This is a genomic window from Thiorhodococcus fuscus, assembly GCF_042682685.1.
GTDB lineage: Bacteria > Pseudomonadota > Gammaproteobacteria > Chromatiales > Chromatiaceae > Imhoffiella > Imhoffiella fuscus.
Genome location: NZ_JBHUHX010000042.1, coordinates 1 through 57,144, shown reverse-complemented (window position 1 = coordinate 57,144; position 57,144 = coordinate 1). Strand labels below are relative to the sequence as shown.

Here is a 57,144-nt window from a genome sequence, read left to right as displayed (position 1 = left end):
GCCTTAGCCGGGGTGGCGAAATTGGTAGACGCATCAGACTCAAAATCTGACGGTGGTGACACCGTGCCGGTTCGAGTCCGGCCCTCGGTACCATGTTCGAAAGGGGTGAGATGAAAACATCTCACCCCTTTTTTCGTTTCACGATCCCGGCCACTTGACGCGATCGCCCCCTTTAACTTCTCGCACCGATGCTCGCCAAAGCAGATAGGCGGCAAGAGCGAAGCATCCCGTGCCTAGCACAGTCAGCGTCTGCTCGACCCAATGCATCGCCATCGTCTTCGAGGTCGCCATCGCAATCGGCTGGAGGGTGAAGATCATGCCCAGATTGACTCCGAAGAGTAGCGCGATCGATCTGCGACGCAGATAGAGGCCAGCCCAAATGAGTTGGGCGCTAAGGGCCAAGTTGCCCAGACTCGCGAGAACCAGCAACGGCAGGAACCAGCCGCGCGGAATATCCCACAGCCACTGTCTCAGCGCTGCGGCAATGAAGGCCACGAGAATCAGCGAGACAGCCAGCCGCCAACCACCAAGCAGCCTATGCCCGCGAAGCTGACGCGAAGCGGACCAAACGGAGACGGCCACCAGCGCAAAGCCTGGCGCCATCAAAGGGAAAAGGGCTGCAGCCAACCAGGCGACATCCACTCCCGCCAGGGCGGCGATGAGCTTCCAGAGGGCTTTCGACAACCCTCCGAGAAACACCAGCACACCGCCAAGCAGGGCCAGCGGATAGCGATCGACAACCCGGTCACGCACGAACAAGGACAGGAACCAAAGCGCCGCACCGGTTAGAACGACCGGTACGAAGTTGTACAGCGCAAGGTCGACCGGGAAGTCAAGCACGAGCGCCGAGCCCGAGAACGTCAGAGCTCGACAAGATCGGCGATCGATTTGTAGAAAAACTCCAACCAGCGATCGGCATCGGGAAAATCCATCGACATGGGGCGCTGCCCTTGGGTATCGCGGACGCAGCTAAAGACCGGCAAACCGTCGGATTTGAGCGCAACCTCGAAACGCAAATATCCATAGGGAACGATCAGCTTGAGGCCGTAGGGCGCCTCCTCCGGGCCCAGCATACCGACCAACAACACCGACACCCTGTCGTCGCGACGATGGTAGTCGGTCGGCCAGATCTGCTTCAGGACCGAAATGCGGACGAACTCGCTCTCGACGTCCCGAAAGGCACGAATGAGGGGTGCGGCGAGCTGAGCGCAAGACTCATGGGTTCTTCGCGCCTTGGATTGCGAGTCTTGTGCGCTCAAGGCGCTTTCCTGTGCGAGCTCGCGCAGCTTGTCAAGCGTTCGATTCATAATCACTTACCGAAAACCGAATGGACGACACCAAGCCGACCATCAACCAACCCCTCGCAAACGTCACACCAAGATCAAGGGATGCGGCCCGCATCCAACTCGAACATCGGCTGACTCTCCGGCCCCACATCATGCAGGGACGGATTCAGCAGATGCACGTCGAGCGTAGGCTTGACCTTCAAGGAGAGCAGCGATGGATCAAGATACTTCTTCAGCAGCCGCCGAGACCGACTGTTAAAACGCATTCCACGCAGGGACTGAACCTGACGCAGGGCATCCCGCGTTGGAGCGGTTCCGCCATGACGGCGGTAATTCAGGATCACGGCCTCGGTATAATTGAGCGTCTCCAGATAGGTCACCCGGCTGTTGGTGCGGTCGACCACGCCCTCGCCCGCGTTGTAGGCCATGATCACACGACCATAATCATTCTTATACTTGTTCAACAACCGTTTCAGATGCCGCGTACCCGTGCGCAGGTTGACTTCCGGATCGAACAGCGCATCCGACGAGGTCACACCATAGTCGGCGGCCGTCGCCGGCATCAGCTGCATCAGGCCGATCGCCCCCGCCGGAGAAACGGCATGGGCATTATAGTTGGATTCTGCGGCCACCACCGCCCGAACCAAGGCCGTTTCCACCTTATATCGACTAGCAACTTTCGGAATCAGACCATCGACCTGCGCCCGTGTGGGCCGAGGCCGACTCGGGGGCTTCGGCAAGAGGGAGACGGACTCAACGACGGGCGACACCTCCGGCACCGACGCACCAGCGGCAAGCCCTCCCCAGCCGAGCAGTGGAAACACCAGCCAGATGAAAAACCAGGTTGACGGATAGGATCTGAACATGCGGTAAGCGTCCATTGTGTACCCTTGGCTTGCCTCGGAACGACCGAAGTCGTCACGGACGAGCTTTGCATCTGACGATAGTCTCCAACACAATTCAAGCGATGAACGCCAAAACACGCCAGATCATCTTCGAACGATTCCGCGCCGCCAATCCATCCCCGAAAACCGAACTGATCTATCACAGCAATTTCGAGCTGCTGATCGCCGTGATCCTGTCGGCTCAGGCAACCGATCGCAGCGTCAATCAAGCTACCGCCAAGCTCTTCTCGGTCGCCAACACCCCGGCGGACATGCTCGAACTCGGCGAAGAGGGTCTCAAACGACACATACGCACCATCGGGCTGTACAACGCCAAGGCGAAGAACATCCTAGGCACCTGCAACCTCCTCGTTTCCAAATACGATGGCCAGGTACCGAGGGACCGAAAGGCGCTGGAGTCGCTACCAGGCGTCGGACGCAAAACGGCCAACGTGGTCCTGAACACCGCGTTCGGCGAACCGACCATGGCGGTCGACACCCATATCTTCCGCGTCGCCAACCGGACGCGCATCGCCGAAGGCAAGACCCCGCTCGCGGTCGAGCAGACGTTGCTGCGCCATGTACCCAAGGACTACCTGATGAATGCCCATCATTGGCTCATCCTTCACGGACGCTATATCTGCACCGCGCGCAAACCGCGCTGCCCCCGATGCCTCATCGCCGATCTATGCGAGTTCGACGACAAGACAACCGCCATCTAGACACCGGAACCCACACCATGCTCGCCGCCGACAGAGAGACACACAGACGCATCTTCATCCGGGCCTGGCGCAAGGCCAAACACTCCGAGCCGCTGGAACCGCTCGAACGCCAGATCGTCGAGATCCTCCAGCAGCACCCGGAGTACCAGGGTTTGCTCGAAACGCCCGACGCCGCCATCGACAAGGATTTTCCACCACAGCAGGGACAGGCGAACCCCTTCCTCCATCTCGGACTGCACCTAGCGATCCAGGAACAGGTCGGCATCGACCAGCCGGCCGGCATCCGGCAGCGCTATCTCGAACTGGCACAGCGACTTGGAGACGCACACCTGGCCGAGCACCGAATGATGGAGTGCCTGACCGAATCCTTGTGGAAGCTCCAACACGACCAACGCCCGTTCGACGAGCGGGCCTATCTCGCCTGCATCGACGCCCCTGGAAGCCGCTGAGCACCTCTCGCCCGCATGCGTGTGAACGGACTGTTACACTCAACCTCAACGGCAAGCGCCTCGCCCGAATACGAGCCCTGTCCGCGAGCCGCTCAGGACGGGGCGCCGCCGTCACGCCCTGCGACGCAGGGGCCGACCACAACCCAATGAGGAAAATGACCTATGCCGACTTGGATACTGGTTGCCGATAACAGCCGCGCCCGGGTCTTCGCCGCCGAAAAGGCGGCCGGCCCCCTCCAAGAAATCAGCACGCTGGCGTTTCCCGAAGGGAGATTGCACGAGGGAGATCTGATCAGCGACAAGGGAGGTCGTAGCCACACACCCTCGGGAGCACACTCAATCAACGAAGACGGCGTCCACAAGCAAGACAATGCCGAGCGTTTCGCCAGTCTCATCTGCGACGATCTTGAGACCGCGCGCAATCAGGGCCTCTTCAGCAAGCTCTACATCCTTGCCTCGCCCGGATTGCTCGGATTGCTTCGCAAGCGTCAATCACCCCCGTTGAGACAGATGGTCGCGGGAGAGATCGACAAGAATCTCACCACCCAACCCCCAGAGACGATTCGTCGACATCTGCCCGATTTCCTCTGAAACAGCACGGACCGCTCCGCCACTTGCCGAGCGCGCAGGGATGCGCCACCACACCCGCTACCAACCATCGCCCAGGTTCCGGCGAGAAAGACCTATGTTAATCTAGCAACCCATTGATAGATGCAAGGGTCGAGGCGCATGGTCACGAGAGAGTACGACACAATCGTCATTGGAACGGGACCGGGCGGCGAAGGCGCGGCGATGAAGCTTGCGAAGGCCGGGCAGCGCGTCGCGGTAGTCGAAGCTCATGATGCCGTTGGCGGCGGCTGCACCCATTGGGGCACGATCCCGAGCAAAGCCTTGCGGCATTCGATCCAGATGCTCGCGGACTATCGACGCAATCCACTCTTCCAGCACACCCAGCACCAGATCGAGGTCGAGTTCCCGGACCTGCTCAGAGCAGCCGACGGGGTCATCAGCACCCAGGTCCGTACCCGCTTTCGCCACTACCGCCGCAACCGCGTGGACGTCATCTTCGGTCGCGCCAGATTCCTGAGCCCGGAGTGCATCGAGATCAAGGGCACCGGCGGCCCGACCGAGCAACTGCGCGCGCGCTATTTCGTCATCGCGACCGGGTCGCGCCCCTATCATCCGCCCGGCCTGGACTTCACTCATCCGAGAATCCGCGACAGCGACTCCATCCTATCGCTGCAGAATACGCCCAAATCGGTGACCATCTATGGTGCCGGTGTGATCGGGTGCGAATACGCCTCCATCCTGAGTTCGCTCGACGTCAAGGTGAATCTGGTCAACAACCGCGACCGGCTGCTGTCCTACCTCGACGACGAGATCACCGACGCACTGAGCTACCACTTGCGCCAGCAAGGCGTCGTCATCCGCAACGACGAAGCCTACGATCACATCGAAGCCGATTCCGACGGGGTCGTGCTCCATTGCCGATCGGGCAAGAAGTTCAAGACCGAGGTCCTGTTGTGGGCCAATGGCCGCACCGGCAACACCCTGGACATGGGTCTGGAAGAGATCGGACTCACACCCAATCAGCGCGGCCAACTGGAAATCAACGCCAGCTACCAGACCGCCCATCCGCACATCTATGCGGTCGGCGACGTCGTCGGCGCCCCCTCGCTCGCCAGCGCCAGCTACGATCAGGGACGTTTCGTCGGCGCCCACATCGCCAACGGCAATTGCGATTGGTCGCTGATCGAGGAGTTCCCTACTGGCATCTATACGGTCCCCGAGATCAGCTCCATCGGCCGTACCGAGCGAGAACTCACCGCCGCCCAGATCCCCTACGAGGTCGCTCAGGCCGACTTCAAGAGCATCGCCCGCGCCCAGATCACGGGGCATACGGTCGGCATGCTCAAGCTGCTCTTCCATCGCGAGACGCTCGAAATCCTCGGCATCCACTGTTTCGGAGAGCAGGCCGCCGAGATCGTCCACATCGGGCAGGCGATCATGTCCCAGCCCGGCGAGGGTAACAACATCCGCTATTTCACCGAGACGACCTTCAACTATCCCACCATGGCCGAGGCCTACCGGGTCGCCGCGCTGAACGGATTGAACCGCCTCTTCTGAGCCGAAACTCGAAGCGAGCGCAGGTTGACGGTTGATGATTCAGAAAATTCTTATATACTGATGACCTTATCGGCACTGCCGGATTCGAGTGCAACACGAAGAGCCCGTTCACGCGCCCCCATCCGATCCGGTCTTCGGCGGGAAGGTCGTGAAAAGGGTCAGAAACAACTGCAACGACAGGGACGTCGACATGACTGGTTGCCGTTTTTCCCATCCCCTTCCCTCAGCATCAAGGTGTGTCACATGAAGAAGCTTCATCTCGCCTCCATCATCGCCCTCGCCGCTGCGTCCACGACTGCGGGCGCCTGGTACGCCCCCTACTATCCGGCTCCGGTCCTGACGCCGGAACAACAGCAGGAAATGGTCAAGCAGCAGCAAGCCTTTATGGAGCAGCAAACCAAGGCCATGCAGCAAGCTATGGAGGCCCAGCGCCAGTTCGCCGAGCAGATGGCCAACCAGGGCACGGCCGCGCACGGATTCCCCGGCTATCCCGGTGCCCCCTATGGCTATGGCGCAGCGCCGGCATTCCCCGAGATGCCGCCCATGCCCGAGCCAGGCCAGTACCCCGCCTTCCCGGAGATGCCCGAATTCGCCGGACAGTATCCTGAAATGCCAGAGATGCCCAATGCCCCTGAGTTCGGCCAGACCCCCGAAATGCCGGCATCGGTTCAGGAGCGCATCAAGGAAATGGACGCCTACCGCGCCCAGGCCAAGCAGCGCATGGAAGAGCGCCGCGCTGAATTCAAGCAGATGAGCGAGCAGCGTCAGGCCATGCATCAGGCTCGCTGCGACCACGGCTTCCAGGGCATGCCCGCCCCCATGTTCCCGAACATGCCGGCCGCGCCGTCTCAGGACGCCCCCCAACAGCAAACGCCTGCCGCGCCCCAGTAAGACACAGACCACGCGGTCACCGACCAACGCACAACGCCCCGCTTCAGCGGGGCGTTGTGCATCTCCCATTCGAGATCAGGCGCTAGGTCGCGCCCAAACAGGGGGGGCAGGCGCGTAATCCCCCTCCTCGGCGAGATACTCCCTCAAGAAATCGTCGAAACTCCGGTCGTCGGCAGCCTCGATTTCGCTCTGACGCTGTATCGATTCTCGGGCCAGTTGCTCGAACAGCACCCGACGCGCCTCGCTCGGAGGTTGCGCTCGAAAACGTGCGCGATGCTCCTCCGACAAACGGCGAGAGATGGCGAAGAATCCCTCCCGACGCTCGCGCATCATATCGAGCAATCTGGCCGAGGGGGTCAGATCGGGATAGGCGATCCTCTCGCGCTGACACGCCAGACTCCGGGCATGCGGCCCGCCGGAGCCACCATCCAGCAGCTCCGCGACCGCCGTCATCCGCCCCAGCACCTCGTCCGCCCAGACCCTCAGCGGAACCCCTTGACGATCACGAAACAGCATCAAGCCAGGCTCGCGCCCGCGATGGGCCGTTCGCACCAGATTCGCATCGATGTGTTCGCGCTCCGCCGTGACGATCCGGGGACTCTCGCACAGCAGGCAATAGAGCATCAGGGTTTCGAGGAAGAGCAGTTGGTCGCGCTCCACACCAAGCGGTTCAAAGGGATTCACATCCGATGAACGCAGCTCGACATAGAGAATCCCCCGCCGACGCAATGCCTGCGTCGGTTTTTCCATCCATTCGGTCAGCTGTTTCGGTCGAACCGTACTGTAGTACTCGTTCTCGATCTGCAACACATTGGCGTTGAGCTGTTCGTAGCGCTCGCCGACCTTGACCCCGATCTCCTCGTACTTAGGACAGGGCGTGCGAATGGCCCAGGTGAGACTGCGCACGTAGGAATCCAAACTGTCGTAACAGGCCTTCAGCCCGGTTCCTTCTTCCTGCTTGTTCTGATAGCCGATATCGCCCATGCGCAATGAGGTCGCATAGGGATAGTAGAGGGTGCTGGAATCGAAGGGTTCGAGATCGGTCGAATGCCCCTGAACGAAGCTGGCGCACACGGCGGGCGAAGCACCGAACAGATAGGGCACCAGCCATCCGAGCCGCTGCAGATTGCGGAGCATTCCCATCTGGGCATCGGAGCGAAATGCCATCGGATCGTCGCCACCACCCTCCTGCTCCCGATAGAGATCCCAGAAGGCATCGGCGAACGAGAAGTTGAAGTGCACCCCGGCGATCACCTGCATAACCCGGCCATAGCGGTTGCCGAGCCCGCGCCGATAGACGGTCTTCATGGTTCCTGCATTGGAGGTCCCATAGCGGGCCAGCGGAATGCTACGCGCGCCCTCCAGCACGCAGGGCATGCTGGTCGACCACAGGAGCTCCTCGCCAAGATGGCCATAGACGAAGCGATGGACATCCTCAAGAAAATCCAACACCGCGCCGGGATCGGTCAGCGCCGGCGTGATGAGTTCGAGCAGTGACTCCGAGAAATCGGTGGTGATGTAAGGATGGGTCAGCGCCGACCCCAGCGCCAATGGATGAGGGGTGCGCGCGATCTTGCCGGAGGCGCACACACGCAGCCCCTCCTTCTCCAGGCCGATGCGGTTCTCTCCTAGAATCGGCGCAGCTCCAGCCGCCCACAGGCCCTCGACGCGCCGTCCGAGCGGCGCATAGAGTGCAGTCAAGTTCAATTCCTCATCACGGCACGCGGGGCATTGGACCCGCGACCAAGTTGGATCTCATCGGCAAGGATGCGCGCGGCCTCGTCGACCTCGATACGCGAAATGGCATCGCGCTGCGCATCCAAGGCATCCTCGTCGATCTGATCTGCGTCCTCGTCGACCGGGGTGATCCCCTGAGAGCGCAGGAAACGGTCCTGATCGTCCTTGAAGCGACGCTCGCGCGCATCGTCCTCGGCGCGACGATCGCTCTCGCGCAGCGAGAGCGATTTCTGCTCCTCGACATCCCGCATCAGCTTGCTGCGCTCGGCCAGCATCTTGAAACCGAAGTTATTGGCGATCCGATCGGCCGAAAGCTGACCCAACCGATCGAACGGAACCGCGCCGACCTTCTTGAAGTTGGCAGGATCGATACGTGTCCAAGGCAAGGCGTTGTCGAGCGAGCGCTCTCCGTGTTTGGTCATGTACTCCGCCGTCGGGAAACGGATATCCGGCTCCACGCCACGCAGCTGGGTGCTGCCCCCGCTGATACGGAAGAACTCGGCCATGGTGAGACGTAGCCGTCCAAGGTCGTCGTGATCGCCAGGGACATAGCGATTGAGATCGATGAGGGTCTGAACCGTCCCTTTGCCGAAGGTCGGCTCGCCGATGATGAGACCTCGGCCATAGTCCTGGATCGCTGCGGCGAATATCTCGGACGCGGATGCGCTCTCGCGATCGACCAGCACCGCAAGCGGTCCAGCGTAGGCCACACCCGGATCCCGGTCCGCCTCGACCTCGACCTTGCCGAAGGCGTCCTTGACCTGCACCACGGGACCGAGGTCGATGAAGAGCCCGGTCAACGAAGTCGCCTCGGCCAGGGACCCTCCGCCATTGCCGCGCAGATCGATAACGATCCCGTTGACGCCTTCCGAGGTCAGCGTCTTGATCAGCGCACGCACGTCGCGCGTGGTGCTGCGGAAATTGCTCCGTCCAGCGCTCTCGGCCTCAAAGTCGCGATAGAAGGCCGGGATCTCGATCACGCCTATCTTGAGGCCGGCCCCGTTGGACAGCTTGTCGACCACATAGCTCTTCGCTGCCTGATCCTCTAGCTTGATCTCATTGCGGACCAGAGGGACCTCGCGGGTATGGGCGGTCGAGCCGCTCGACTTGGGCATGATCTGGAGCCGCACGACTGAGCCCTTGGGACCGCGAATCTTCTCGACCACATCCTCAAGACGCCAGCCGACCACGTCCTCCATCGAGCCATCGAGTCCCTGGGCCACGCCGACGATCTGATCGCCGGCATGCACCTGCCCGGAATCACGCGCCGGACCGCCAGGTACGGTGCTCTGCACCACGGTGTACTCGTTGTCGGCCCGCAGCACGGCCCCGATGCCTTCGAGCGAAAGCTTCATGCTGATGTCGAAATTCTCCGAGGTGCTCGGCGACATATAGCTCGTATGGGGCTCGATGGTTCCGGTATAGGCATTCATGAACGCCTGAAAGACATCGCCACCATTGAACTGATGGATGCGCCGCGCGAGCCCCTCGTAGCGCTTGCGCAGACGGTCGCGAATCTCGGAGTCCGACTTATCGGCAAGCTTCAGGGTCAGATAGTCGTTCTTGACGCGTCGCCGCCAGCGATCGTCGAGCTCGGCGCTGTCCTTGGCCCAAGGGGTCTCGGAGGAATCGAACGCATAGGTCTCGGAACGACTGAAATCGAACTGTTGATCCAAAAGCTTGAGCGCATAGGCGACCCGTTCGTCGACCCGCATGCGATAGACCCTGAAGATGTCGAAGGGCACGTCCAGCTCGCCTCGACGCAGATTTTCGTCGAAATGACGCGCGCCGTTCTCGAAGCGCTCCACATCGCGCGCCTGGAAGAAGGCTCGATTGGGATCGAGATCGTCCAGATACCGCGTCAGCACATCCTTGGCGAAGGCGTTGTCCAGCGTCACCTTGCGGTAGTGATAGCGCTCCAGCACCTTATTGATCACGATCGCCGCCTTGGTCTGACCGGGATCCGGGAACAGTTCCGAGAGCGGGACCGTATGGGGAGTCGCAAGGACGGCCGTCGGCATCAGGCAGAGTGCGACGACCAGCGAAAAGAGAGAAAGGCGCTGTCTCATGATCAGTACTCGTATTGGGTCTCTGGATCCAGTGGCTCAGGGGCCGTCGATCGATGCCACGGCCCCCTTGAACGGATCACGCAGCCCGTGGCGAACCGGCCGCCACGATTTGCCAGAAGATGGGCATCGCAAGGCGGACAGACTAGAGGCTGCCCCGGAAATGGACAAGAATTTCGCGTTCTCAGGTCTTGTAGACCTTGCGACGATAGAGGTCCGTGCGCCGGCTCACGACCCGATCGACGAACAGCAAACCGTCGAGATGATCCAGCTCGTGCTGCACCGCCCGAGCCTCGAACCCCTCCATCTCGAACTCGCTCTCCCGACCATCGGCGTCCTGCGCCTTGAGCCGAATGTGCGTCGCACGGATCACGTTGCCCGTGTAGTCGGGAACGGACAGACAGCCCTCGCGACCCATTGCATAACCTTCCCAATGCACGATCTCCGGATTGACCAACACCAGATGACCGTGATTCGGCGTCTTGGGGCGGGAGGAGAGATCGAGGATGACGATGCGCTGGAGATGCCCGACCTGAGGCGCGGCGATACCGACCGCCGCCGGGCCGGCCAGACGGGTTTCCTCCAAGTCGGCGATGAATGTCCGCAACGCATCGTCAAAGGAGACGACCGGTTCCGAGACTTCCTTGAGACGCGGATCGGGGAGTTTCAGTATGTCCAGAATAGCCATCGATCAACCGATCATCACATCCACGGGTGAGACGTCGACCGAGACGCCGCGCTCGCCGAGAGGGGCCAGCGCGCCCTCCAGCACCTCCAGAGTCTCACCGGAGTAGCCCTGGATGTTCATGATATAGATGGGGCGCTCCTCGTCACCGGCGACATCCGATTCGAGTTCCAGTACATTGAATCCGTGCCCGGCCAGAATCTCGGTCACATCGGCGACGATCCCGGCGCGATCGGCGCCCGCGACCCGAACTTGCAGATTCGGCACCAGATGCTGATGCAATCCACCGTGCACCGGATCCAGATGCAGACGCAATCCCATTTCCTGCACGGCCGGCGTCAAGGCAGCCCGAATCTCGTCCGCCGAACGGTCTCCGCCGACCATCAGCATGATGGTAAAGCTGCCGCCAAGCCGGATCATGGAGGCCTCGCCCAGATTGCAGCCGAGCTGATAGAGCTCCCGAGTGAGCCGCGCTACGATGCCGGGCCGATCGGCGCCGACCAGTGTCAACATGTTCCAATCGGACATGGATTCCATCTCTCCGTTTCTTGATCTCACGAATTCTTCATCTTACGAACGACCAATCCTGTCATGGGGCAAGCCAGATCAGGCTCGCCATGCGCCCCGTAACCCCATCGCGGCGGTAGGAAAAAAACCGCTCGGGCTGCGAGAAGGTGCAATCGCCGCCACCGAAGACGCGCCGCACCCCGCACCGCGCCAGACGGTACCTGGCCAGGGTGAAGAGATCGGCGAGCCAGTGCTCGCCCTCCGAGCCACCGGCACTCGTCCGAAAGGCGTCGACCGCTGCGGGACTTCCCGCGACGAACGCCTCGCGCACCTCGGGACCGACCTCGAAGACATCCGGACCGATCGCCGGCCCCAGCCAGACGAGCAATCGCTCGGGCGCCACCCCCATGGCATCGACTGCGGACTCGATGACGCCGCCGGCCAACCCACGCCAACCGGCATGAACCGCCGCGACACGCGTGCCACGATCGTCACAGATGAGCAGGGGCAGACAATCGGCAGTCATGACCGCGCACACCGCCCCCGGCTCCGTCGCCACCGAGGCGTCCGCATCGGAGGCGACCGCGTCCGCGCCGACCACTCGGCAGCCGTGCACCTGATTCAGCCAGCAGGGTTCGCCCGGCAGATCGAGAGACTGGACGAGCAGTCGACGATTGCGCTCGACCGCACCCGGATCGTCACCCACATGATCGGCCAGATTGAGGCTGGCATATGGGCCGCAACTCAATCCACCGACACGCGTCGTCGAAACCGCACGCACGTTAGCCGGGGCGGGCCAATCGGGGAGGATCGGATTCAAGCGCCCGGCTCCTGCCGGAACAGCTCCAGCAAGGCATCCAGATCCGTCGCCATCGGCACCTCCCACTCCATCGGCTCGCCCGTCGCCGGATGAACGAGCCCCAAACGCAACGCATGCAGCGCCTGTCGCGGAAAGGACTGCAGGGCCGAGGTCAAGGCGGGATCGCATCCCTGAGGCGGTCGCGGCCGCACACCATAGGTGCGATCGCCGACCAGCGGGTGATGGATATGCGTCATGTGCACGCGTATTTGATGGGTTCGCCCCGTCTCCAGTTCCACACCCAATAGACTGTGGCCTGGATAGCGTTCGAGCACCTGATAGTGCGTAACCGCCGGTCGACCATTGCCGACGACCGCCATCTTCGTCCGATGCACGGGATGACGACCGATCGGAGCCTCGACACGACCGCCGGCCACCAATTCGCCGAGCACCAGGGCGCGATACTCGCGATGCACGGTGCGCTGCTGCAGCTGATCGACCAGAGACTTGTGTGCCGTCAATGTCTTGGCGACGACCAGAAGGCCACTCGTGTCCTTGTCCAATCGATGCACGATACCCGCACGCGGAACGCCCGCCAGCGCGGGTGCATGATGGAGCAACGCATTGAGGAGGGTCCCGTCCGGATTGCCCGCTGCAGGATGGACGACAAGCCCGGCCGGCTTGTTGATCACCAGGATGTCATCATCCTCGTGGACCAGGTCGAGCGCGATGTCCTGGGCGAGGCATCCCTGATCGAGAACGCAGACGGCCTCGATACGCACCGACTCGCCACCCCAAACCTTGTCGCGACAACGGCACGGCGACTCGTCGACCAGCACCTGCCCGGCCTCGATCCACTGCTGCAAGCGGCTGCGGGAAAACTCGGGGGCCAGGCTCGCCAATGCCTGGTCGAGACGGCGCCCGGCAAACGCCGGATCGACCTGGAACGAACGACGGATGAGCGTGTCTCTTGCGGCAGTCATATCAGGATGGAAACCGGCGCTGTGGTAAGGTCGCCGCCGCTGGGTCGCGCGCCCTCAAGATTCCTTCGGGTATACTGCCAGCGAATTGAAATAGGTATTCAAACATGCCACGAACGTTAACACGACTGACCCTGCTGTTGCTCGTCGTCACGCTGGCCGGATGCGGTGTCTTCGGCAAGGAAATCGACGAAACCGAGGGTTGGAGTGCATCCAAACTCTATTCCGAAGCCGCCGCCGAATTGGACTCCGGAAACTACGAGCGGGCCATCAAGCTCTACGAGAAGATTGAGGCACGCTACCCCTTCGGCCGTTATGCCATGCAGGCACAGCTCGATGTCGCCTACGCCTACTATCGTGCCGACGAACCCGAAGACGCGATCTCCGCAGCGGACCGCTTCATCAAGCTCTACCCGCAGAATGCGTATGTCGACTATGCCTATTATCTAAAGGGCATCGTCAACTACAACCGCAGCATCGGCTTCCTCGACCGTTTCATCCCCACCGACCCCTCCCAACGCGACCCGGGTTCGGCGATGGACGCCTTCACCGACTTCTCCGCGCTGGTGGAACGCTTCCCCCAGAGCAAATACGCCCAGGACGCGCGCCAGCGCATGGTCTATCTACGCAACAACCTCGCCCATAACGAGGTGAACGTTGCGCGTTATTACATGAAGCGTGGGGCCTATGTGGCGGCCGCGAACCGGGCCAACTATGTGATCGAGCGTTTCCAGCGCACAAGCGCCGTGGATGATGCCCTGGAGGTTCTGATCGACGCCTACAAGGCGCTCGGCAAGCAGGATCTGGCCGCCGACGCCAAGCGCGTGCTGGAACTCAACCGCCAAGCGGGGCGCTTCATCCCAGACGAGCCCGAACCGGATAAGGCCGATATCGCGCGCAAGCTGTGGGATTACCTGAATCTCGACGAGAACTGACGGGCAACGCGGGCACTGCCCGAGACCAACACTCGCGGCAGCCAGCGCCGACAGGCAACCGACCGCGCGGAGAGTGCCGGGCCGCGCGAGCGGCGGACCGGACGACTTATCGCGCGGGACGTCAGATCGCCGCCTCGTCCTCTTCGCCGGTACGGATGCGCACCACGCGCTGGACATCGGCCACGAAGATCTTGCCGTCACCGATCTTGCCGGTGCGCGCTGCCGTGGTGATGGCATTGATACAGCTTTCCACCTGATCGTCGGCGAGGATCAGCTCGATCTTCACCTTGGGCAGAAAATCGACCACGTATTCCGCGCCACGATAGAGCTCGGTATGGCCCTTTTGACGACCGAAGCCCTTGACCTCGATCGCGGTCATGCCGGTGATACCAGCGGCGGACAACGCCTCACGCACATCGTCCAGCTTGAAGGGCTTGATGATCGCTTCGACCTTTTTCATGAATCTCTCCGTTCAGGGTCACGGCTACATTTGGGTGGGAAGTATATGTTCGCGGTCGGCCAATGAACAGCGCCGCGAGTTGCATGCTCAGAAGCCGCTGGTGATCGGATAGCGCCGATCGCGACCGAATGCTCGCTTGGAGATCCGCACTCCGGGCGGCGCCTGACGGCGCTTGTACTCGTTGCGGTCCACCAGGCGCGCGACCCGACGCACCAGGTCGTCCGGGTAGCCCTGGGCGACGATCGCATCGATCCCTTGGTCCTCCTCGATATAGAGACGCAGGATGGCATCGAGCAGTTCGTATTCGGGCAGACTGTCCTGATCGGTCTGATCCGCACGCAGCTCGGCCGATGGCGCGCGCGTCAAGACGCGCTCCGGAATCGCCCTGCCGAGACGATTGCGATATCGCGCCAACTGGTAGACCAGCATCTTGGGCACATCCTTGATGGGAGCGAAGCCGCCGGCCATATCGCCGTAGAGCGTCGCGTAACCGACCGACATCTCGCTCTTATTGCCGGTCGTGAGCAGAATCCGCCCGCTCTTGTTGCTGATGGCCATAAGGATGATGCCACGACAGCGCGCCTGGATGTTCTCCTCGGTCACATCGATCGGCTGACCGGCGAAGGCCGGCTCCAGTAGATTGAGGAAGGCCAGGAAGGCCGGCTCGATCGGAATGGTCCGGGTCGCTACGCCGAGCAGTCTCGCCTCCTCCAGTGCATCCTCGTTGCTCATGTCTGCGGTATAACGCGAGGGCATCAGCACGGCCTCGACCCGATCCGCCCCCAAGGCATCCACGGCGATCGCCAGCGTCAAAGCCGAATCCACGCCACCCGACAGCCCCAGAACCGCGCCATCGAAGCCGTTCTTGCGCACATAGTCGCGCACCCCAAGCACCAGAGCATCGTAGATCACCGCATCCGGATCCGGCTCGGGCCGATCGCTCTCGGCGGATTGGATCCGAACGACATCGCCGGAATCCCGATCGATCTCGACACGGAGCTCGGCCTCGACGAAGGCGGGAGCGCGCTGCACCACACGGCCCTCGCGATCGACGACGAACGAGGCCCCATCGAATACCAGCTCGTCCTGTCCCCCGACCAGATTGGCATAGAGGATCGGCAGACCATGGCCGCTGGCGCGCCGTCCGACGAGCGACTCGCGCTCTTGGAGTTTTCCGGCATGGAAGGGCGAGGCATTGATGTTCAAAAGGACTTGAGCCCCCGCTTCGACCGCTTGGGCGACAGGCCCTTCCTGCCACATATCCTCGCAGACAGTCAGACCGAAACGCAGCCCACAGTGCTCGAAGACCGTCGCCGTCGAGCCCGACTGGAAATAGCGCTTCTCGTCGAAGACGCTGTAGTTCGGCAGATGCTGCTTGGCGTACTCGGCGAGCAGTTCGCCGTCGCGCCAGACGCCGGCCACATTGAAGAGCCCTCCGACCGCCGCGCGCGGATAACCGAGCACCAGCGTGATTCCCTGCGCCTCGGCCGCGATGCGCTCCAGCGCGGACTCGACCCGCCGCATGAACTCGGGCCGCAGCAGCAGATCCTCCGGCGGATAGCCCGTGAGCGCAAGCTCGGGGAACACCACCAGATCCGCGCCCGCATCGCGCGCCGCGACGGAGGCCGAAATCAGGCGCTCCGCATTGCCGGCAATGTCGCCGACCAAAGGATTGATCTGCGCGATCTGGATACGACAAGCCACGCTCACTCACCCCCAAAGAAAAAGAATCAAGATTCGACGCTACTCGCCCGAGCGCCGAGCAGCTCGGCCATGCGCGCGCCCATCATGGCCGGAGAGCGCACGGTGACGACACCGGCCACCTCCAAGGCGGCGTACTTGCCCTCGGCCGTCCCGGCGCCGCCCGTAACGATGGCACCGGCATGCCCCATGCGCTTGCCCGGGGGCGCAGTGACGCCCGCGATATAGGCCACGACCGGCTTGGACATGCTGGAGCGGATGAACTCCGCCGCCGCCTCCTCGGCCGATCCGCCGATCTCGCCGACCAGGATGACGCCCTCGGTCTGGTCGTCGGCCTCGAAGCGTTCGAGACAATCGACGAAGTCGAGTCCCTGAATCGGATCGCCGCCGATCCCGATGCAGGTGCTCTGTCCCAAGCCGACGGCGGTGGTCTGAAACACCGCCTCGTAGGTCAGGGTCCCGGAGCGCGAGACGATACCGACCCGGCCCGGCAGATGGATGCTTCCGGGCATGATACCGATCTTGCAGGCCCCTGGCGTGATGATCCCCGGACAGTTGGGACCGATCAGCACCGATTCCGACTGGGCGAGCGCCGCCTTGACCCGCAGCATGTCGAGGACGGGAATGCCCTCGGTGATGCAGACGATGACGCGGATCCCCGCATCGGCGGCCTCCAGGACGGCATCCGCCGCAAAGGGTGCCGGGACATAGATCATGGTCGCGTCGGCGCCGGTTTCACGCACGGCATCGTGGACCGTATCGAAGACGGGGCGATCGAGATGCCGCTGACCGCCCTTGCCGGGCGTCACGCCGCCGACCAGATGCGTGCCATAGGCGATCGCCTGCTCGCTATGGAAGGTGCCCTGCTTGCCGGTGAAGCCCTGACAGATGAGCCGGGTATCGCGATCGACCAGAACACTCATACCGAACCCTCCACACTGCCCCGAGCCGCAGCCGCCACAGCCTTGTCGGCGGCCTCGCTCAAACTGCTTGCCGTCGCGACAGCAAGACCGCTCCCGGCCAGCATATCCAACCCCCGCGCAGCGTTCGTACCCTCCAGACGTACCACCAGAGGTATCTCGACATGCACCTCGCGCACCGCCTGGATGATGCCCTCGGCGATCAGGTCGCAGCGCACGATCCCGCCAAAGATGTTGACCAACACCGCCTCGACCTTGGGGTCGGAGAGAATCAACTTGAATGCCTCGGCCACCCGTGCGGCAGTCGCGCCGCCGCCGACGTCGAGGAAATTCGCCGGCGCGCCGCCATGCAGCTTGACCAGATCCATCGTGGCCATCGCCAGACCCGCCCCATTGACCATGCAGCCGATATTGCCGTCGAGACTGATGTAGTTGAGTTCATAGGCCCGCGCCTCGGACTCGCGTGGATCCTCCTGGGCAGGATCGCGCAGTCGCGCCAGCTCGACCTGACGATAGAGCGCGTTGTCGTCCAGGTTTACCTTGGCGTCGAGCGCGACCAGATCTCCGTCGGTCGTCACGACCAGCGGATTGATCTCGACCAGACTGGCGTCACAGTCGTTGAACAGCCGATAGAGCCCGTCCATGAGGGCGCCGAGCGCCTTGATCTGCGCACCCTCCAAACCCAAACCGAACCCCAGGCGCCGGACCTGATAGGGCTGAAGCCCAACGGCCGGATGCACTCGCGCGAAGAAAATGCGTTCCGGAGTCTCGGCCGCGACGGTCTCGATGTCCATCCCCCCCGAGGCCGAGGCCATGAAGAGCAGGCGCTCGGTCGAACGGTCGACCAGCAACCCCAGATAGAGCTCGCGGGCGATCGCGGTGGGTTCCTCCACCAAAAGGTGCCCGACCGGCAGTCCCGCCGCCCCGCTCTGATGCGTGACCAAAGAGCTTCCGAGCAGTCGATGCGCGGCGGACGCAACCTCCGAGACGTCATTGGCAACGATCACTCCGCCCACCTTGCCGCGACCGCCGGCATGCACCTGCGCCTTGACCACCCAGCGCGCCCCGCCCAGCCGATCGACCGCCGCGACGGCCTCCTCTGGGGTCTGAGCCAAAAGTCCGGCGGGAACCGGGATTCGGTAACTTCGAAATAGATCTTTCGCCTGATACTCGTGTAGATTCATTCGCTTACCTGAGATCGCATCGATCCGCGCCACGACAGATCCCGTGAAGGACCCGGGATGAAAATCCAACGTGAAACGGCCAAATAGCCTGAGTTGGCTAATTCTGGTCTAATTCAGGCCGGCTTGCCAAAAGAACATCGACGCAGGGACCCAAGCAGGGTGGAGACAGACGGATTCAAGGTCGATCGGGATCGCATCGAGATCCACCACACAGAGGGGCACTCGCCTCCCCTGGAGACAGACAAGAACCGCGCCGAGGCGCCTCAACCGGCACGCTACCCGAATTGGGCCGCGCTTCGCTGGCTGTTCCTCTTCCGCCTCATCGTCCTCATCGGTCTGATCCTCGACTTCTCACCCCGCAACCAGGGTGCATCGCCCCTTCAGCCGGACACCCAGTGGGCCTGGAACATCCTGGTGGCCTACGCGATCCTGGTACTCCTGAGCGGCTTGGGGCTCTCGGTGCGCCGCCCCCGGCCGGCAAGTCAAGTCGAGATCGTCGTCTTCACCGATATTCTCGTTTTCACGCTGCTGATGCACGCCGGCGGAGGCATCTCCAGTGGACTCGGCATCCTGCTGGCGGTCGCGGTCGCAGCCGGCTCGCTCTTGCTGGAGGGACGGCTCTCGCTGCTGTTCGCCGCGCTCGCCTCCATCTCGGTCATTACCCAACAGATTTACGCGCTGCTGGCGGATACTGGCCAAAGCATCTCCTTCACCCACGCAGGTCTGCTGGGACTTCTATTCTTCGCCGTCGCCCTGCTCGCGCACCTGCTCTACAGACGCGTCCGCTCCGCCGAGGAATTGGCCGCCCGCCGCCAAGTCGATCTCGACGACCTATCCAAACTCAACGAATTCATCATCCAGAGCATCAATACCGGCATCCTGGTGGCAGACGGCGATCGCCGCCTGCGGCTCATGAACCAGGCTGCGCAAGAGCTGCTCAGCGTGCAGCGCTTCAAAAGCGGCGTCACCTTGAGAAAGCTCTCGCCCGAGCTCTGCGACTGGCTGGCCAGTCAGATCCGATCGAACACGCTGCGCGAGGGCGCGTTACGCATTGGAAGTCGAGAGCTCGCCGCCTCAGTGAGGCTCCTCGGCGACTCGCGCGCCAATGGACTCATCCTCTATCTGCGCGACAGCGCAGAGGCCGCGCGCGAGGCGCAGCAGAGCAAGCTCGCCTCGCTCGGCACGCTCACCGCCAGCATCGCCCACAACATCCGCAACCCTCTGAGCGCCATCACCCATGCCAGTCAGCTCCTGGCCGAGGATCCAGATCTGTCGAGCGACAACCTGCATCTCACCGAGATCATCCGACGCAACGGTGCGCGCATCGAGGAAACGGTGCACAGCGTCCTGCAGCTCTCGCGTCGCAAAGAGATTCAACCCAGCCCCATCGTATTGAACGCCTGGCTGCGCGACTTCGTCTCCGAATTCCGCGAACGCCACGATCTCGACGAGGAAGCGCTCGGGTTCGACTCTACCGCCGAGCGGCTTGAAATCGAGGCCGACCCACGCCATCTTCAGCAGATTATCGCCAACCTCGGCGAAAATGCCCTCGTTCACGGGCATCTCGAAGGACAACCCGCTCGCCTCCAGATCCGACTCCTGCCCGCCGACCGGCAGGGGAACGCCAGCATCGAAATTCGCGATGCCGGCCCCGGCATCGACGCGGTGACGGCACCCGAGATCTTCAACCCCTTCTTCACCACCCGAACGCAGGGTACGGGCCTCGGACTCTACATCGCCCGCGAGCTGGCGGAGTCGAACGGCATCCGCCTCGACCATCACCCATTGGACCCTCACGGCAGCTGCTTCAGACTGACCTTTCGCCCGACCTGACGACACCACCGAATGACGATCCCCCCGAGCCCCGCGCTATGCTGTTCAGTGGATCCCCCACCCAGGAACCAGGTGCCGAGCGCGCCCCATCACTCGACGCGCCCTTGAGGGAACGATACACCGACACACCATTGCGAACGGACGACCATGAATAAGGCCCAAGCTCTCGTCGTGGACGACGAACCCGACATCCTCGACCTGCTCAGAATCACGCTCGGACGGATGGACATTCAGGCCAGCACGGCGCCGACACTCGCCGACGCCATCCGCGCGCTCGAACAGGGCCGCTTCGATCTCTGCCTTACCGACATGAACCTGCCCGACGGTTCCGGCTTCGACCTGTTGAGACATATCGCCGAACATTGCCCAGACCTCCCCGTCGCCATGATCACCGCCCACGGCAGCATGGAGTCGGCCGTCGCGGCCATGAAGGCCGGCGCCTTCGACTTCGTCTCCAAGCCGGTCGATCTCAAGCTACTGAGAACCTTGGTCGGCTCGGCTCTCAAGCTGCACGGCCCACTGGCGACGAGCCCCAAGCGCGACGAAATGCGCACGCGCCTGCTCGGCGACTCGGCGGCGATGGAGCAGATCCGCCGACTCATCGCCAAACTGGCCCGCAATCAGGCACCGGTCTTCATCACGGGCGAAAGCGGAACCGGCAAGGAACTGGCCGCGCGTCTGATCCATTCGCAGGGACCGCGCAGCGAGGGCCCATTCGTCGCCGTCAACTGCGGCGCCATCCCGCAGGAACTGGTCGAGAGCGAACTCTTCGGCCACAAGAAGGGCAGCTTCACCGGCGCCATCGGCGACAAGGAAGGGCTGTTCCAGGCCGCCGAGGGCGGAACCCTCTTTCTCGACGAGGTCGCCGACCTGCCGCTGCAGGCTCAGGTCAAGCTGCTGCGCGCCATCCAGGAGAAATGCGTGCGGCCCGTCGGTGCACCGCGCGAGATCCCGGTCGATGCGCGCATCATCAGCGCCAGCCACCGCGACCTCAATCAGGAGGTCGAAAAGGGACACTTCCGCCAGGATCTCTTCTACCGGATCAACGTGATCGAGCTGCGCATGCCGGCGCTCAGAGAGCGTCCACAGGACATCCCACAGCTCGCCCAACACCTGCTGACTCAGCTCGCCGGCTCGCAAACGGCAACCGCACCGACGCCGATGCGGCTCTCGTCCGCCGCCGTCGAAGCGCTCAAGCGCCACCCCTTTCCAGGCAACGTGCGCGAGCTGGAGAACATCCTGGAGCGCGCCACGGCACTCTGCGAGTCGAGCCAAATCGAGGTAGAGGATCTCTATCTCAGCAAGAACGAATCGCCGTCCGCGCCGGAGGAAGGCGTGGACGAAGCCGTTCCGCTGGAGGATTATCTTGGCGAGATCGAGCGCCGCGCCATTCTGAGCGCATTGGAAGAGACCCATTGGAACCGCACCGCAGCGGCCAAGAAGCTCGGCATGACCCTGAGATCGTTGCGCTACAGGCTCTCCAAGCTGGGAATCGAATAGCGGCTCCATCATCGCCCGACATAGGCCCGATCATTACCCTCATCGCCACCCATCCTGTCGCAACCCGAAGACAGCTACCGAGGAAGAACAGAGTGCCCGAGAAGTCCCCGGCCCCGAGCGCAGCCGCTCAGGGGCGCGACCCGTTCGTCGACTGGGTCCGCCAAGCCACCCCCTACATCCACGCCCATCGCGGGCGAACCTTCGTCATCGCCTTCGGGGGCGAGGCCGTCGCCGACGCCACCTTTCCCGACCTCGTCCATGACATCGCCATGCTGCACGGGCTGGGCATCCGACTGGTCCTGGTCCACGGCGCCCGCCCTCAGATCGAAGAGCGACTGAAGGGCGACGGAGCCGAGCTGCGCTATGTCAACGGACTGCGCGTCACGGACCAGAAGGCGCTCGGCTGCGTCAAGGAGGCCGCCGGAACGGTGCGCGTCGAGATCGAGGCGTTGCTCTCGCTCGGGCTGGCCAATTCGCCGATGGCCGGTGTACGTATCCCGGTGGTCTCGGGCAATTTCGTCACGGCGCGTCCGCTCGGCATCATCGATGGCGTCGACTATCTGCACACGGGCTCGGTACGGCGCATCGACCAGCGGACCCTCAAGGCCCTGCTCGACATGGGCTACGTCGCCCTGATGCCACCGCTCGGCTACTCCCCCACCGGGGAGGTCTTCAATCTGAGCGCAGCCGATGTCGCCTGCCGAACGGCGGTGGAGCTTGGCGCGGAAAAGCTCATCTTTCTCACCGAGCATGGAGGCGAAGAGACAGCGCCTCACCTGGCGCCGAACCTGCTGACCCGAGAGGTCGATCAGCTGCTCGCCAACGCACAGGGACTGCCGGAAGAAATCGTCAACTGTCTGCGCGCCGGGGCCGAGGCCTGCCGCCACGGGGTTCGGCGCGTCCATCTGGTCGGACGCAACGCCAACGGCGCCCTGCTGCGCGAACTCCTGACCCACGACGGAAGCGGCACGCTCATCTCGGCCGAGCCCTACGAGGAACTGCGGCCGGCGCGGATCGACGACGTCACCGGCATCCTGGAGCTGCTGCGCCCGCTCGAAGAGCGCGGGGTGCTGGTGCGGCGCTCGCGCGAACGCCTCGAGACCGAGATCGACCGCTTCACCCTGATCGAGCGCGACGGCCTCGTCACCGCCTGCGCCGCGCTCTACCCCTACCCGAACGACGCCATGGCCGAGCTCGCCTGCCTGGCGGTCAATTTGGACTATCGCGGAGGTCGGCGCGGCGACCGCCTGCTGGAACACATGGAGACCCAGGCACGAGAACAGGGCATCGGCAGACTCTTCGTGCTGACGACCCAAACCGCGCACTGGTTCCTGGAGCGAGGCTTCCAGGCCGCCAATCTGGACGCGTTGCCGATGGAGAAACGGGCACTCTACAATTTCCAGCGTAACTCGAAGGCCTTCATCAAGCGTCTATGAGGTCGCGTTCCCCGCCAACCCCACCCGCACCACGGCGATTTGCACAGCAGGGTGCGGTGAAAAACGAACCGCACCAACACGACCGCCTGACCCGACCGGAGCCACCCGCTCAGCCATGCTCGAATCCATGACCATGCCGCACCCGCGAAACGCCAGAGGTTGGCGTTCGTTTGCCTGGATCCTACTCGTCTCGATCGCGCTCACCCCGGTGAGCACTCAGGGACAGACCCCATCGGGGGACACTAGCGTCGCCATTTCGGTCACGCCTCTGCCCTCCGCCGAGCAGTTCTCCGCCAAGCTCGCCGAACTCGACGCGGCGACCGGGATGGACGAGTCGCTCAAGGGCAGCCTGACCGAAAACTACCGGCGCGCCCAGTCGAACCTAGAGGATGCGGCCAGCTTCGATGCCAAGGCGGCCGAGTTTGCCCGTTCGCTCAAGACCGCTCCCAAGGCGACGGACAACGCCCTGGCCGAACTGGAACGGCTCAAGCCCAACCAGCCCCCAAAGAAGAGTCGCCTGCCCGAGGGACTTTCAGCCGACGAGATCAGCCAGAGACAGAACAAGATCTTGGCGGACGTGGCACTGCAGGAGACCCGCGCCAGCGAATTCGACAAGCTGATCGAGTCCAACGCCGATCGCCCGACAGCCGCCAGACAACGGCTGATCGAGGTCAAGCAGGCGCTCGACGACGTCGAGGACGAACTCAAGCAGCCGATCGCGAACGATGAAGCGCCGGACCTCGCCCAGGCGAGACGCTGGGCCATCGAATCCCAGCGCAAATCGCTCTGGTCCGAGGGCAAGATGCTTGAGCAGGAATTGCTGAGCCAACCCGTTCGCGAGGCGCTCTACAAGGCCCAGCGCGACCTGGCGGTCCAGAAACTCTCAGGGCTCAAGAACACCCAGAGCCAGCTCGACGAGTTGCAGAGCAAACAGCGTCAGGCGGCAGCTGAGGCCGCCCAGCTCGCCTCCGAGCGCGCCCAGCGCGAAGCCGAGGACAAGCACCCCCTGGTCCGCAAGATCACGCAGGGAAACACCGACATCTCCGAGTCCCTGACCAAGCTGACCAACGCGCTCGACGGCTTCAACGCCAAGCTCGCGTCCGTCGAAGCCGAGCACAAGCGCATCGAGGAGGATTTTCAGGGGGCCAAGCAACGACTCAACGCTGCGGGACTCAGCAAGGCATTGGGTCAGGTCCTGCTCGATCGGCGCAATCAGCTACCCGATCTGCGGCAGTACAAAGAAGATATCGAGACGCGCGCGGATGAGATCGCCGAGGCCACACTGCGCCAGATCCGCTACCGGGAAGAAGAACGCCAGCTCCGAGATCTCAACCACTACATCCACGAACTGACCGCGCGCGATACTGCAGCGCGTCAACCGCCGGTGCGCGCCCAGCTGACCGAGGCACTGACCCAACGCAAACGCCTGATCGGTCAGACGCTCGCGATCGAGGAGGACTACATCCGCCAGCTCGGCGAGATCAACTACGCCTCGGAGCAGGTGATCCTGGTCGCCGGCAACTATGACGACTTCCTCGCCGAACGGCTGCTATGGGTCCGTAGCGCGCCCGCCGTGGGACTGGACACGCTCGCCAACCTACCGAGCGCCATCGCCTGGCTCGCCTCGACCGAGGGTTGGACCGAAATCGCCCGAGCGCTCACCGAGCGCAACCGAAACGCCGTCCTTTTCTGGCTGGGAGTCGCCGTCGCCGTGCTCCTCTTCTCGCGGATCTCTCGACTGAAACGGGGCATCCGCGCACTGGCCGAGCCGCTGCGCCGGATTCGCGCCGACCGCATCCGCTTCACCCTGCAGGCGATCGGTCTGAGCCTGCTCGCCGCGCTGCCACTACCCCTCTTGTGCTGGCTATTGGGTGAGCAGTTGGTCTCGTCCATCGCCTCAACACCTTTCAGCCGCGCGTTCGGAATGGCATTCACCGAAGTCGCACTCGGACTCTACTGTCTGCTCGCGTTCCGCATGCTCTGCATCACCGGAGGCGTCGCCGACCGGCACTTCCGCTGGAGCAGCGAGAACCTCAAGCGCATCCGACGCCATTTCGACTGGTTCACCATCCTCATCATCCCGGTGTCGCTGATCGCGGTCGCGGTCAGCAACCATGACGACCCGCTCGCCACCAACAGCCTCGGCCGCATCGCGCTGATCACCGATATGATCGCCTTCACGGTCTTCTACGGGCTGTTGCTCAGCCCTGATCGGGGCATCCTGAACTCGCTCCTTGCGGAACATCCTCAGGGTTGGCTCAATCGTCTGCGCCACCTCTGGCGACCGATCATCGTCGCCTCGCCACTGGCGCTCGCGGGACTGGCACTGATGGGCTACGTCTATACGGCCGCCATTCTGTTCCGGTCGCTGGTCTACCAGACTTGGCTCGCACTCGCGCTCATCGTGCTGCACCAGTCGATCGTGCGCTGGCTGATCCTCACCCGGCGGCGACTGGCGCTCCAGGCGGCACTCGAACGGCAGGCGGCCCGACGCGCCCAGACCGAAGCCGAACGCACTGAGAACACCCTGGTCTCCGAGGTTCAAACCTTCGAGGAACCCGAGCCAGACCTGGCGGCACTCGACGAACAGACCCGCCGTCTCATCAACGCCGCCATCTTCTTCGGCGCCGTCATCGGGCTTTGGCTCACCTGGTCGGACGTCCTGCCGGCCTTCACGGTGTTCGAAAAGATCGAGCTCTGGCACTACACAGGAGTGGTCGATGGCACGGAACGCCTGATCCCGGTCACTGCGGCCAATGTGGGGCTGGTCATTATGATCGCGTTCGTCGCGACCATCGCCGCCAAGAACCTCCCCGCACTGCTTGAGATCGTACTGCTGCAGAATTCTGCGGTCTCGGCGGGTGCGCGCTATGCGATCACGACGTTGTCGAGCTACGTCATCACCGTAGGCGCCTTTCTGCTCGGATTCAGCACTCTTGGGCTTAGCTGGTCGCAGGTCCAGTGGCTGGTGGCCGCCTTGAGTGTGGGCATCGGTTTCGGTCTGCAGGAGATCGTCGCCAACTTCATCAGCGGCCTCATCATCCTCTTCGAGCGCCCGGTCCGTGTCGGAGACATCGTCACCATCGACGGCACCACGGGCGTCGTGACCAATATCCGTATCCGGGCCACGACCATCCGCAATTGGGACAAGCAGGAGCTGCTGGTTCCCAACAAGGAGTTCATCACCGGTCGTCTGCTCAACTGGAGTCTGACCGACCAGCAGAACCGCATCACCATCCCGGTCGGAGTGGAATACGGCTGCGACACCAAGAAGGCCCTGTCGATCCTGAGCGAAATCGCCCAACAGCACGAACGGGTGCTGGACGACCCAGCCCCACTGATCAGCTTCGAGGAATTCGGCGACAATGCCCTGACACTGTTCATGCGCTGTTACCTGGATTCGCTCGAAGGCCGCATCGGCGTCATCACCGACCTGCATCAAGCGATCTACGACCGCTTCAACGCCGAAGGGATCGGAATCGCCTTCCCGCAACGCGACATCCACCTATCCGCGCGCCATCCGCTCGAGATCCGGCTCCAGCGTCCAACGCACCGCGAAATCCCCGAGGCAGCACCATAGGCCACCCCACGCGCGTCTCGCAGCCCAGGAAAAAGACACAAAAACGACAAAGGCGCCATTCGGCGCCTTAAAAACACAGGAGAGGGATATGGCGGCGCGCACGTGCCACCGAAGACGTATTAGCTCAATTCGTCGAAATCGGGATCGTCGAGCAGCTCGCGCAGCCGCTTGAGCTCGCGCATATGCTCGATACGGCGCCGCACTTCCAAACTCGCCACCTGACTGCGAGGCTCCTGGGCCAGCAATGGCGGCACGCGCTCGGCGACTTCATCGCCATAACCACTTTCGGGGTCCAACATCTCCTCTACCTCGGAATGACAGCAATGACAAACCAGTCAATAGCCGGCCATATACCCGAAATCGAGCCGTTTGGGAAGCCGCTTTTTTTAGATTCTTAAGATGGGTTTTTCATTCCGTGACGCATTGCCAGCCAAACGGCTAACACGCCCCAGAAACCAAGTGAGGCAAAAGAGGCAGGAGAGCCGAGCGGCGACCAGGTTACAACCCTCGTCATCGTGGACCGATAGCCACCACCATGACGCCTGAGGACAGAAGAACCTCGATCGACAGGATCGCGACCGAACACCTCAGCGCACCTCAAGCGACCTCACCCGCGCGTCTGCGGGGACCTCATGCGCATAGCCGATCCCTCCCGCCGTCGAGGCGACCCGCTCGATCATCTCCGCCTCGCTGGAAACGAGAACAGGCGCCTGGCCGGTTCCGGAATACACCTGACGATCCCAGACCCGCCTGAGCTGATAGGGATAGAGCCCCAAGACAGACTTGACGAAATTGCGATGCAGCGCGTCCGAGTCCGGGAGCACGAAAACCTTGACGGGCACCCCATTGGGCCAGCGTTGAAGACGCCCGGTAAAATAGAGCAAGGCCTCGTTGCGGGTTAGGGAGGACTCGGGCAAGGAGGCGTTCACGATCAGCTCCTGCGCCGAGACCGATGTAGAGCCGATAAACAGCAGAAAGATCAGCACATCAAACAAACGCGCACGGACATCACGACACCAATCGGCGCAACGGTAGTCCTCGTCCCCAGGGCTTTTCGCACCGTGTTCGACGGTCATCTGAAGTCTCTAGTCGGCAAAGCGGATAGGCACCACTGAGACGGATACTACACGGCATTCCGCCAAACGGGCACGAGGAAGGGCATGCGTCCTCGCCAAATTGAAGCAGACCCTCAATATAGCCTCGTCAAGGCAAAGGACAATAGCGGAAACGAGGTCACCTCGGATTCTGGTACCATTCACGTCCGCTCCAGCCTCCAAGTACCAACTCCATCCATGCCTGAAGAATCCATCCAGGCCGCCGACGACAAACTGCCCGAAATCGTGGCGGCCGTCGACCTCGGTTCAAATAGCTTTCACATGATCGTCGCCCGCATCGATCAGGGCCACATGCAGGTCACCGACCGTCTCAAGGAAATGGTTCGACTCGGCGAGGGATTGACCGAAGACAAGTCGCTCTCGCCCGATGTCGCAGAGCGCGCGCTCGCCTGCCTGGAGCGCTTCGGTCAGCGACTGCGCGACTTCCCGCCCGGCAGCGTGCGCGCCGTGGGAACCAACACACTGCGCCAGATTCGGCCGGACACGGAATTCATCGAACGCGCCGAGGCCGCGCTCGGACACCCGATCGATATCATCGCCGGACGCGAGGAGGCCCGGCTCATCTATCTCGGCGTCGCCAATGGGCTGGCCGCCGGAGCGGAACGGCGGCTGGTCGTCGACATCGGCGGCGGCAGCACCGAAATCATCGTCGGACTCGGCTTCTCGCCCCGAATGCGCGAGAGTCTGCACATGGGCTGCGTCAGCATGTCGCAACGCCATTTCGCGGACGAACGTATCACCGCCAAGGCCATGCAGAAGGCGGAGCTGACCGGCGCATTGGAGGTCAGACCGGTACGCGAACTCTTCCGTCGCACCCGCTGGCAGAAGGCGGTCGGTAGCTCCGGCACCATTCGCACCATCGCCTCCGTGGTGAACGCGGAAGGCTGGTGCGAAGACGGAATCTCGGCGGAATCACTGACCCGGCTGCGCGATGCACTGATCGACACGGGCAAGGTCTCCGCCCTGAACCTCAAAGGACTCGCGGACGAGCGCAAACCGGTCTTCGCCGGCGGGGTCGCGGTGCTGAGATCGGTCTTCGAATCGCTCGGCATCGAGCACATGCAGGTCTCCGATTACGCGCTGCGCGAGGGAGTCATCTACGAGATGATGGGGCGGCATCAGCACGAGGACGTCCGCGAACGCACGGTCACCTCGATCTGCCGTCAGTTCCATGTCGACCTGGAGCATGGCCAGCGTATCCAGGCGACGGCCCAGGTCCTGCTCCGCCAGCTCACCGGTCCCTGGCAGCTGTTCGAGCCGAACCACCGGCTGATGCTGTCCTGGGCCGCTCGTCTGCATGAGATCGGGGTCATGGTGGCCCACAGCCAGTACCAGAAGCACGGCGCCTATCTGTTACGCAACGCAGACCTCCCGGGTTTCACCCGCCATGAGCAGAGCCTGCTCGCCGCACTGGTCCTGGGTCACAGGCGCAAATTCCCGGCACAGGAATTCGCCAACCTCCAGCAGAGCGACCGCGAGCCCGCCCGCCGGCTCTGCGTCATTCTGCGCCTCGCCGTGCTGATGCACCGAGGCCGCTCGGCGGACAACAAACCGAATCCGACACTGGTGGCGGACGCGGATCATCTGCAACTCAGCTTCCCTGGCGATTGGCTGGCCCAACATCCCTTGACTCAGCTCGAATTGGAACAGGAGGCCGAACGCCTGGCCGCAGCCGGAATCCAGCTCAGTTTCGGCTGAGGCGTTTGCCCCTCCCCCGCAGCGCCATAGGACGCAGGTGTTCCGACGCGGATATCGATCGGAGCGAGCCCCGAATATCCTTTTCCATTGATCCTGATAGAATCCGGGAGCGCGCGGAGGAGGAGCTCCGCGATGCAAGCGAGATTCCATGCGGCTGGCGCCCGATGGGCGCCGGCCTCTCACTGATATAGATTGGAGGATCCAACAATGGCTGCACTCTTTTCCGACGCCTGGATGAAACAGCTCAAGGACGCGTGGAACGCAGAACCCGAGGTCAAGGACAAGCTCGCCGAAATCGATTTCAACTCGGTGATCTGCTGCGGCTTCAAGAATGAAGAGAATCCGCGCGGCGTCTTCGTCGTCGAGCAAGGCGAATGCGTCCGCGCCGGCGACTGGTCGGAAAGCGATCCGCCGGCGAACTGGGACATGCGCGCCGACCTGAAGGATTGGCTCAAGTGGGTCGAAAACGGCATCGGCATGACCGGCATGGGCGCTGCGTTCATGACCGGCAAGCTCAAGTTCAAGGTCGGCGACTACAAGGCCATCATCAAGGACCCGCGCATGGCCAACCCCTTCGTCAAGAGCTTCGGTCTCATGCAACAGCTCGACACCGACGAGATCAAATAACGATCCTCGCCGTTTGACTCAAGGCCCGCCAATGGCGGGCCTTGTCGTTTCAGCGGCCAGCTTTCAGCTTCAGCCCAAGGCGTATCCCGCATCCACGCTCAACGTGGCCCCGGTCACCAGACGCGCCTGCGGCGAGGCCAGGAACAGCACGGCATCGGCGACATCCCTCGGCATCACCGCCTGCCTCCCCAACAGATGACGTCGCTCGGCGGTCTCGCGCATCAGTTCGGGCACGGCCTCCCACATCTCCGAGTCCACCACGCCTGGCGCGACCCCATTGACCCGGATCCCACGCGGCCCCAAGGCCATGGCCAGCCGCTGAGTGAGCATGTCGAGCCCGGCCTTGCTCACCGAATAGCTGGTCGAGGTACAGCTCGCAAAGGGATGCCGGGCGCATGCCGAGGAGAGATTGACGACGACCGGGGCCGAGCTGGATTCCAGCAAGCGGGCGCAGGACTGGGTCATGGCGAAGGGCGCGATCAGATTGACCTCAAGGGTCGCACGCCAATGATCGAGACTCTCCTCCAGGGTGCCCGAGTCGAGGATGACGCCTGCGTTGTTGACCAGCACGTCCAACCGACCCGAACGCTCGGCGATGTCCGCGACCCACCGGGCGCGAAACGCGTCATCGGCGATATCCCCTCGGACCAGGTTCAGGCGCCTCTCGGCAACGGCCTCGGGCCAGGCCGCCAGCAGTCGCTCGACCTTGACCGGATTGCGCCCGCAGCTGTGGACGCAATCCCCGGCGTCCAGAAAGGCCGCCACCAATCCGGCGCCGATGCCCGATGTGCCGCCGGTGATGCAGACGATGCGCTCGCCATGGGTGACGGTCTCCATCAGCGCTCCCGCTGGCCCAGGTTGGCATGGATGACCGCGCCATTGAGCACCGGGGCCTGGGCGGCGAAAGCGACCGTCTCGGCGATCTCCTCCGGCTCGATCAGACGCCCGAAGGCCGACATCGACTCGATCCCGGCCAGGGTCTCGGGATTGTCGCCGATCAAGCCGCGCAGTTGCTCCGTGTCGGTGAAACCGGGGCAGATCATGCAAGTATGGAGCCCGCGACCGGCCAGGTCCTGACAGGTCGCCCGCATCATACCGACCAGCGCATGCTTGGCGATCACGTAGCTGGCGACACCCGGCACCGCCTTTTCGGCTAGGGTCGAACCGATGTAGATCAGGCTCGATCCGGGCGGCATCTCAGGCAGCAGGATCTGATTCAGCGCATTGGCCCCAACGATATTGAGTTCGAGCACCGAGCGCAGGGCCTCGCTCGGCAGTGCATCGATACGGTCCGAGCGCATGGCCGAGGCATTGTGAACGACACAGAGACGTCCGACGCCCGCGATACGCCCCAATAGATCGTCCCGCAGCGACTCGACCGCCCCCGGCTCGGAGAGATCGCAAAGGAGACTCTCGACACCCGGATCTGGACTCGGACGCCGTGACAGATTGACCACGCCCCAGCCGTCGACCAGGAAGCGCGTGGCGATGGCGCGTCCGATCCCCGAGGTGGCACCAGTGATGACAAGAGCATTCATAGACGATCCGATCGATGTGAAGAAAAGGCGGCAGAGCGCCGCATCCAGCCGAAAAGCGGAGGCGACACGCGACCGCCAGGGTCATCAAGACGCCTCACGCGGACTCCCAGCAGGCATGGGCCCACTGACCGGCCCCGGATGAAACGCCGAGTTCGATACAGCGAATCCCGCGATCCGCCACCTCGGGACGATCGCGCAGACGCGCGAGCAACAGGGGGGCGAGTTCCTCGATGGTGACGTTGCGCACCGGCAGCAGCAGAACATCGCGCTCCATAAAGACGAGACGCTCTTCGGCGAAGAGCGCCGTCACCTGACCATCCTGACGCTCGATGCGCAGATGCGGCGACAACTCGGGCAGCAGCAACCGCTCGTCCAACCCATCGCAGAGCTCGCGCAGGATACGCTTGAGCACCACGTAGTCGAATGCCATGCCGTCATCCCCAACGGAGGCCGATACGTTGCAGCGGACCTGGAAATTGTGTCCATGCAGATTCTCGCGCTCGCTGGCCGAGAAGATGGTGAAGTGTCCAGCGCTGAAATTGAGGTATTCCTTGCTGATCTCGATGCGGGTCAGGGTATGGTCAACCACGTTCGGTCTCCGGATTCTGTAACGCAGCGCGTCCTACGCGTCTGCCGTCTCGTCCATGTGGAAGATGTGGGGCCGAGCGCCCGGATCACACCCGAAAGGGCCGGATCGCAACCCCGAGAGTCTCCCGCAACCTGAACGGATAGAGACGTCAATCGGGCGAGCGCCGGCAAAAAACGGGGTAGAGGCTGACCGCGATCGCGGCCAAGGTCAATGGGGCAACGATCGCCAGCATGCCGATCTCGAATGCCTGCCGAAACGGGGAGTTTGCGGCCCGTAAGACCACATACACAAGGTAGCCGGCGAAATAGGCCAGGAAGACCGCGCCGGCCTTGCGTCCAACCCGCCCGACCAGAAAAACGGGCACGCAAGCGACGGCGGCGAGGATCATGATCGGCAGATCCAGCTTCAGCACCGCGCGCGGCACCGCAATGCCATGGGGCGAGGTAGCGGCACCGATCCCCAGCACCGCAAGCAGGTTGAACAGATTGCTACCGATCAGGTTGCCGACTGCGATATCGCGATGCCCACGCAGCCCGGCAATGACAGAGGTCGCCACCTCGGGCAGCGAGGTTCCCACAGCCACCAGGGTCAGACCGATGACCAGCTCGCCGACACCCAGCACCCGGGCGATATCGACCGCCCCCATGACCAGAAGACGCGCCCCCATCGACAGCAGGACCAGGCCAACCAGCAAACGCACCGTCTCGCGCGCCATCGCCCAGGGCCCGAGAGGCTCGACCAACGACGGGGCGGACGCACCGGAACAGGCACCCTCGCGCCGCCCCTCGCACATCGACCACCAGAGATAACCGAGCAGCGCCGCACACAACAGCACCCCGTCCAGATGGCCGATCCGACGGTCCAGCGACAACAGCCAGACCCCGACCGAGACGGCGATCACCAGGGGTAGATCGATCCGCCGCACCCGTTCATGCACCACCAAGGGGGACACCATGGCCGCGACACCGATGACCAGCAGGATATTGGCGATATTGCTGCCCACGACATTGCCGACGGCGAGATTCGCCGCGCCAGACCACACCGACTGGATGGTCACGGCCAATTCGGGCGCGCTGGTGCCAAAGGCCACCACCGTGAGACCGATGACCAAGGGACTGATCCGCATCGCCGCCGCCAAGGCCACGGCGGCGCGGACCAGAAGCTCGCCGCCTGCAATCAGGCCGACGAAACCGACGAGTATCAGTGACAGCGACACAAGCGATTCGAGCATCGGCATCCATGGCTCCAGAACAATGGGGCGCGCTCACACGAAACCGCCCCGGCCCTAAACAGAACTCGAAAGATCCCTTGAAGATCTCGATCGAGAGGCATCGATCGACGAGCCGCGAATCAGAAGGGGACGAAACCAACCACCGGATGGCCCTGGGTCAGCTCCGCGCCGCCACGACCCTCGCTGGTTCGGTAGCGAACCAGCACCCGCTCCAGCGCGGGGAACCCGATGAAGAACCCCAGAGCCACCGAGTCCAGACGCTCCGGACTCAGACACGCGAACCGATAATCCACGCCGATTTCGTCCGCGACCCCGACCCCACGGGCGGCATCGCCCTTCAGAACCACCTCGACCAGACTGCAGGCCGCCTGGGTGTCGAAACGCATCATTCCGGTGCCGTTGCGGAGATTCTCGCGCGCCAGCCCCAGGGTCTCACGCTCCTGGGCATTGCGCGCGGCACCGGCAAATCCAACCAGGGTCGCGCGCGGGGCACGGAAATGGGCGAGGATCGTAGCCCCTTCGACCTCGATGGTCAGCATCGCCATTCCCTGCGGCATGGCCCGCACCTGGGGCGCGGCATCGGCGATGCCCAGCGCGCCGACGCAACAGAGGACGAGCCAGAGCGAGTAGACGCCGAGCATCCGCAGAGCGCCCATCATCCCGCCCCGCCCTTCCCCACGCAGCAGGCACAGATCCCCAAGACCTCGACGACCCGACGCTCCGGTCGGAAGCCCGTCTCGTTGGCGGCCAAACGCAGACTCTCGCAGATCGCCTCGTCCTCCAGCTCGGTCACCAGACCGCAGGTACGGCAGATGAAGAACTGACCCGAGTGCGGATGATCCGGGTGACGACAGCCGACGAAGGCGTGCAGACTCTCCAGCTTGTGCACCAGGCCCTGCTCCAGCAGAAAATCGAGCGCCCGATAGACGGTCGGCGGGGCCAGGGGCCGCGAACCATCGCGCATCGCCTCCAGGATCTCGTAAGCACCCAAGGGCCGGGAGGCGGAACAGAGGATCCCCAATACGCGCCGACGCTGAGGCGTGAGCCGCACGCCGCGCCGCACGCAGAGCGCATCGGCGCGCTCCAACTGGCCGATCGCAGCAGGCGTCCCCATCAGACCGTCCTCGCCCGACGCGCGGCCAGGCGGCGCCTCAGGAAGTGGCTCGACAGCGCCGAGAGCACGTAGACGGCACCGGCGATCAGGATGATGGTCGGACCGGTCGGCAGATCCGGCCCATAGGACAGCGCCAACCCCAACGAGGTGAAGCCACCTCCCAACAGGGTCGCGAGCAGCATCATGCCGCCCAGCGAATGGAGATAGTGGCCTGCGATCGCCGCCGGCAGCGTCAGCAGGGCGATCACCAGGATCAGCCCCACGACCTGAATCAGCAGGACCACCGTGACGGCCACCAGACACAACAGAAGCAGATAGAAAAAGGCGACCGGGACGCCGCGCAGCCGCGCGAACTCCTCGTCGAAGGTAATGGCCAGAAACTGGCGATAGAAGAGCGCGACGGTCGACACCAGGACCAGATCCAGTCCCGCCATCAGCCACAGCTCGCCGGCCGGCACGAGCAGGATGTTGCCGAACAGAAAGCTCATGAGATCGGCCGCATAGCCAGGCGTCTTAGCGATGAAGAGGATGCCGATCGCCATGCCGATCGCCCAGAGCGCACCGATCAGGGTGTCCTCCTGGGTCTTCCAGGACAGCCGCACCGTCCCGATCAGCAGGGCCGAGAGGATGGCCGCGATCAATGCGCCCAGAAAGGGATCGAAGCCGAAATAGAGCGCCGCTCCCATGCCGCCAAGCACCGAGTGCGCGATGCCGCCGGCCATGAAGGCGATGCGTTTGACCACCACGAAGGTGCCGATCACGCCGCAACCGACGCTGGCCAGCAGACCGGCGATCAGGGCAGTTTGAAGAAAGGCGTAATCGCCGAGTGCGGAGAGGAATGCGCTCATGGTCAGTGACTGTGGTCGACCAGCCGAACGCGATCGCCATAGAGCTGGTGAATGGCATCGCCATCGACCGCGCTGGTACCGTGACAGGTCAGGGTACGGTTCAGACAGGCGACTCGACTGACATAATCCGAGATGAAGGCGATGTCGTGCGAGACCACAAGGATGGTGAGGCGCGCGTTCAGGGTCGCCAGCAGATCGAAGACGTCCGTCTCGCCGCGCTGATCGATGTTGGCCGTCGGCTCGTCCAGGATGAGGATCTCGGGCTCGCCGGCCAGGGCGCGGGCCAGAAGCACGCGCTGTAGCTGGCCGCCGGACAGGGTGCCGATACGACGCCTGGCCAGATCGGATGCCTCCACCTCATCGAGCGCGCGGCGCGCCGCCGCACGGTCGGCGGCCCGATACCAGCCCAGCGCGGGACCGATACCGAGCCGCCCCATGGTCACCACCTGCTCGACCGAAATGGGGAAGTCGCGCGGGAAGCTCGGAAACTGAGGAACATAGCCGATCCGACCCGACACCTGGCTCGGCACCTCGCCCAAGACCCGGATGCGCCCTGCCTGGGGCTCCTGCAAACCGAGTACGAGTTTCAGCAGCGTGCTCTTGCCGCCTGCGTTAGGTCCGATCAGCCCGACGAATTCGCCGCGCTCGACGCACAGATCCACATGCTCCAGGACGAGTGCATCGCCGTAGGAAAAACTCACATCCTCTATCTGAACGACCGGACCCGAACCGGTAACCTGCGATGGCGCCTTCGGCAAGCCAAAACCCTCTCATGCGGATGAATCATCGACACGGCGCGACCGCCGAATCGGACGATAGCCGGATCGACGCGCCGGCTTCGCGCTAACGCTACAGTATAACAGCAGCCGAGGTAGCTTCGACGGTCGTCGAGATGCGTTGGTACTGGGCCGAACAGGGCGCAGAGGTTAGCATTGAGCGTTTCGTTTCGAAGCCGATTCCCCGTCTTATGTTCACCTCATACGACTTTCTCTGGTCATCGCAATTTCTTTGGGCCATCGGCCTAGGCACCTATGTCCTGGCCGTGCTCTTTCTGACCCGCTTCCCTTACGAGGCCATGGTGGCACGCGGAATGGAGCCGATCCGTGCCTGCTACTACGACCGCAAGATCGTGCACATGCTGGCTGGCGGCGTGGGCTCCATCATGGTGCCCCTCGTCTTCACCGACCCCTGGTATCCGCTGATCGCCGGATTGCTGCTGACGCTCTTCACCAACCTGGCCCATGCGACCGGGCTGCGGCTCTACTGGTTCCAGACCGAGGAAAACCGCAACGACGTCAAATTCACGCTCATGTGGGCGACCTCGATCTCGGTGCTCTGGTGGCTGCTGGACAACCCCTGGCTCGCCATCCTGCCCTCGCTCTACATGGCCTTCGGCGACGGCGTGACCGGGATCGTGCGCAACGCCGTCATCCGCAAGCGCTCCAAGAGCCCGATCGGCAATCTCTTCATGCTGCTGCTGTGCGCGCCCCTGGGCTGGGCCATCGGCGGCATGGCGGATCCGGCGATCCCGCTCTGGGGGCTGCTCTCGGCGGTGGTGGCGACGGTGATCGAGCGCTACGAATTCGGCCCCATCGACGACAACATCCTCATCACGGTCGCGGCGTCCCTGGTGCTCCTGCTGGGCACGGCGGTCGGGCCGCTGATTTGACCCCTCTCCCCGACCCGCTCCAGCGGGGAGAGGGCGCCCCAGAGCGACGGGTCAGAAGACCTTGACCAGCGCGCTGGCGGCGAGCAGCAGAAAGATCACCCCGCTCAGCTGATGCAACCGACGCAACGGCACCGAGCGCAGCAGCCGGCAACCGATGGTGACGCCGAGAGCCGAGGTAGTGGCGAGCGCCAGAGTCGCGCCGATCCAGACCGGGATGGGCTGCAGATTGCTGGCGAGTCCGGCGACGGCAATCTGGGTCTTGTCGCCCATCTCGGCGAGCAGAATCATGAGAAAGGTGGTGATCAGAATGCCGCGACCGGGCCGCGCCGGGATATCCTCGTCCTCGCAGTCGGCACCGGAACGCAGGGCCAGGATACCGAAGACGGCGAAGAGGACGGCGACGATGCCGGCCAGAACGCGCTGCGGCAGCCATTCGGCGAGTCCGACGCCAAAGACCACGGCGAGCGTATTGAGAATGACGAAGGCCGCAACCGCGCCGACCAGGACCGGGATCTGACGGTGCCGCGCGGCCAGCGTGATACAGACGAGCTGGGATTTGTCGCCGAGTTCGGCCAGAAAGATGAGACCGAAGGTGGTGAACGCCGGGGCGAGCCAGACGGGAATGGAAATGGAGTCGAACGTTGGCATGAATGGTTTGGCCGGGGGCTGGGCAGAATGAGCAACGGACAAGACGCGATCTGCCCAGCCCCAGCCGGACACCGCATCAAGTCCGAGGTCTCGTCAAGCCTGCGCCGCGCGCCACGGTGATCTCCACCGAGCCTGTTGACCCGCGCCCCTTTCCACATGAAAAGGCGACTACTCCCCTCAAGACGCGCGCAAATTATCCGACTGGAAAACCACTGTCAACGGGCGCAGAGAAAACGCTTTCGTGAATTCAATCACGTTCAGTGCACTTGCGGACATTGAAAATAGGGTGTAATCAAGCCTCTGCCGACCCTATCGACGATCCAGACATGATGACCAATCGACGCTCCCAATACCGACTGGGCACGACGACGAAGATCAGCGTGACCCTTCCGGACCGCACGGTGCCGATCGAGGTAGAGAACCGCAACATTTCTTGGGGCGGAGCACTCTTCATGAGCGCGGATCCGGCGATCTGCGACCACGAAAAAATACGCCTAACCTTCCCCTGGACGGGAGACCAATCCTTCTCGGCCGAGGCGAAGGTGATGCGATACGAACGACTCGCCGATGGACAGTTCGCGGTGGCCGTGCGTTTCTCTTGCCTGTCACCCCTAGACCAGAGCCGGCTCGTCAAGCTACTCAAACTGCTGGCGGCGCAAGAGAAGGTAGCCCGCTCGGAACCGATCGACCCGATCGCCGAAACGCTCGACCTCACAGTCACCGACGACCAGGAGATGCGGGAGCGTCTGAGACAGATCTCCGAAGGTCGTCTCTCCTTGACCACGTTCGGCGCCTACCGAACCGACCAGAGCCTGCGGCTCAATCTCAGCGGCAGCCAGCGCTACCCGAACCTTTATCTGCGTGCCCGAGTCGTCTCGCAGGAGATCCTGACCTTCCCCTTCAGCAACCAGCAGGACCTGGTCAAGCTGGAGCTGGACTTCGAGCACCCGGAGGAGGATCTACGAGAGATCGCGACGCTCTTAGACACATAAGGCGCCATCCAGAGAAGAACCTCCCCATCGGCAGATTCAGCGCCCCCAAACCCCGCGCAGCAGTTCGCGGCGACTGATCCCGGCGGCCGGGGCTGGCGACGGCTCAGAGAAGAGACCATCCAGCACCGCCTCGGCGGTCGCGACGGCGGTCGCCTGATCGGGGAATCCCTCCATTGGGGAGAAGATCGAACAGGCGGCGAAGGCTCCGACGTGCTCCTCCTCGGAAGCGATGAATTCGCAGCGACCGCCGGGCAAGGCGACCTCCTGCTTGCTACCCCGTCCGCCCGGACGAACGGACGAATCCGCGCCAGGAACCCACACCAGATTCATACACCAGGGGGTGATGAGCACGCCGAACCAGTCGCCGGCATACAGACGCGCACCCACCACCTGCACCGACAAGGCCGGATTCAGAATAGGCAACCCACGCATCCGGGTGTCATGGATGCGCCGAAAAGCGACCTCCAGTCGTACGGCGAGATCCTCGAACGACATCGGCATGACCGGCACCGCTCAGCGAACGGCCTCGATGATCTCGACCAGACGTGCGGCGCTGTCCTCGATGTCTTCCTGAGCGGCCAGCGCGGCGGCCGGAATATCCACCACCTCAAGGGTATTGAGGATCAGCGAGTCGTCCGAGTTGAAATGCTGCACCCACCAGCAGTGACGCAACGCGGTGGCGGTGATGCGGCAGTTGCCATAGCCACGCGAGAGGATGGTGATCGCCCCCGTGCCCAACTGGGCATCCAGATAGGCGAGATCGGCCTCGGAGTGCGGCAACAGGGTCAGATTGACGACATGCGGCAGATCGCCGAACCGCCAGACTCCAACCTGCTCGTTCAGTTCGGACAGGACCGAGCGGGCGGTGAGCACATCGTCCGGCGGGGTCTCGGGATCGAGTCCCTGAGCGGCCCCCCTGAAGGCGATCTCGCGCACGGCGAACGGGATCTCGGCGACCTCGATCTCATCGCGCGTCACCTGCCCCGAGGCGTCGCTCGACTGGACGCGCCAGACTCCTGCGAGACGGGTCTCCTGCACCCGCATTCCCTCATCCGAGCCAAAGAGAATGCTGACCTCGCCCTCCCCCAGCGCCTGGGTCACCAGCAAACGGTCCAGTTCGGGCAACGCCATCAGATCGACCACTCGCGAGGGCTCCAGAACACGATAGCTCTGAATCTGAATGAGCAAGCTCTCCAGCAGACGGACGCCGTGCGGACAGGCCTGGGCCTGCTCGGCCTCCGGCAAAGAGGGCGAAACATAGGTCTCCATCGCCTTGGGGAGCGGGAGATAGTCCAACTCGGCGCCATCCGGCTCCACCGGTTGCGAGCCGGGTCCCAGGGTCAGGCCGGGAATCTCGAAGGAATGCATGGACGATGGCTCCTGTTGGAAAGGCGAGGTGGTAGTGAAGGTGGACCGAGGCTCGATGCCGAGCCGCTCTAAGCCAGGGAGTCAGCCTCAGTCCGCAGGCTTGACCCGATCGCGTAGGTGCTCGGGCAGGGTCGGCTCGCGATCGACGAGATCGGCGAACAGATGATCCACCGACTCTCCCCGCATGGCGACCTGCATGGCGACCAGGGCATCGCGCACCCGCAAGGCATGCGTTTCGCCCATGACCTCGCGGGCCGCGCCGAGGAACACCAGAACCCAGGCCCCGATCGGCTGCTGACCGACCAGCTGCATATCGATCTTGTGGCGCTCGCCACCGTCGTCGCACCAGGCCCACGAAGGGCCGGATTCGATGACCTGCATGGGCACGCCGATGCACATCAGCCGACGCCCCGCAGCGCCAGAACGCGCGAGTCGCCGATGCGGCAGGCGACATCGGATCCCGGACGCCCGGCCTCGTAGTCGGCGAGACGTAGCGACGGATGCGGCATCTCATGGGTGGCCGCGCCGGCCTCTGGATCGACCGGCAGCCATTCCACGCCGAACGGCTCCAGATAACGCCGGGCCTCGACGATCGCCGGCTCGATCTGGTCGCGAACTTGGGGCCTGAGACTGCCGCCGAAATCCTCCAGCTCGACCGGCTGCACGCCGATCAGCAGCAGATGGCTCGGGAAGTCGCACATCAGGTCGGCCAGAGCCAGCACCTCCTGGAAACCGGTCTGGTGCAGGCTCATCTTCTTGGCGCCCATGAATTTGGGCACCGCATCGCCCTCGACCCGCTTGAAACTGCCCGGAGGCAGCCCGTAGTCGACTGCGTCGAACACCACCAGAACGTCGGCCCAGCGAACCTGGTCGACGAGATAGATCCCCTGGGTACCGCCATCCAGCAGTCGCACGTTGGAGGCGAAGCGATAGCGATTGGCGATCTCCTCGACCACCCGCACGCCAAAGCCCTCGTCGGCCCAGAGGATATTTCCGATCCCCAGGATGAGCACATTGGGCGTCTGCGTACTCACGGCCGATCGTCCTTGAACATGCGCCAGCCGCTGATCATGGTACTGATCAGACTCTGACGGGACATGATGTCCTCGCGGATGGCGGTGTAGACATGGAGCATGACGAAGACCACCAGCACCCACATGCCCCAGTGGTGCCACATGCGCACGTCCTGGCTCTGCCCCACCATGGGAATCACCCAGCCGAAGAGCCTGTCCTGCCAGCTCCCCAGACCGGTCTGCTCGGAATAGAGCGCCATGCCGGTGACGATCATGACCAGGCCGCCGACCGTGATGATGACCACCATGAAAAGGTGAGCCAGCGGATTGTGGCCGACGTATTTGCGCGGCTCCTTCTCCAGGAAGGCGTACCAGCGCAGCTCGTGGACCAGTTCGCTCCAGAAACGCTTGCGCCAAACCGGCAGGGTGAAGAGCTGGTGCGAATAGGAATTGCCGGCGACGGCCCAGTAGATGCGAAACAGAAAGCCGACCATGAAGATGTAGGCGGCGGCAAAATGGAAGAAACGGATGTCGCCCATCAGGTAATGATCGCTCGCCTCGCCCGACAAAGTCGGCAGCGGGTTGGCGATCAGATAGCCGCTGATGGTCAGGATGGTGATCGCGAGTGCATTCACCCAGTGCCAGATACGCACCGGGGTCTGATAGACGTAGACCGCCGTGCGCTTGACCGTTGGGACGCCGCTGTACATGGACTTAATCTCCGCGCTGATGGATCGATCGGGCCATGCCTGCCGGCACGGCCCCGGTCGCTGTCGGTTGCGCCGCTCCAGCCACGCCCTTGACGCGGCTGGAGCGGACGGACGCCTCGTCGGCCATCGCGGCGACCGAAACGGTCGCCACGGCGATCACGAGGACCAGTCTGCTGATCGTCATGTCCGCTACCGCACCTTCACCCGCGTCAGCTCCTCGCCATCCGGACTCATGACATGGGTCGAGCAGGCCAGACAGGGATCGAAGCTGTGCAGGGTACGCAGGATCTCCAGCGGCTCATCGGCCTTGGCCACCGGAGTGTTCATCAGGGCCGCCTCGAAGGCACCGATGTTGCCGGCCGGATCGCGCGGCGAGCCGTTCCAGGTGGTGGGAACCACGGCCTGATAGTTGTCGATCTTGCCGTCCTTGATGACGACCCAGTGACCGAGCGCGCCGCGCGGCGCCTCGGTGGTGCCGACACCCTTGGCCTCCTTGGGCCAGGTCTTGGGATCCCACTTGTCCACGTTGGCGGTATTGCTGTCGCCGGCCTTGAGATTGGCCATCAGCTTGTCCTGGAAATAGCGCATCTTGTGCGCGGCCCAAGAGCCTTCCAGACCGCGGGCCGCAGTGCGTCCCAGGGTCGAGAAAAGCGCCGAGACCGGAAGCTGCAGGTCGGTCAACACCTTCTCGACCGGCTCCTTGAACTCCGGGTTGCCCTGGGCGTAACCGATGACCCAACGCGCCAGCGGACCGACCTCCATGGCATGACCGCGCCAGCGCGGGGCCTTGATCCAGCTGTACTTGGCGTTCTCGTCGATCTCCTCGATCCGAGTCCTGGTCCCCTTGGTGTTGGGGCCGAGCGCGAAGTTCGGTTCGGTCACGCCATCCCAGGGATGCAGCCCTCTGGACTCGTCGGCGTAGGTGAACCAGGAGTGGGCCACGAACTCCTGGATCTGCTCGGGATCGCGCAGATCGACGTCGTGGATCTCGTTGAGATTGCCGTTGATGATGGCGCCGCGCGGCAGGAGCTGGTTCGCGGCCGAGGTATCGTTGGCCCGATCCGGGATATCGCCGTAGGACATCAGCGCCTGGCTGCTGAGTCCGCCACCATAGGTCCAATCCTTATAGAAGGAGGCGATGGCCATGAGGTCTGGCAGATAGACCTTGTCCATGAACTCGATGGTGCGATCGATGATGGAGGAGACCAGGTTCAGCCGCTCCATGTTGACCGCGCCGACCGCGCCCGTGTCATGGACGTTGATGGCGCAGGGCACGCCTCCGACCAGCCAGTTGGGGTGCGGGTTCTTGCCGCCGTAGATGGTATGGATCTTGACGATCTCCTTCTGGAAGTCGAGCGCCTCCAGATAGTGGGTGACCGCCATCAGGTTGGCCTCGGGCGGCAACTTGTAGGCCGGATTGCCCCAGTAGCCGTTGGTGAAAGGCCCCAGTTGACCGGACTCGACGAAACGCTTGATCCGGTTCTGCACGTCGCGGAAATAGCCGGGCGAGGACAGCGGCCAGTCCGAGATCGACTGCGCCAGCGCCGAAGTCGCCTTGGGGTCGGCCTTGAGCGCCGAAACCACGTCGACCCAGTCGAGCGCATGCAGATGATAGAAGTGCACCAGGTGATCGTGCGCCTGGAGCGTCAGCTGCATGATGTTGCGGATGGAGTTGGCGTTCTCGGGGATCTGGATTCCGAGTGCGTCCTCGACCGCGCGCACCGAAGTCAGGGCGTGGGTGCCGGTGCAGACGCCGCATATCCTCTCGGTGAAGGCCCAGGCGTCGCGCGGATCGCGGCCGCGTAGGATCACCTCCAGACCGCGCCACATGGTGCCGGTGGAGACCGCGTTGCGGATGACGTTGTTCTCGTCGAGGTTGACCTCGCAGCGCATGTGGCCCTCGATCCGGGTCACCGGGTCGACGACGACGCGCTTACCCGAGGTGTCCAGCTCGAAGCCGTTCGGTGTCTGCACGCTCATGCCTTGTCATTCTCCTCGTGATGCTCGCCCGAGCGTTGCTTGATGCGTTGGATGGCGCTCGCCGCCGCATGCGCCGTGATCGCCGCGCCGACCGTACCGGCGGCTGCCATGCCGACCTTGTCCGCATTGGCCTCGATACCGAATCCGTGGGTGTTGGTGACGTGATGGTAGAAGCTGCCCTTGTCCCAGAAACCGTCCTCGGAACAGCCGATGCAGCCGTGTCCCGACTGGATCGGGAACGAGACCCCGTTGTTCCAGCGCACGGTCGAGCAGGCGTTGTAGGTGGTCGGCCCCTTGCAGCCCATCTTGTAGAGACAGTAGCCCTTGCGCGCCCCCTCATCGTCCCAGTCCTCGACGTACTGACCGGCGTCGAAGTGCGGGCGGCGATAGCATTTGTCGTGGATGCGCTGGCCGTAGAACATCTTGGGCCGCCCTTGGCGATCCAGCTCGGGGATGCGATCGAAGGTGAGCATGTAGGTGATGACGCCGGTCATGACCTCGGCGATCGGCGGACAGCCGGGCACCTTGATGATGGGCTTGTCGGTGATGACCTTGTGCACCGGAGTGGCCTGGGTCGGATTGGGATGCGCCGCCTGCACGCAGCCCCAGGAGGCGCAGGAACCCCAGGAGATGACCGCCTTGCAGTCGGCGGCGACCTCCTTCAACTGCTCGACGAAGGGCCGCCCGCCGATGATGCAGCTCATGCCGTCCTGATTGAGCGGTGGATTGCCCTCGACCGCCAGGATGTAGTTGCCCTTGTACTTGGTGCGGACGTCTTCCAGGATCGCCTCGGCCTGATGTCCGGCCGAAACCATGAGGGTGTCGTCGTAGTCGAGCGAGATCATCGACAAGACCACGTCCGAGACCAGCGGATGGGCGGAACGAATGAAGGACTCCGAGCAGCAGGTGCACTCCAAACCGTGCAGCCAGAGCACCGGCGTGCGCGGCTTGGTCTCCATCGCGTGGGCGATCTTGGAGGCGAAAACCGGCTCCAGCCCCAGGGCCGTCGCCGTCAGGCTACAGTATTTGAGGAAGCTGCGACGGGTGATCCCCTGTCGGCGCATCACCTCGTAGAAGGTTTCAGTCGTTGCCATGGTTGATCCCAGTTGTGAACCCCAGCGGATTGACCGGCAAGCGCACCGGCCAGATCGGAACTCCGATAGGCGACTAAGCAACCTTCGAGCCAACTAGCGGCCACGACACGAAGAGGGCACGCCTGACAATGGGGTATGGCACATCGCGCAAAACGATAGCCGCCGAGAATCCGCAAAGTTCGTTTGCGATTTTGAGGGCGGGCGCAAATAAAGTTTGCAGACCGAAAAGAACCAAGCGTAGGAGAAGGACGCCACCGAAAGCACCGCCCCACAAGCAGGTTGCGTAATTTTACGGATAGCTGCGACACCTTCGATTGCGGATGCTAAGCGGCATTTATCGACGGCCACCGCGTTTGACGCAATCCTGAGGCACCCACATGCCTCCGGTTCGTTCTAATGCCCTACCATCGAAACCACGTGCACTCGGGCCGAAAGCGCCAAACACCACAGGATGAACGGCCAACCAGACGAACCTCTGGAAGACCCGCACACCGAGTGCGCGACCTTGCGGGAAAAGCTGCGTGAGGCCAAAACCAGACTCTCGGCCTCGCCCCTTCCCATCAACCCATCACGTCCATCCGCGCTCGAATCGACACTGCCCGATCAGGACGCTCCCCCTCCCCTCGACCAGGCGATCGGCGACGCCACCAGCGCAGCCATGTCTCTGATGGAAGCCGCGCTCGCCGAGCGCGTCCGGGCCATCTCGATGGAGAAAAAGCTGCAGCGCGAGATCGATCATCGGCTGCGCGTCGAAAAGGCACTGATAGAATCGGAACAGCGCTGCCGTCGCATCCTGGACAGCATCGGCGAGGTGCGCTGGATCTCGACGGCGGACTGGAAAACCATTCTTGACATCGATCCCAAGGATCAACCCCCGCCCCCATGACAGACCCCATCGATCTACGACAGCCCTACGACGCCTTCGCGACCACCTACGACACCGACACCCCTCGCGGACAATGCCTTGGCGAGCTGACAATCGGAATCGCCAGCGAATGACCACCAGATCCCGCGCCTCCAGACGAGAAATCCTCGGCTGGGCGATGTTCGACTTCGCCAACTCGGCCTATACGCTGCTCATCATCACGGTCGTGTTCGGCGATCTCTTCACCCGCGTCATCGTCGGCGACGCGCCCGACTATCGGCTGGGCAATCTGCTCTGGAGTCTGGCTCTCGCCATCAGCTACCTGATGGTCGTGATCGCATCGCCCGTGGCCGGGGCCATCATGGATTACACCGCGAGCAAGAAACGCTTCCTGTTCGCCAGCTATGCGCTCACGGTCGTCACCACCGCCCTGCTCTATTGGGCCGCACCCGGATACGTCTGGATCGGCATGCTGTTGCTGATCCTCTCCAATTTCGCCTTCGCCATCGGCGAATCCTTCATCGCCAGCTTCCTGCCCGACCTGGGACCACCCGAGGACCTGGGTAAGATCTCCGGTTTCGGCTGGGCGCTCGGCTATATCGGCGGCATGATCGCCGCGCTGTTCGTACTCTTCGTGCTGGGCGAGGTCAGCGCCGAAAACTTCGAGCGTATCCGCTGGGTCGGCCCATGGACCGCCGTTTTTTTCCTCGTCGCCGCCATTCCGACCTTCCTCTGGGTCCGCGAGCGCGGTCGCCCGCGCCCCCTGCCGCCAGGCGCCAACCTCGTCGGCGTCGGGATCTCCCGAGTACGCCAGACCCTGGTCCATCTGCACCAGCACCGCGACCTGGCCGTGCTGCTGGTCGCCGTATTCTTCTCCATGAGCGGCATCTCCATCGTCATCACCTACGCCTTCATCTACGGCGCACAGGTGATCGGCTGGGACGCATCGGTGCGCACGCTCATGTTCGTCCTGGTGCAGCTCACGGCCGCTGCGGGCGCCTTCGGATTCGGCTACATCCAGGACCGGATCGGCGCACTGCGCACCTATCTGCTGACGTTGATCATGTGGATCCTGGCGATCCTGCTCATTTATCTAACCCCATCGATCGCCAGTCTGGCGCACAGTTGGCTCGGGCTGGACTGGCAGGCGCAATACGTCTTCCTGGTCGTGGGATGCGTGGCAGGCGCAAGCCTAGGCGCCTGTCAGTCGACCACGCGCACCCTGGTCGGGCTCTTCTCGCCGCTGTCGCGCTCGGCCGAACTGTTCGGTTTCTGGGGGCTGTCGATGAAACTGGCGGGGGTCTTCGGTCTGCTCGCCATCGGCTTGTTGCAAGCCGCGTTCGGACTGCGTCAGGCACTGCTCTTCTGCGTGCTGCTGTTCGCCGTGGCGCTGCTCATTGCGCGCCATGTCGACGAGACGCGCGGACGCGCCGTCGCCCAGGGGCACGACGCGGGACTGAAGGAGTGGTAGGAATCGAGCGGATTGTTGAACCGCAAAGGCGCAAAGGTCGCGAAGATCGATCGTTGATTCCTTTGCGTTCTTCGCGCCTTCGCGGTTCAAAACGTATCAGGGCGTGATTTCCAGCAGCACCTCATCCGGGTTCACGGCATCGCCCTTGGCGACATAGACAGCGGTGATGGTGCCGGCGATGGCGGCCTGAATCTCGGTCTCCATCTTCATGGCCTCGGTCACGAGGACGGACTGACCGGCGGTAACACTGTCACCCTCCTTGACCAGCACATCCACGATGTTGCCCGGCATCGAGGTGGTGACGTGTCCCGGCTGGGTCGGCTTGGGCCGCTTGCCAGCGATCGCCTTCTTGACCGCACCCTCGGTGCCGCCGGTCAGGACCAGTTCGTCGAGCGTCTCGACCACGACCTCTTCAGGGATGTCGTCGATGGTGAAATAGAAATGCCGCTCGGCCTGGCCTTTGTGCCCAGCGCCCGTGACCTTGATGTGATAGCTCTCGCCATGCACGTTGATGTTGAACTCGGTCGGAGCCGACTTGGCGACATTGCTCGGCGGCGGCTCCAACGGCTCGGGCACCAGGGTGCCGGCGGCGCGATGCTCCAGGAAGGTCCGCCCGATCTCGGGGAACATTGCATAGGTGAGGATGTCCTCCTCCGAACCGGCCAGGGAGCCAATCTCCTTGGTCAGACGGTCCAGCTCTGGGTTGAGCAGATCGGCCGGACGACACTCCACGATATCTTCCTTGCCGATCGCCTGCTGCTGCAGTGTCGCATCGACCGGCGCCGGCGCCGCGCCGTAGCGGCCCTGAAGATAGAGCTTCACCTCGTTGGTGATGCTCTGATAGCGCTTCTCGGTCAGGACGTTCATGACCGCCTGGGTACCGACGATCTGCGAGGTCGGGGTAACCAGGGGCGGATAGCCGAGATCCTTACGCACGCGCGGAATCTCCTCCAGCACCGCATTCATGCGGTCGATGGCGTTCTGCTCCTTCAGCTGGTTGGCCAGGTTGGAGATCATGCCGCCCGGAACCTGATTGACCTGCACCCGAGTATCCACCCCGGTGAAATCGCTCTCGAACTGGTGGTACTTCTTGCGCACCTGATAGAAGTACATCCCGACCTCCTGGATCGCCTCCAGGTCCAGACCGGTGTCGTACTCGGTGCCGCGCAGCGCGGCAACCATGCTCTCGGTCGGCGGATGCGAGGTGCCGCCGGCCATTGAGGAGATCGCCGTATCGATGGTGTCGCAGCCGTTCTCGATCGCCTTCATGTGACACATATCGGCCAGGCCGGCTGTGGCGTGCGAGTGCAGGTGCAGCGGCAGATCGACGCTGTCCTTGAGCGCCTTGACCAGATCGGCGGTCACGAAGGGCGTCAGCAGACCGGCCATGTCCTTGACGGCAATGGAATCGCACCCCATGGCGGCCAGTTCCTTGCCCATCTTGACGAAACCCTCGACCGTATGGACCGGGCTCACCGTGTAGCAGATGGTGCCCTGGGCGTGCTTACCGGCGGCCTTGGTCGCCTCGATCGCGGTCTTGAGATTCCGTAGATCGTTGAGCGCGTCGAAGATGCGGAAGACGTCCATGCCATTCTCGGCGGACCGCTTGACGAAGGCACGCACCACGTCGTCCGAATAGTGACGATAGCCCAGCAGGTTCTGGCCGCGCAGCAGCATCTGCAGCCGGGTGTTGGGCAGGGCCTCGCGCAGCTTGCGCAGACGCTCCCAAGGATCTTCCTTCAGAAAACGCACGCAGGCGTCGAAGGTCGCGCCGCCCCAGCACTCCAGCGACCAGTAACCGATCGCATCGAGCTTGGGACAGATCGGGAGCATGTCCTCGGTACGCATGCGCGTCGCGAACAGCGATTGATGGGCGTCGCGCAGGACGACGTCGGTGATATTGATCTTCGGCATGGTGTCGCTCTCAGCCGGGCACGACCCGGCATCTCGAAAATGGGAACCTTATAGACCGGCGTGCGCGGACAGGGCCGCCGCCAAGGCCGCAGCGATGTCCTCGCGACGGCGCTTGGCCGAGTAGTTCAGCAACTCGGGATGGGCGTCGAGGAATCCGGTATCGAAGCTTCCGGCGAGGAAGTCCGGATGGCGCAGAATCTCCTGATAGAAGGGGATCGTCGTTTTGACCCCGTATAGCCCGGTGTCGCGTAACGCGCGGTGCCCACGCGCCACGACGTCCTCCCAGTTCAACGCCCAGACGATGACCTTCGCCAGCATGGAATCGTAGTAGGGCGGAATATTGTATCCGGTGTAGATGGCACCGTCGGTGCGCACACCCGGACCGCCCGGCGCGTAGTAGCGCGAGATGCGTCCGAAGCTCGGCAGGAAGTTGTTCTGCGGATCCTCGGCATTCACCCGGAATTGGATCGCATAGCCTCGACGCTTGATCTGGTCCTGGCGGTAACGCAACGGCAAACCGGCGGCGACGCGGATCTGCCCCTCGACCAGATCCACGCCCGTGATGGTCTCGGTGATCGTGTGCTCGACCTGGATGCGGGTATTCATCTCCATGAAATAGAAGCGCCCATCCGAGTCCAGCAGGAACTCCACGGTACCGGCGTTGGTGTAACCGACCGCTCGCGCCGCCAACACCGCCAAACCGCCGACGTACTGGCGCTGGGCGTCGTCGAGCTGCGGCGAGGGCGCGATCTCGATCAGTTTCTGGTTACGGCGCTGGATGGAGCAGTCGCGCTCATAGAGATGAACGCAGTTGCCATGATGGTCGGCCAGCACCTGCACCTCGATATGACGCGGGTTGACCACGCACTTTTCGAGAAAGACCTCGGCCCGGCCGAACGCCTTGGTCGCCTCAGAGATGACGCGCTCGAAGTTGTTGCGCAGCGCCGCCGGATCGTCGCAACGCCGGATGCCGCGCCCGCCTCCGCCCGAAGTCGCCTTGAGCATGACCGGATAGCCGATCTGCTCGGCGCACGCGAGCGCCTCGTCGAGGCTTGCCAGATTGCCCGGACTGCCGGGCGTCACCGGTACGCCGGCCTTCTGCATCGCCTGACGCGCGGCGGTCTTATCGCCCATGCGCGCGATCACCTCGGCATTGGGACCGATGAAGGTGATGCCACGTCGAGCGCAGGCCAGCGCCAGCTCGGGATTTTCGGACAGGAAGCCATAGCCCGGATGCACCGCATCGCAACCGGTGGACACAGCCAGGTTGACGATATGGTGCACGCTGAGATAGCCGGCCAACGGATCGGCCCCCAGGCTGTAGGCCTCGTCGGCCTTCTTCACGTGCAGAGAATGGCGGTCGGCCTCGGAATAGATGGCCACCGAGCGGATTCCCATCTCGGCGCAGGCGCGAATAACGCGCACCGCAATCTCGCCACGGTTGGCGATCAGAATCTTACGAAGCATCGGTTTGCCTCTGGGACGGCCGACTCAACGGCCGATGTAGCGGAAATCGAGAGACTTTCAGCCCATTTGCTGCCACGCAGCAATGCGGCTGAACCCGACGATTGTACAAACGCAATGCGGGAATTGAAATCGATGATGTGTCGATCAGCCCGGTTGATCGCCCCGACCCGAATCCTTCGCACGACAAAAACGCGGCGCGCGCAGCCCCAGAACGCCTGGATAAGCCTACCTGTTACGTCCCGTGAGATTATTCGATCAGCCTGACACGAAACGCGCGGCCCTTCAGCTTGCCGACGGACAACTTTTTCAGCGCCGCCCCGACGCTCTCTCGGTCGATCGCCACATAGGCCCATTGATCGGCGATCTGGATTTTTCCTACCTGATCGCCACGAATACCACCCGGCCCCGTCAATGCGCCCAGGATATCCCCCGGACGAACCTTTTGCTTCTTGCCACCATCGATCTGAACGGTGGCCATCGGCGGCACCATCGGGCGCTGTTTCAGCAGGTCGAGTGACGGCAACGACTCGCTATCCATGATGGGATCCACAGAGGTATCCAATAAGGCGACGCGATGCGCCTCACCTTCATCGTAGAGAGAAAAGGCCACCCCCGTGCTGCCGGCACGCCCGGTACGACCAACGCGATGGGTATGCACCTCCACATCCAGCGCAATCCGATAGTTGATCACCGCATCGAGTGAGTCGATGTCCAAACCACGGGCTGCCACATCGGTGGCCACCAGCACCGAGACGCTCTTATTGGAGAACCGCACCAGGATCTCATCCCGATCCCGTTGCTCCAGATCGCCGTGCAGCGCAAGGACGCTGAAACCACTGTCCCGCAACCCCTGAGCCACATGTCGCGTGTCGACCTTGGTATTGCAAAACACCAGGGTCGACACCGGTTGGTGCTGCAACAGCAAGAGGCATAGCGCGCGCTGCCGCTCTCGATCGTCGCTCACGCGATAGAAGTGCTGGGCGATGCTGCGATTGTCATGAGTCGATGCCACTTGGGCCATGACCGGCTCAGTCATGATGCGCCGAGCAATGGCCTGAATCCGACTGGGATAGGTGGCGCTAAACAGCAGTGTTTGGCGTTTCTTCGGTATCCGATCGATGATCGCATCCAGCGCCTTTTCGAAGCCCATCTCAAGCATCCGATCCGCCTCGTCGAGCACCAGCATGGCCACCTCGTCCAACCGCAGGGTGCCTCGCTCCAGGTGATCCGCGATGCGGCCCGGGGTTCCCACCACGATATGGGCACCGTGTTCCAGTGAGCCGATCTGAGGGCCGACGGCAACCCCGCCGCAGAGTGTCAGCACCTTGATGTTGTGCCGCCTGCGCCCGAGTGCGCGGATCTCCTTGGCCACCTGATCGGCGAGCTCGCGGGTGGGACAGAGGACGAGAGACTGGACCCGAAAGCGTCCGACATCGAGCCGCTCCAGTAGACCGAGCCCAAAGGCAGCGGTCTTCCCCGAACCGGTCTTTCCTTGTGCGATGACATCCTTCCCCGCCAGGATATCCGGACAACTCAGTGCCTGGATGGGGGTCATGGCGTCATAGCCGAGCGAGGACAGATTTTCCAGCAGATCCGGGCTGAGGTTAAGCGAGGCGAATGACGTATTGGTCAAGACGCGTGTCCCGCAGTCGCGCTGGAATCGTCCTGTTGAGGACGACCGTCACGGTACTCCAACTGCACGCCGCTGAGAAAGTTGCGCAGAATCTGATCCTTACACTGGCGATAGTGCTTGTGATCCGGCTTGCGAAAGAACGCGCTCAACTCATGCTTGCTGATGTGGACACCGCTTGCGGCCAGGAGACGCAGAATGTCGTCCGCCTTCAGATCCAAAGCGATCTTGAGCTTCCTGAAGATGATGTTGTTGTTCAGCAAGTGTTCCGGCTCGGGTTGCTCGCTGTCTTTCGTGCCCCGTCGATCATTGATGAAACCGTTGAGGAAGGTCGCCAATTGGCGATCGCTACATTCCTCGAACTCCGGATCGTCGCCCTTCTTCAACCAATTGCTGACTTGCGAGCGAGTCACCCGGCTGTTCGCTGCGGCAAACACCGCAATCATCTTGGAATCATCGAAATCGAATGTGTATCGAAGGCGGCGCAGGATATCGTTGTTGGTCATACAGGGGCTCAATGGCTAAATAGGCAGGTCATCGCCCGGCGTTGCCGGGAAAACAGTCGCAGTTTGACAGTTTTTGAAGCCTGCCGGGGATATAGCTGCAGCAGACGCCGCAACGGCCTAAAGAGCCTGATCTTTTCGGCTGAGAATGCGATAGACATCGGCCAACGCCCCTTCATCGCCCACGTTGCCCGGAAAGATCACGACCGGCAGATCCGGCAGTCGCGGATGATCCGCCGGACAGCGCACCACCGAGCATCCGGGCTGGATCTGGCCCAGCACCCGCGCGGTCCGCAGTGCCAGACCTTGGCTGAGTGTATCGTTCGAGGTGATCCCGCCCTTGCTGATCAGGAAGCCGGTCTCGCGCGGCAGGTTGCGGACGAGACGCACCAGGAAGCCCGAGACCCGTTCGCCGAAGGCTAGACGCTCGGCCTTGGTCTTAAAGCGGCGCTCGCCCCGGCTGGTATAGAGCACCAGGCCGCAGTTCTCGTGCTGGGCCGTCTCCATGCGGTCGAGGAGCGAGTCGAACAGCCCCTCCTCGTCCTGGATCAAACGCTCCAGATCGATCTCGGCCGGCACCACGTCGGTCGTTTCGATCAGCCGCTCCAGCTGACGGCTCGACTTGGCCACGTGCGAGCCGACCAGCACCACGCCCGGTCGACCATTGCGCACATAGGCGGACATGCCCTCCGCCGGGATCGGCTGTGGCGGCAGTCTTGCGAGCGAGGTCAGCAAACTCGCGGCGCTGCGGAAGAGGAAACGCTTGCCAGCGCTGGCGGCCGCGATCAGCTGGGCAGCGAAACCGTCGAGATCGGACTGGCGCTCGGCATCGACCACACAGCAGACATTGCCGCCCAGACCGGCGAGCCGTTCGGCCGGATCGCCGCGCACGTCGGCGAGACCGAAGCGCTCGACCTCGCCGGCCCGGATGCGCCCGGCGGTCTTCTCCTCCACATAGTCGGGCAGGAAGGCATGCTGGAAGCCGAAGACCGAGTCCCGGGCGAACTCGGTCTCGTTGACCGGCACGGGCTCGCCATCGACCATGAGGTAATGCACCCCGTCACGGGTGATGCGTCCCCCTTCGAAGAAGGCTGGGACCAGGAAATGGGCATCGAAGGGGCCAAGCTCCTCGGCGATCACGTCGGTCTCGACCGGATAGTGACCGCGCAGGGTCGAGTCCGAGCGGCTGACCACCAGCGGCTGGATCAGCCGGCCAGCGGCGGCCACCCGAGCCAGCGCCTCGCGCAGGTTGACGCAGATCTCGCGCGTCACGCGTTCCGCATCCTCGGCGCCCATGCCGCGCGTATTGCTCAGCACGAAGAGGATCGGCGAATCGTCGCTCAGACCCTCGATCAATGTCTCCGGATCCCAGCGAGTCAGCAGCAGACAGGAATGCACCGTCTGCGAGCCCGTGGGATCGTCGTCGATGGCGATGATCTTGGTGGTGGATGTCTGGTTCATCGGCATGAAGCTCCAACGCAGGGCATGGCCTGAATCCGGGAATTGGAACCGCGAAGGCGCAAAGGACGCGAAGAAAGACAAAGATGTGGGCTATGGGCTGATTTCATCCGCAGGATGAGCGCCACACGCCTAATCACCCATTGAAATCCTTTGCGCCCTTCGCGCCTTTGCGGTTCAAAGATTCTCTGATGCTCGGGCGACCTAGGCCACGTTGCCGAGCGTGGGCCGGACCTGCTCCATCAGTGCCTTGGCGCGGTGCTCCAGGCCCTCTGGCGAGATGCCGTTGAAGGCCATGATCTCGGCCGGGCTGGCGGTGGTCTCGCCGCGCTGCCAGCCGACCAGGTCGCGTGCCGCCGCACGGCTGCGCAGCATCACCGGCTCCAGGGCCACGGTGCCGCCGCCGCTCACGCCGATGAGGGCATCGCCGTGGAAGAGCGACTCGAAGGCCGCATCGTCCATGAAGTCGCCGTCCGGCTCGGCGCTGTGCGACCAGGCGACGTCGTCGGGCCGATAGAGCCGGCGCGGGTTGGCGACGGCGACGATGCGCACCCGATAGCCCTCCGCCTCCAGCCGATCCTTGGCGGCGAAGACCGGCTGGAACACCATGTCGCCGGTCACGGCGAAGACGAGTGTCCCCCGCTGACCCTGGGCCGACTCGCAGAGCCGGACGGCGCCCTCGCGCATCGCCTGCTCGGACTGCTTCGGGGTGGTGTGGACCGGGAGCGCCGACTTGGAGGCGACGATGGCGATGCACTTGTTGGACTGCCCAACCGCCCAGGCATAGGCGGCCTGGATCATGTTGGCGTCCGAGGGATAGAGCAGATAGACGTTGCCGTTGCGCATCTGTCCACCGATGTAGTTCTCGATCTCGGGACGCTGATGGGTCCAGCCGTTGCGCCCCTGCTCCAGCGCGCCGGCGGTGAACATGGCGACCATGGCCGGCGTCTTGCGCCGCAACTCCGCCATCGCCTGACCCACGGTCTGCACGATCGGCCAGCCGTTGATGGCGAAGCTCTCGTAGGAGAGCCAGAGCGAACGTCCGCCGAAGAGCGCGAGACCGGCGGCGAAGCCGGCGCAGGCGTCCTCGTTCAGCGGCTCGTAGACCTGACCGCTCGGAGACTGGTTGTAGAGCGCATCGGGGGTCGGATGACGGATCTTGAGCGCCTCGTTGATCGCCTTCATGGCAGATGCCTCGTTGCCGTCGGCATTGGTCACCACGAACTCGGGATCGCGCCGGCCCAGCTCGGCGACCATGGCCGCCAGGATGCTCGCCGGAACCGCCTGATCGCCCGGCGCGAATGACTGCATAGGCAGCGCGCCGATCTCGGTCAGGGGACGTTCGCGCTCGGTCACCACCGTCTCGGCGGCCGGACCGCCACCCGCGCGGCTCAGGTTGGTCCGCACCAGCGACCAGACCTCCGGGGCCAGCGCGCCCCGCTCTAGGGCGGCGGCGATGCTGTCCTTCTCCGGTGTGTCGCCGGGATAGAGGTTGTGCGACTTGGCGCCGCTCGCATGCACGCCCGCGCCCTTGAGCTGCTTGAAAACGACGCAGGTCAGGGTTCCGCCCATGGCCGACTCGGCCGCCTCGCGCACCCCCTCCAGCACGGCGCGGCTGAAGGCCAGACGGGCCTCGGGGCCGAACCGGGTGCTGTCGACGTAGGCGCCCTCCTGGCCCGCGTCGTCGAAGTCCTTAGCGTCGATCAGGACGATCCTCTCGAAATCGTGCGCCCGCCAGTAGGCCTCCATCTGGGCGTTGTCCATCAGGGACACCATCGAATGATGCTCCTGGCTGTAGCCGTTCCAGATCAGCACCGGCAGGAAGTTGGTCACCTCCGGGTAGGCGGTGTGGAAGTGCTTCATCGCCGAGAGGATGTAGGGCTCGCCCAATCCGCCGTCGCCGATGGTGCAGGGAAACAGCCGGTCGCGATTGAGATAGGCGCCGGCCATGGCGAAGTGCTGGCCCTGACCGAGCGGTCCGGCCGGGGCCAGCAGACCGGGAATGGCACCGGATAGATGACCGAGCAGACCGTCGCGCTCGCGAAAGCGCGACTGCAGGTCGTTCACCGTTCGGATACCCATCGACTCCAGCGAACCGTCGAGGAACATGGCGCTGTAGAAGCCGGGCGCATGGTGGCCCACCTCGGTGACGATATTGGTATGACCCAGCATCGCCAGCGCGGCATAGGCATCGGCCGAGCTGGCGAAGCCACCGGGGTGGCCGGACTGCTTGGAGGCGCAGAGCTGGAGGGTCAGATAACGCAGCGCGTCGGCCAGCCACTGGGTCTGGCGCACCGAGGCCGTATCCATCTCCTGGATGCGATCCTGCCCCTCGGTGATGGCGGCGGTCCGGCCCGACTGCTCGAAGTCGGCCGGCAATGGCCCAAAATGCAGGATGCCGTCGAGAAAGGCGGCTTCGGCCTGATCGGCCCGGCGCGGGGATGCATTCGTCATCGTCTCTCTCCTCAGATAGTGACCGCTCCGTCTCGAACTGGACGGCTTGCGTTGAGGAGAATCTAGTGAGCAGACCGATATTTCACAATAGGATACAATTTCCGCATCGTGAAAAATCATCATCTCTGGCCGATCCGAGGCCAATGGCGGCCATCATCCAAACGGTTCTGGTGCAGCCCAAGCGGCATCGGTTCTCTCCAATGGAACGGATACACGCGCTTCAAGGCCCAAGCACGACTGACTCAGTTCTAGACGAGGGTTCTCGGTACAGATCTCGGCGTCGTAGCCTGCCACTGTCGGCAAATCCGCTGAAATCGTTATCGGCGTGGGACCCGGCGAACACAGCCGGAACCGAAACGGTGACTCGTGATTCTGGACAGATCGCACAACATTCGCTAGATGTTACGTCCCGTGTGATTATCTGCCGCGACGGAGCTATCCTTTGTTCCGTGCCCGCGAGGTGCTA

Annotated in this window: 54 protein-coding genes and 1 tRNA gene; 17 read left to right on the top strand and 38 right to left on the bottom strand. The window is 63.3% G+C overall.

Features of this window, described 5'->3' with window-relative positions; genetic code table 11:
* Positions 1–6 precede the first annotated feature (6 nt).
* Positions 7–93, top strand: a tRNA-Leu gene (locus ACFSJC_RS14945).
* A 45-nt stretch (positions 94–138) separates the two neighbouring features.
* Here the strand turns inward: ACFSJC_RS14945 and ACFSJC_RS14940 are convergent.
* The 3 genes from ACFSJC_RS14940 to ACFSJC_RS14930 all read right to left on the bottom strand — a co-directional run bounded on the left by ACFSJC_RS14940 (position 139) and on the right by ACFSJC_RS14930 (position 2,152).
* On the bottom strand, positions 139–840 hold the full coding sequence (locus ACFSJC_RS14940; RefSeq protein WP_386027840.1) for a hypothetical protein: 702 nt from the start codon (positions 838–840) through the stop codon (positions 139–141).
* A 20-nt stretch (positions 841–860) separates the two neighbouring features.
* Positions 861–1,307, bottom strand: coding sequence for a hypothetical protein (locus tag ACFSJC_RS14935; protein WP_386027839.1), 447 nt, complete (start codon positions 1,305–1,307; stop codon positions 861–863).
* A gap of 74 nt (positions 1,308–1,381) precedes the next feature.
* Positions 1,382–2,152: a lytic transglycosylase domain-containing protein gene (locus tag ACFSJC_RS14930; protein WP_386027838.1), complete on the bottom strand. Its 771-nt coding sequence runs from the start codon at positions 2,150–2,152 to the stop codon at positions 1,382–1,384.
* Between the two features lie 101 nt (positions 2,153–2,253).
* Here ACFSJC_RS14930 and nth point away from each other — a divergent pair, with 101 nt between their 5' ends.
* From nth to ACFSJC_RS14905, 5 genes are all read left to right on the top strand, one after another.
* Positions 2,254–2,892: an endonuclease III gene (nth, locus tag ACFSJC_RS14925; protein WP_386027836.1), complete on the top strand. Its 639-nt coding sequence runs from the start codon at positions 2,254–2,256 to the stop codon at positions 2,890–2,892.
* A gap of 17 nt (positions 2,893–2,909) precedes the next feature.
* Positions 2,910–3,341: a DUF1841 family protein gene (locus tag ACFSJC_RS14920; protein WP_386027834.1), complete on the top strand. Its 432-nt coding sequence runs from the start codon at positions 2,910–2,912 to the stop codon at positions 3,339–3,341.
* Positions 3,342–3,503: 162 nt separating this feature from the next.
* A complete protein-coding gene (locus tag ACFSJC_RS14915) occupies positions 3,504–3,932 on the top strand; it encodes a host attachment protein (protein ID WP_386027832.1) in 429 nt (142 codons plus the stop codon).
* 138 nt (positions 3,933–4,070) lie between these two features.
* Positions 4,071–5,468: a Si-specific NAD(P)(+) transhydrogenase gene (sthA, locus tag ACFSJC_RS14910; protein ID WP_386027831.1), complete on the top strand. Its 1,398-nt coding sequence runs from the start codon at positions 4,071–4,073 to the stop codon at positions 5,466–5,468.
* A 243-nt stretch (positions 5,469–5,711) separates the two neighbouring features.
* Positions 5,712–6,359 (top strand): hypothetical protein, encoded by a 648-nt coding sequence (locus ACFSJC_RS14905; RefSeq protein WP_386027829.1) that lies wholly within the window; start codon positions 5,712–5,714, stop codon positions 6,357–6,359.
* A gap of 75 nt (positions 6,360–6,434) precedes the next feature.
* Here the strand turns inward: ACFSJC_RS14905 and gshA are convergent, their stop codons facing one another.
* From gshA to rluD, 6 genes are all read right to left on the bottom strand, one after another.
* Positions 6,435–8,060, bottom strand: a complete 1,626-nt coding sequence (gene gshA / locus ACFSJC_RS14900; protein WP_386027828.1) for a glutamate--cysteine ligase — start codon at positions 8,058–8,060, stop codon at positions 6,435–6,437.
* A 2-nt stretch (positions 8,061–8,062) separates the two neighbouring features.
* The gene (locus ACFSJC_RS14895) at positions 8,063–10,165 is read right to left on the bottom strand and encodes a carboxy terminal-processing peptidase (protein ID WP_386027827.1); all 2,103 of its coding nucleotides are present in this window, start codon (positions 10,163–10,165) and stop codon (positions 8,063–8,065) included.
* A gap of 181 nt (positions 10,166–10,346) precedes the next feature.
* A complete protein-coding gene (gene def, locus ACFSJC_RS14890; RefSeq protein WP_386027826.1) occupies positions 10,347–10,850 on the bottom strand; it encodes a peptide deformylase in 504 nt (167 codons plus the stop codon).
* Positions 10,851–10,853: 3 nt separating this feature from the next.
* Positions 10,854–11,375 (bottom strand): glycine cleavage system transcriptional repressor, encoded by a 522-nt coding sequence (locus ACFSJC_RS14885; protein ID WP_386027824.1) that lies wholly within the window; start codon positions 11,373–11,375, stop codon positions 10,854–10,856.
* 61 nt (positions 11,376–11,436) lie between these two features.
* Positions 11,437–12,174, bottom strand: coding sequence for a peptidoglycan editing factor PgeF (pgeF, locus tag ACFSJC_RS14880; RefSeq protein WP_386027823.1), 738 nt, complete (start codon positions 12,172–12,174; stop codon positions 11,437–11,439).
* Positions 12,171–13,136: a 23S rRNA pseudouridine(1911/1915/1917) synthase RluD gene (gene rluD / locus ACFSJC_RS14875; protein ID WP_386027822.1), complete on the bottom strand. Its 966-nt coding sequence runs from the start codon at positions 13,134–13,136 to the stop codon at positions 12,171–12,173. The genes pgeF and rluD overlap by 4 nt, the downstream gene beginning before the upstream one ends.
* A gap of 104 nt (positions 13,137–13,240) precedes the next feature.
* Here rluD and ACFSJC_RS14870 point away from each other — a divergent pair, with 104 nt between their 5' ends.
* Positions 13,241–14,068: an outer membrane protein assembly factor BamD gene (locus ACFSJC_RS14870; RefSeq protein ID WP_386027821.1), complete on the top strand. Its 828-nt coding sequence runs from the start codon at positions 13,241–13,243 to the stop codon at positions 14,066–14,068.
* 121 nt (positions 14,069–14,189) lie between these two features.
* On the opposite strand, the gene ACFSJC_RS14865 is transcribed toward ACFSJC_RS14870, so the two are convergent.
* The 4 genes from ACFSJC_RS14865 to sucC all read right to left on the bottom strand — a co-directional run bounded on the left by ACFSJC_RS14865 (position 14,190) and on the right by sucC (position 18,348).
* A complete protein-coding gene (locus ACFSJC_RS14865; protein ID WP_386027820.1) occupies positions 14,190–14,528 on the bottom strand; it encodes a P-II family nitrogen regulator in 339 nt (112 codons plus the stop codon).
* Between the two features lie 87 nt (positions 14,529–14,615).
* Positions 14,616–16,232, bottom strand: a complete 1,617-nt coding sequence (locus tag ACFSJC_RS14860) for an NAD+ synthase (protein WP_386027819.1) — start codon at positions 16,230–16,232, stop codon at positions 14,616–14,618.
* Between the two features lie 26 nt (positions 16,233–16,258).
* A complete protein-coding gene (gene sucD, locus ACFSJC_RS14855) occupies positions 16,259–17,152 on the bottom strand; it encodes a succinate--CoA ligase subunit alpha (protein WP_386027818.1) in 894 nt (297 codons plus the stop codon).
* Positions 17,149–18,348 (bottom strand): ADP-forming succinate--CoA ligase subunit beta, encoded by a 1,200-nt coding sequence (gene sucC / locus ACFSJC_RS14850; protein WP_386027849.1) that lies wholly within the window; start codon positions 18,346–18,348, stop codon positions 17,149–17,151. The genes sucD and sucC overlap by 4 nt, the downstream gene beginning before the upstream one ends.
* A 144-nt stretch (positions 18,349–18,492) precedes the next feature.
* Here sucC and ACFSJC_RS14845 point away from each other — a divergent pair, with 144 nt between their 5' ends.
* The 4 genes from ACFSJC_RS14845 to ACFSJC_RS14830 all read left to right on the top strand — a co-directional run bounded on the left by ACFSJC_RS14845 (position 18,493) and on the right by ACFSJC_RS14830 (position 26,682).
* Positions 18,493–20,166: a sensor histidine kinase gene (locus ACFSJC_RS14845; protein WP_386027817.1), complete on the top strand. Its 1,674-nt coding sequence runs from the start codon at positions 18,493–18,495 to the stop codon at positions 20,164–20,166.
* Positions 20,167–20,313: 147 nt separating this feature from the next.
* On the top strand, positions 20,314–21,666 hold the full coding sequence (locus ACFSJC_RS14840; protein WP_386027816.1) for a sigma-54-dependent transcriptional regulator: 1,353 nt from the start codon (positions 20,314–20,316) through the stop codon (positions 21,664–21,666).
* Positions 21,667–21,758: 92 nt separating this feature from the next.
* Entirely contained in the window at positions 21,759–23,102 is a 1,344-nt protein-coding gene (argA, locus tag ACFSJC_RS14835; RefSeq protein WP_386027815.1) for an amino-acid N-acetyltransferase, read from the top strand.
* A 115-nt stretch (positions 23,103–23,217) separates the two neighbouring features.
* A complete protein-coding gene (locus ACFSJC_RS14830; protein WP_386027813.1) occupies positions 23,218–26,682 on the top strand; it encodes a mechanosensitive ion channel domain-containing protein in 3,465 nt (1,154 codons plus the stop codon).
* Positions 26,683–26,801: 119 nt separating this feature from the next.
* Here the strand turns inward: ACFSJC_RS14830 and ACFSJC_RS14825 are convergent, their stop codons facing one another.
* On the bottom strand, positions 26,802–26,981 hold the full coding sequence (locus ACFSJC_RS14825) for a PA3496 family putative envelope integrity protein (RefSeq protein WP_386027812.1): 180 nt from the start codon (positions 26,979–26,981) through the stop codon (positions 26,802–26,804).
* Between the two features lie 288 nt (positions 26,982–27,269).
* A complete protein-coding gene (locus ACFSJC_RS14820) occupies positions 27,270–27,758 on the bottom strand; it encodes a hypothetical protein (protein ID WP_386027811.1) in 489 nt (162 codons plus the stop codon).
* A 216-nt stretch (positions 27,759–27,974) separates the two neighbouring features.
* Between ACFSJC_RS14820 and ppx the strand changes: the two genes are divergently transcribed.
* Both ppx and ACFSJC_RS14810 read left to right on the top strand, forming a co-directional pair.
* Complete coding sequence (ppx, locus tag ACFSJC_RS14815) at positions 27,975–29,495, top strand: exopolyphosphatase (protein ID WP_386027810.1); 1,521 nt, start codon at positions 27,975–27,977, stop codon at positions 29,493–29,495.
* 207 nt (positions 29,496–29,702) lie between these two features.
* Entirely contained in the window at positions 29,703–30,122 is a 420-nt protein-coding gene (locus ACFSJC_RS14810; RefSeq protein ID WP_386027809.1) for an SCP-2 sterol transfer family protein, read from the top strand.
* 69 nt (positions 30,123–30,191) lie between these two features.
* Here ACFSJC_RS14810 and ACFSJC_RS14805 read toward each other — a convergent pair whose 3' ends face one another.
* From ACFSJC_RS14805 to ACFSJC_RS14770, 8 genes are all read right to left on the bottom strand, one after another.
* A complete protein-coding gene (locus ACFSJC_RS14805) occupies positions 30,192–30,959 on the bottom strand; it encodes an SDR family NAD(P)-dependent oxidoreductase (protein ID WP_386027808.1) in 768 nt (255 codons plus the stop codon).
* A complete protein-coding gene (locus ACFSJC_RS14800; RefSeq protein WP_386027806.1) occupies positions 30,959–31,660 on the bottom strand; it encodes an SDR family NAD(P)-dependent oxidoreductase in 702 nt (233 codons plus the stop codon). Before ACFSJC_RS14800 ends, ACFSJC_RS14805 begins: the two co-directional genes overlap by 1 nt.
* Before the next feature lie 94 nt (positions 31,661–31,754).
* Positions 31,755–32,249: a 6-pyruvoyl trahydropterin synthase family protein gene (locus ACFSJC_RS14795; RefSeq protein WP_386027805.1), complete on the bottom strand. Its 495-nt coding sequence runs from the start codon at positions 32,247–32,249 to the stop codon at positions 31,755–31,757.
* 148 nt (positions 32,250–32,397) lie between these two features.
* Positions 32,398–33,480, bottom strand: a complete 1,083-nt coding sequence (locus ACFSJC_RS14790; protein ID WP_386027804.1) for a calcium/sodium antiporter — start codon at positions 33,478–33,480, stop codon at positions 32,398–32,400.
* Between the two features lie 119 nt (positions 33,481–33,599).
* Entirely contained in the window at positions 33,600–34,136 is a 537-nt protein-coding gene (locus ACFSJC_RS14785) for a ZrgA family zinc uptake protein (protein ID WP_386027802.1), read from the bottom strand.
* Positions 34,136–34,594: a Fur family transcriptional regulator gene (locus ACFSJC_RS14780; RefSeq protein WP_386027801.1), complete on the bottom strand. Its 459-nt coding sequence runs from the start codon at positions 34,592–34,594 to the stop codon at positions 34,136–34,138. The genes ACFSJC_RS14785 and ACFSJC_RS14780 overlap by 1 nt, the downstream gene beginning before the upstream one ends.
* Complete coding sequence (locus ACFSJC_RS14775; RefSeq protein WP_386027800.1) at positions 34,594–35,442, bottom strand: metal ABC transporter permease; 849 nt, start codon at positions 35,440–35,442, stop codon at positions 34,594–34,596. Before ACFSJC_RS14775 ends, ACFSJC_RS14780 begins: the two co-directional genes overlap by 1 nt.
* A gap of 2 nt (positions 35,443–35,444) precedes the next feature.
* Entirely contained in the window at positions 35,445–36,143 is a 699-nt protein-coding gene (locus ACFSJC_RS14770) for a metal ABC transporter ATP-binding protein (RefSeq protein ID WP_386027799.1), read from the bottom strand.
* 266 nt (positions 36,144–36,409) lie between these two features.
* Between ACFSJC_RS14770 and ACFSJC_RS14765 the strand changes: the two genes are divergently transcribed.
* A complete protein-coding gene (locus tag ACFSJC_RS14765) occupies positions 36,410–37,111 on the top strand; it encodes a hypothetical protein (RefSeq protein WP_386027798.1) in 702 nt (233 codons plus the stop codon).
* Between the two features lie 51 nt (positions 37,112–37,162).
* Here ACFSJC_RS14765 and ACFSJC_RS14760 read toward each other — a convergent pair whose 3' ends face one another.
* Positions 37,163–37,759 carry a TMEM165/GDT1 family protein gene (locus tag ACFSJC_RS14760; RefSeq protein WP_386027797.1) on the bottom strand — a complete coding sequence of 199 codons (597 nt, stop codon included), beginning with the start codon at positions 37,757–37,759 and terminating at the stop codon, positions 37,163–37,165.
* 326 nt (positions 37,760–38,085) lie between these two features.
* On the opposite strand from ACFSJC_RS14760, the gene ACFSJC_RS14755 reads away from it, so the two are divergent.
* A complete protein-coding gene (locus ACFSJC_RS14755) occupies positions 38,086–38,751 on the top strand; it encodes a PilZ domain-containing protein (protein WP_386027796.1) in 666 nt (221 codons plus the stop codon).
* A gap of 36 nt (positions 38,752–38,787) precedes the next feature.
* Here the strand turns inward: ACFSJC_RS14755 and hybE are convergent, their stop codons facing one another.
* The 8 genes from hybE to ACFSJC_RS14715 form a co-directional block, all read right to left on the bottom strand.
* Positions 38,788–39,252, bottom strand: a complete 465-nt coding sequence (gene hybE, locus ACFSJC_RS14750; RefSeq protein WP_386027795.1) for a [NiFe]-hydrogenase assembly chaperone HybE — start codon at positions 39,250–39,252, stop codon at positions 38,788–38,790.
* 12 nt (positions 39,253–39,264) lie between these two features.
* The gene (locus tag ACFSJC_RS14745) at positions 39,265–40,119 is read right to left on the bottom strand and encodes a hydrogenase expression/formation protein (RefSeq protein WP_386027794.1); all 855 of its coding nucleotides are present in this window, start codon (positions 40,117–40,119) and stop codon (positions 39,265–39,267) included.
* Positions 40,120–40,206: 87 nt separating this feature from the next.
* Positions 40,207–40,518, bottom strand: a complete 312-nt coding sequence (hypC, locus tag ACFSJC_RS14740) for a HypC/HybG/HupF family hydrogenase formation chaperone (protein WP_386027792.1) — start codon at positions 40,516–40,518, stop codon at positions 40,207–40,209.
* A complete protein-coding gene (locus ACFSJC_RS14735; RefSeq protein WP_386027790.1) occupies positions 40,518–41,153 on the bottom strand; it encodes a HyaD/HybD family hydrogenase maturation endopeptidase in 636 nt (211 codons plus the stop codon). Before ACFSJC_RS14735 ends, hypC begins: the two co-directional genes overlap by 1 nt.
* Positions 41,150–41,842 (bottom strand): Ni/Fe-hydrogenase, b-type cytochrome subunit, encoded by a 693-nt coding sequence (gene cybH, locus ACFSJC_RS14730; RefSeq protein WP_386027788.1) that lies wholly within the window; start codon positions 41,840–41,842, stop codon positions 41,150–41,152. Before cybH ends, ACFSJC_RS14735 begins: the two co-directional genes overlap by 4 nt.
* Positions 41,843–41,846: 4 nt before the next feature.
* Positions 41,847–42,026 carry a hypothetical protein gene (locus ACFSJC_RS14725; RefSeq protein WP_386027786.1) on the bottom strand — a complete coding sequence of 60 codons (180 nt, stop codon included), beginning with the start codon at positions 42,024–42,026 and terminating at the stop codon, positions 41,847–41,849.
* 5 nt (positions 42,027–42,031) lie between these two features.
* Positions 42,032–43,822, bottom strand: coding sequence for a nickel-dependent hydrogenase large subunit (locus ACFSJC_RS14720; protein ID WP_386027784.1), 1,791 nt, complete (start codon positions 43,820–43,822; stop codon positions 42,032–42,034).
* Complete coding sequence (locus ACFSJC_RS14715) at positions 43,819–44,916, bottom strand: hydrogenase small subunit (protein ID WP_386027783.1); 1,098 nt, start codon at positions 44,914–44,916, stop codon at positions 43,819–43,821. The genes ACFSJC_RS14720 and ACFSJC_RS14715 overlap by 4 nt, the downstream gene beginning before the upstream one ends.
* A gap of 451 nt (positions 44,917–45,367) precedes the next feature.
* Between ACFSJC_RS14715 and ACFSJC_RS14710 the strand changes: the two genes are divergently transcribed.
* Complete coding sequence (locus tag ACFSJC_RS14710) at positions 45,368–45,802, top strand: hypothetical protein (RefSeq protein ID WP_386027782.1); 435 nt, start codon at positions 45,368–45,370, stop codon at positions 45,800–45,802.
* Positions 45,803–45,911: 109 nt separating this feature from the next.
* Complete coding sequence (locus ACFSJC_RS14705; RefSeq protein WP_386027780.1) at positions 45,912–47,252, top strand: MFS transporter; 1,341 nt, start codon at positions 45,912–45,914, stop codon at positions 47,250–47,252.
* 96 nt (positions 47,253–47,348) lie between these two features.
* Here ACFSJC_RS14705 and oadA read toward each other — a convergent pair whose 3' ends face one another.
* From oadA to ACFSJC_RS14675, 6 genes are all read right to left on the bottom strand, one after another.
* Positions 47,349–49,166: a sodium-extruding oxaloacetate decarboxylase subunit alpha gene (gene oadA / locus ACFSJC_RS14700; protein WP_386027779.1), complete on the bottom strand. Its 1,818-nt coding sequence runs from the start codon at positions 49,164–49,166 to the stop codon at positions 47,349–47,351.
* A 48-nt stretch (positions 49,167–49,214) separates the two neighbouring features.
* Entirely contained in the window at positions 49,215–50,633 is a 1,419-nt protein-coding gene (locus tag ACFSJC_RS14695) for an acetyl-CoA carboxylase biotin carboxylase subunit (RefSeq protein WP_386027778.1), read from the bottom strand.
* A 247-nt stretch (positions 50,634–50,880) separates the two neighbouring features.
* Positions 50,881–52,266, bottom strand: coding sequence for an ATP-dependent RNA helicase DbpA (dbpA, locus tag ACFSJC_RS14690; protein WP_386027777.1), 1,386 nt, complete (start codon positions 52,264–52,266; stop codon positions 50,881–50,883).
* On the bottom strand, positions 52,263–52,769 hold the full coding sequence (locus ACFSJC_RS14685) for a YehS family protein (protein ID WP_386027776.1): 507 nt from the start codon (positions 52,767–52,769) through the stop codon (positions 52,263–52,265). The genes dbpA and ACFSJC_RS14685 overlap by 4 nt, the downstream gene beginning before the upstream one ends.
* A gap of 117 nt (positions 52,770–52,886) precedes the next feature.
* Positions 52,887–54,227 carry a four-carbon acid sugar kinase family protein gene (locus tag ACFSJC_RS14680; protein WP_386027775.1) on the bottom strand — a complete coding sequence of 447 codons (1,341 nt, stop codon included), beginning with the start codon at positions 54,225–54,227 and terminating at the stop codon, positions 52,887–52,889.
* Positions 54,228–54,428: 201 nt separating this feature from the next.
* Positions 54,429–56,678 carry a phosphoketolase family protein gene (locus ACFSJC_RS14675; RefSeq protein ID WP_386027774.1) on the bottom strand — a complete coding sequence of 750 codons (2,250 nt, stop codon included), beginning with the start codon at positions 56,676–56,678 and terminating at the stop codon, positions 54,429–54,431.
* Positions 56,679–57,144 lie beyond the last annotated feature (466 nt).

Bases quoted from the DNA above. Each gene is read 5' to 3' on its own strand.
- ACFSJC_RS14935 (WP_386027839.1), bottom strand. From the start codon at position 1,307: ATGAATCGAACGCTTGACAAGCTGCGCGAGCTCGCACAGGAAAGCGCC.
- ACFSJC_RS14930 (WP_386027838.1), bottom strand. From the start codon at position 2,152: ATGTTCAGATCCTATCCGTCAACCTGGTTTTTCATCTGGCTGGTGTTT.
- nth (WP_386027836.1), top strand. From the start codon at position 2,254: ATGAACGCCAAAACACGCCAGATCATCTTCGAACGATTCCGCGCCGCC.
- ACFSJC_RS14920 (WP_386027834.1), top strand. From the start codon at position 2,910: ATGCTCGCCGCCGACAGAGAGACACACAGACGCATCTTCATCCGGGCC.
- ACFSJC_RS14915 (WP_386027832.1), top strand. From the start codon at position 3,504: ATGCCGACTTGGATACTGGTTGCCGATAACAGCCGCGCCCGGGTCTTC.
- sthA (WP_386027831.1), top strand. From the start codon at position 4,071: ATGGTCACGAGAGAGTACGACACAATCGTCATTGGAACGGGACCGGGC.
- ACFSJC_RS14905 (WP_386027829.1), top strand. From the start codon at position 5,712: ATGAAGAAGCTTCATCTCGCCTCCATCATCGCCCTCGCCGCTGCGTCC.
- ACFSJC_RS14895 (WP_386027827.1), bottom strand. From the start codon at position 10,165: ATGAGACAGCGCCTTTCTCTCTTTTCGCTGGTCGTCGCACTCTGCCTG.
- def (WP_386027826.1), bottom strand. From the start codon at position 10,850: ATGGCTATTCTGGACATACTGAAACTCCCCGATCCGCGTCTCAAGGAA.
- ACFSJC_RS14885 (WP_386027824.1), bottom strand. From the start codon at position 11,375: ATGTCCGATTGGAACATGTTGACACTGGTCGGCGCCGATCGGCCCGGC.
- rluD (WP_386027822.1), bottom strand. From the start codon at position 13,136: ATGACTGCCGCAAGAGACACGCTCATCCGTCGTTCGTTCCAGGTCGAT.
- ACFSJC_RS14870 (WP_386027821.1), top strand. From the start codon at position 13,241: ATGCCACGAACGTTAACACGACTGACCCTGCTGTTGCTCGTCGTCACG.
- ACFSJC_RS14865 (WP_386027820.1), bottom strand. From the start codon at position 14,528: ATGAAAAAGGTCGAAGCGATCATCAAGCCCTTCAAGCTGGACGATGTG.
- sucD (WP_386027818.1), bottom strand. From the start codon at position 17,152: ATGAGTGTTCTGGTCGATCGCGATACCCGGCTCATCTGTCAGGGCTTC.
- ACFSJC_RS14840 (WP_386027816.1), top strand. From the start codon at position 20,314: ATGAATAAGGCCCAAGCTCTCGTCGTGGACGACGAACCCGACATCCTC.
- ACFSJC_RS14830 (WP_386027813.1), top strand. From the start codon at position 23,218: ATGCTCGAATCCATGACCATGCCGCACCCGCGAAACGCCAGAGGTTGG.
- ACFSJC_RS14825 (WP_386027812.1), bottom strand. From the start codon at position 26,981: ATGTTGGACCCCGAAAGTGGTTATGGCGATGAAGTCGCCGAGCGCGTG.
- ACFSJC_RS14820 (WP_386027811.1), bottom strand. From the start codon at position 27,758: ATGACCGTCGAACACGGTGCGAAAAGCCCTGGGGACGAGGACTACCGT.
- ppx (WP_386027810.1), top strand. From the start codon at position 27,975: ATGCCTGAAGAATCCATCCAGGCCGCCGACGACAAACTGCCCGAAATC.
- ACFSJC_RS14810 (WP_386027809.1), top strand. From the start codon at position 29,703: ATGGCTGCACTCTTTTCCGACGCCTGGATGAAACAGCTCAAGGACGCG.
- ACFSJC_RS14805 (WP_386027808.1), bottom strand. From the start codon at position 30,959: ATGGAGACCGTCACCCATGGCGAGCGCATCGTCTGCATCACCGGCGGC.
- ACFSJC_RS14800 (WP_386027806.1), bottom strand. From the start codon at position 31,660: ATGAATGCTCTTGTCATCACTGGTGCCACCTCGGGGATCGGACGCGCC.
- ACFSJC_RS14790 (WP_386027804.1), bottom strand. From the start codon at position 33,480: ATGCTCGAATCGCTTGTGTCGCTGTCACTGATACTCGTCGGTTTCGTC.
- ACFSJC_RS14785 (WP_386027802.1), bottom strand. From the start codon at position 34,136: ATGGGCGCTCTGCGGATGCTCGGCGTCTACTCGCTCTGGCTCGTCCTC.
- ACFSJC_RS14780 (WP_386027801.1), bottom strand. From the start codon at position 34,594: ATGGGGACGCCTGCTGCGATCGGCCAGTTGGAGCGCGCCGATGCGCTC.
- ACFSJC_RS14775 (WP_386027800.1), bottom strand. From the start codon at position 35,442: ATGAGCGCATTCCTCTCCGCACTCGGCGATTACGCCTTTCTTCAAACT.
- ACFSJC_RS14765 (WP_386027798.1), top strand. From the start codon at position 36,410: ATGTTCACCTCATACGACTTTCTCTGGTCATCGCAATTTCTTTGGGCC.
- ACFSJC_RS14760 (WP_386027797.1), bottom strand. From the start codon at position 37,759: ATGCCAACGTTCGACTCCATTTCCATTCCCGTCTGGCTCGCCCCGGCG.
- ACFSJC_RS14755 (WP_386027796.1), top strand. From the start codon at position 38,086: ATGATGACCAATCGACGCTCCCAATACCGACTGGGCACGACGACGAAG.
- hybE (WP_386027795.1), bottom strand. From the start codon at position 39,252: ATGCCGATGTCGTTCGAGGATCTCGCCGTACGACTGGAGGTCGCTTTT.
- ACFSJC_RS14745 (WP_386027794.1), bottom strand. From the start codon at position 40,119: ATGCATTCCTTCGAGATTCCCGGCCTGACCCTGGGACCCGGCTCGCAA.
- hypC (WP_386027792.1), bottom strand. From the start codon at position 40,518: ATGTGCATCGGCGTGCCCATGCAGGTCATCGAATCCGGCCCTTCGTGG.
- cybH (WP_386027788.1), bottom strand. From the start codon at position 41,842: ATGTACAGCGGCGTCCCAACGGTCAAGCGCACGGCGGTCTACGTCTAT.
- ACFSJC_RS14725 (WP_386027786.1), bottom strand. From the start codon at position 42,026: ATGACGATCAGCAGACTGGTCCTCGTGATCGCCGTGGCGACCGTTTCG.
- ACFSJC_RS14720 (WP_386027784.1), bottom strand. From the start codon at position 43,822: ATGAGCGTGCAGACACCGAACGGCTTCGAGCTGGACACCTCGGGTAAG.
- ACFSJC_RS14715 (WP_386027783.1), bottom strand. From the start codon at position 44,916: ATGGCAACGACTGAAACCTTCTACGAGGTGATGCGCCGACAGGGGATC.
- ACFSJC_RS14710 (WP_386027782.1), top strand. From the start codon at position 45,368: ATGAACGGCCAACCAGACGAACCTCTGGAAGACCCGCACACCGAGTGC.
- ACFSJC_RS14705 (WP_386027780.1), top strand. From the start codon at position 45,912: ATGACCACCAGATCCCGCGCCTCCAGACGAGAAATCCTCGGCTGGGCG.
- oadA (WP_386027779.1), bottom strand. From the start codon at position 49,166: ATGCCGAAGATCAATATCACCGACGTCGTCCTGCGCGACGCCCATCAA.
- ACFSJC_RS14695 (WP_386027778.1), bottom strand. From the start codon at position 50,633: ATGCTTCGTAAGATTCTGATCGCCAACCGTGGCGAGATTGCGGTGCGC.
- ACFSJC_RS14685 (WP_386027776.1), bottom strand. From the start codon at position 52,769: ATGACCAACAACGATATCCTGCGCCGCCTTCGATACACATTCGATTTC.
- ACFSJC_RS14680 (WP_386027775.1), bottom strand. From the start codon at position 54,227: ATGAACCAGACATCCACCACCAAGATCATCGCCATCGACGACGATCCC.
- ACFSJC_RS14675 (WP_386027774.1), bottom strand. From the start codon at position 56,678: ATGACGAATGCATCCCCGCGCCGGGCCGATCAGGCCGAAGCCGCCTTT.